This window comes from Thioclava sp. SK-1, assembly GCF_001705665.1.
Lineage (GTDB): Bacteria > Pseudomonadota > Alphaproteobacteria > Rhodobacterales > Rhodobacteraceae > Thioclava.
The window spans coordinates 171,765-227,410 of sequence record NZ_MDHA01000025.1 but is presented as its reverse complement, the minus strand read 5'-3'; the positions used below and the strand labels follow the sequence as shown (position 1 = coordinate 227,410).

The window sequence follows — 55,646 nt, the reverse complement described above, 5'->3', positions numbered from 1 at the left end:
CTTGAATGCGGATGCGCAGATCATGTCCCATATCCGGGCTGCTTTGGGGTAAAAACAGGGATTGCCCCCCAAGATGCAGCCGCGTTAGCCCGTCATCATCCACCCCGCCATGTGTCACGCGCAACACAGCGCCGGCTTGGGCACCGCCCAGACGCTGCGCCAATGTGGGATCGGACAGGATGTGGTGCGCGGGGCCTGCGGCCACCAGTTTCCCGGTGTCTATCAGCGCGATTGTATCGGCCAGCCGCGTGACCTCTGGTAGCGCATGGCTGACATAGATGACCGGTAGGCCGGCATCGCGCAACCGCTCCAAGAACGGTAGGATTTCCGCGCGCCGTGCCGGGTCCAAGGCGGCCAATGGCTCATCCATCAGCAACAGGCGGGGTTTGGACAGCAGGGCGCGGCCGATGGACACGCGCGCCCGCTCTCCGCCCGAAAGTGCGCCTGTGGGACGCGCCAAAAGCGGCGCAATGCCCAGCATGTCGACGACATCATCAAACGCCGGGCCAGCGGCCGCCTTGTGGGCGCGTTTGGCGCCGTAATTCAGGTTGGCACGCACATTTAGATGGGGGAAAAGCCGCGGCTCTTGAAAGACATATCCGATATTGCGCCTATGTGGAGGCTGGTCCACCCCAGTGGCAGCGTCGAACAGCAGGTCGGATCCCGCGCTGATCCGCCCTGCGCGCGGACGCAAAAGCCCCGCGACGGCATTCACCAATGTAGTTTTCCCCGACCCGGATGGGCCGTAGAGCGCGGTGATCCCCGGACCGGCCTGAAGCGAGACATCCAGATCAAACCCCGACAATGGATGATGCAGGCGAATGTCGATCATAGTGCGCCACCAATCCGGCGGGCGATGCGCCGCGTCAGCCATTCTGACAAGAATACCGCGCCAATCGCCAAGGTCACAGAAATCGCGCACAGCACGACAACCTGTTGTTCGGCACCGGGGATCTGTAGCGCACTGTAAATTGCGGATGGCAGCGTTTGCGTGCGCCCCGGGATGTTGGAGACAAAGGTGATGGTGGCGCCAAACTCACCCATCGCTTTGGCAAATCCCATGATGGCACCTGCCAGAATGCCGGGCGCAATCAGCGGCAAGGTAATGGTGCAAAACACATTCACCGGGCCTGCGCCCAAGGTCGCGGCGGCCTCTTCCAATTTAGGGTCGACGGCTTCGATTGCCAATCGGATCGCGCGCACCATCAGCGGAAATCCCATAACCGCTGCCGCCAGCGCCGCGCCCGTCCATTGAAAGGCAAATGTAATCCCCAATGGCTCTAGCAACCGGCCCACCGGCCCGTTTCGCCCAAACCCCAGCAATAACAGATAGCCGGTGACTACGGGCGGTAAGATCAGGGGCAGGTGCACCAGCGCATTTAACAGCCACAGCCCTGGCCATCGGCTGCGCGACAAAATCCAAGCCGTTGCGATCGCCACGGGCAAAGAGGCAATCATCGCAACGCTTGCGACTTGGAGTGACAATGTGATGGCCGCGATGGCCAGGGGGGAAAGCTCGATCATGGATCAGGGTGTAGCGTGAAACCCTGTTGGGTGAAAATGGCTTGTGCGGGGGGTGTTTGCAGATAGGCGGCGAAATCGGCGGCGGCGCGTGGATCGTTACCTCCGTCAAGCGCGGCCATGGGATAGATGATGGGGCGGTGGCTGTCGGCAGGGAACGTGGCGATTTCATGCACCCGAGGCTCTGCTTTGGCATCTGTCGCATAGGTAATGCCCAAAGGCGCCTCATTCAGTGCGACCAATGCAAGGGCGGCACGGACATTATCGGCCTGTGCGACCTGCGACGCAACCTGATCCCACAGGCCCAGATGGGTCAGCGCTTCCTTACCGTACTGTCCGGCCGGCACGCTGTCGACCAGTGCCATTGCCAGAAAGGCCGTTCCGTCCATCACCGGCTGTAAGGACGATGCAATCGATGACGTTGCGGCGTTAGTTGAGTTTCCATTTCCTATAAGCACCAATCGGTTGCCCAGCAGGTTCACGCGACTGCCCGGCGTGACCATACCGCTTTGGTCCACCGCGTCCATCCACTGCGGCGAGGCCGAAATGAACAGGTCCGCGGGGGCGCCTGCGGTGATCTGCCGGGCCAGCTGCGACGAGCCGGCGTAGGAAATCGTTACCGGCGGATGGGTCGTCGCCCATTGCTGTGCCGCCTGATCCAGCGCGGTTTTCAGCGATGCGGCTGCAAATATCAACGGTTGGGCCTGCGCGGTGGTGACAGTGCAAATGCCGACCAGGCTGAGGGCAAGGCAGGCGAGGAAGGGCAGGCGCATGAAAGATCCTTTGGCGGTGGGGCGGTACAATCATCGTAATCTTTGCATCGCGTCAGACAAGGTCACAGAGATCACATGGTTGCGTTTGGCCAAGACAAGTGATGCGCGGCGCGCTATGTCGGGGGTATGAGCACGCAGATTGATGTTATCGCCCCGAATTTGAAACGCCGCCTGTCGGGTGTCACCGCGACGGTGGTCCGATTGCTGCCGGTGCAGGCCCATCAGATCGGGATCGTGGCGACCGGCCCGGGCCTGCCATCACATGTGCCGCATATTTCGCTGTGGCGGCTACCATTTTTACCGCGCCATACGCGGGTGTGGCATGCCCGGCGCAATGTGGAAATGCTGTTGGGTCTGGCGCTGAAATATCTGTGTCGGATGGATTTGCGGTTGCTGTTTACCTCAGCCAGCCAACGCAAACATTCGGGCTATACGAAATGGCTGATTGGTCAGATGGACCGGGTTATAGCGACGTCATCGCGGACGGCGCAGTATCTGGACCGCCCTTGCGATGTGGTGCTGCATGGGATTGATGTGGACGGGTTCGCCCCCGCACATGATCGCGCGGCGTTGCGCGCGCGGTTGGGTCTGCCCGACGCGGTGCTGATTGGCTGTTACGGACGTATCCGGGCGCAAAAAGGCACGGGCGATTTCATCGAGGCAATGGTTCAGATTTTGCCACAGCGACCGCAGGCTGTGGCTGTTGTGATGGGACGGGCAACGGAAAAACATGTCGACTATCTGAAACAGCTTAAGGCGCAGGTTGCCGCTGCGGGGCTGTCGGACCGCGTGTTGTTCCCGCCAGAGGTGCCGGTGCATGAGGTCGCGGATTGGTATCGTGCACTTGATCTTTATGTAGCGCCGCAGCGCTGGGAGGGGTTCGGGCTGACAGTGCCAGAGGCGATGGCCTGCGCGGTGCCTGTTATCGCCACCAAGGTCGGGGCATTTGAGGAAATCGTCACGTCCGAATGTGGGGCTTTGGTCGACCCGGGTGATCCGGTTGCGCTGGGCGCAGGTATTGCCGCGTTTGTTGATGACCCGGACAAGTGCCGCATGGCTGGCGATGCCGCCCGCGCCCATGTGGAGGCGCAGTTCAAAATTGAGGGCGAGGCCGCGCGTCTGGTGCAGATTTACCGCGAGATGCTGGCATGACCCGTGCGGGGTTTTACCTTGCGCGGATGTTGCGCGATGATGATGCTTTGCAACGCTTGTCAGTTGCGCAATCCGTGCTGCTTGCCCCGCTGGCAGGAAAATCGGTTGCGCTGATTGGCAATGCCCGGGCGTTGGCCCAGCAGACGCATGGCGCACAGATTGATGCACATGATGTGGTGATCCGCATCAACCGCGCCCCGATGCCGCAGCCACGCAGTCACGGAACGCGCACCGATTGGCTTGCGCTGGCCACTCGGCTCTCAGCCGAGGATCGGGCACGGATTACCCCCGGGCGCTGCCTATGGATGAGCCATAAGCGCAAGCGCCTTGATTGGACCACCGCGACAAGCGATGGCTTCTATCTGCATCCACATCCTGATTACGCACAGTTAAAGACCCGTATCGGCGCACAGCCCACAACAGGGGCGATAATGATTGACCTGCTTGCGCGCTCTGCGTTGTCGAAACTATCACTGTTTGGGTTCGATTTTTTCGCCTCGTTGTCGCTGTCGGGGCGGCGCACGGCAGACCGTGTCCCGCATGATTTCGACGCCGAAGCGGTATTTGTCACCGGTCTGATCGGCGCGGATCCCCGTATTTGCAGGGTCTGACGGCCCGAAAACCCTTTTACTTTGGCCCCATTTGCATTAAGTGCCGACATGTTCTTTTGAGCAAGGAGGTCCTTATGGGCTATAAGATCGTCGTTGCCGGTGCCACAGGGAATGTGGGCCGCGAAATGCTGAATATTCTGGACGAGCGCCAGTTTCCTGCGGATGAGGTTGTTGCTCTGGCGTCACGCCGGAGCCTTGGCACAGAAGTCAGCTACGGCGATAAGACGCTCACTTGCAAGGACATCGAGGGTTTCGATTTTTCGGGCTATGATATTGCGCTTTTTGCAATCGGCTCTGACGCGACCAAGCAATATGCACCGATTGCGGCCAAACAAGGCTGTGTGGTCATCGATAACTCGTCATTGTACCGCTATGACCCGGAAATCCCACTGGTCGTGCCAGAGGTGAACCCGGAAGCGGTTGATAATTATACCAATAAAAACATCATCGCGAACCCGAACTGTTCAACCGCGCAGATGGTTGTGGCGTTGAAGCCACTGCATGACCGCGCCAAGATCAAACGCGTTGTCGTGTCGACTTATCAGTCGGTGTCAGGCTCGGGTAAAGACGCGATTGATGAGCTGTGGAACCAGACCAAGGGCGTTTATGTCCCCGGTCAGGAAGTCGAGCCCAAAGTCTATCCCAAGCAGATTGCGTTCAACGTGATCCCCCATATCGACGTGTTCCTGGACAGCGGTGACACGAAAGAAGAATGGAAGATGGTCACCGAGACCAAGAAGATCATCGACACTTCGATCAAAGTGACCGCGACCTGTGTGCGCGTGCCGGTTTTCGTCGGCCACGCAGAATCGCTCAATGTCGAGTTCGAGGATTTCTTGGACGAAGACGAGGCCCGCGATATCTTGCGCGAAGCGCCCGGTATCATGGTCGTCGATAAGCGTGAAGATGGCGGTTACACGACCCCGGTTGAATGTGTTGGCGATTTCGCAACATTCGTTTCGCGGATCCGTCAGGACGTAACCATTGAAAACGGTTTGAACCTGTGGTGTGTGTCCGACAATCTGCGTAAAGGCGCTGCGTTGAATGCGGTTCAAATTGCGGAAACATTGGGTAAGCGCTGCTTGAAAAAAGGCTGATTGCGCCCCTTTTAGACGATGTAAACCCCCGGTGTGCGCTTGCGTGCCGGGGGTTTTTCTATGCGCTGAATGCTGACCAGAACGTGAGCAGAGTTTTCTGGACATGCCCTGCCCGACCTATCAGGCTGCATGATGATCTGAGGGAGGTTTTCGATGATCCATATTCGCATGGTTGCGGCGCTTGTATTAACAGTATCCCCGGCCGCTCTTTGGGCGCAGGACGTGACCGCCAACGCCAAAATTCAGTCGGTTACGTTGTTCCCATGGGGCGCACAGGTGGTGCGCCAGGTCAATGTATCGGCAGAGAAGCCCCAGCAGATTATCGTACCCGGTTTACCCGAAGACACGCGGATTGATACGCTGCGCGTGGCGGGGGAGGGGCTGCAGATCGGCGCGTTGTCTTTAATCGATGACCGCCGCCCGCCCAGCGATGGTGCCGAAGATCCGGCGGTTGTTTCAGCCAAGGCCGAGGTGGACCGTCTGGAAGATGTTTTGGCGGATAAATTAGAGGATGTGGCGCAGATCCGTTTGCAGGCTCTTGCGGCGCAAGATCGCGTTCAGTTTCTATCGGGCTTGTCCACACAAGGGATGGATGCCGCTCAGGCACTAAGCCTTGCACAGCAGGTGGCCGAAGAGTCCCTGGCGGCACGCACCACAGCGCTGAAGGCTGAAGCCGCCGCGCGCCGTGCGGATGACGCACTGGCCCCGGATCGCAAGGCGTTGGAAAGCGCCCGCCAGACCTTGGCAGCAGTGCAAAACCCCAGCGATGACGGCGATGTTTTGCGCGCGACAGTGCAGGGGACGGGGGTGATGACGATCACCACCTATGTTGATAATGCGGGTTGGAGCCCATCCTATGATATGCATCTGGACCGCGCTTCGGGTCAGGTGACGTTGGACCGATATGTCTCGGTGCATCAAGCCAGTGGCGAGGATTGGCAGGGTGTCGATGTGACCTTGTCCACAGCGCGCCCGTCCGAGCGGGCGGACCCGACCTACCTGCCGCCTTTGCTGCGCCGTTCCGGCCCGCCGGTGGAGCTGATGGCGGCGCCCAAAGCGCTCGCGCGGTCAGCGGATATGGCAATGATGGAGGCCCCCGTAGCCGAGGGAATGGGCGCCCAGATGCAAGGAATGGTCCTGACGTATCACTATGCGCAACCCGTTGATATCCGCGACGGGGTGGAGGCGCTGCGGCTAAGCCTGGATCAGATGACATTGCCTGCCGATATCCGTGCGCAGGCTGTGCCTGTGTTCGATGATCGTGCCTATCTTATGGCTGAAATCAAGAATGGCACCGAGATTTTGCTGCCCGGGCCTGTGACACGTTATGTCGATGGTGCAATGGTTGGTGGTGGTCAATTGGATTTGGTCGCGGCGGGCGATACCTTTGATCTGGGCTTTGGCGCGATTGATGGCCTGACCCTAAGCCATGTGGTCGAAGACCGGATACAAGGGCAGGCCGGCTTGATTTCAAAATCCTCACAGCAATCCGAGACTACGCGGATTGAGGTGAAAAACCTGACCAATGAGACATGGCCGATGCGTGTCTTGGACCGCGTGCCTTATTCTGAGCAAGACAGTCTGAAGATCACCTATTCTGCAGATCCCGCCCCGACCACAGAACATCCAGACGATCGTCGCGGCGTTCTTGTGTGGGACTTCGACTTGCCGCCACAGGACAGTCAGTTGATCCGCGTGCAAACGGATTTGAACTGGCCCGATGATGAAGTTCTTCGGTGATGTCCTAGATTGAAAATTATGCCTGCGGCCCAAATTTCTGGGCCGCAGGCAAACGCATTTCGCAGCCCCCGCGACGAAACGCGCTGTCCGACTGAATGACGCCGGACACGGAAATCAGGTTAAAATTTGGCGCGCTTAAGCAGCCGATGACATGCCGGACGTGCGTTTAGAACGGAAAACGGGCATATGCGCGGCTTCAGGCTGCAGGCCGGGGAAGGGGGCGCGATACCGTGTCGTCAGCTCGGTCTGGCTTTGACCAATTTCTTCCAACTTACACAGGTGTTGATTGGACGGCCATTCGTTCAGGCTCAGCTTACCATCAGGATCGTGGCGCAGCACGAAACCCAGGGCGCGAAGCTGCGTTTGTAGGTCCAGCCAGCCATCCGCCAGATCGAAAGCGCGCGTAATGGCGACCCGCTGCGTAAGCCGGGTCGGGATGGAGGCGGCGCCCTTCATCAGGGCGTCCGTCAGGGCGGTGCGGATGATTTCCGCGGGTGCCATATCCTGAGCGCGGGCCGAGTTCTCGATCTGAGAGATCAGGTCTTTCGGCAGGCGCATCGTAACGAGTCGGTGCGATGAATGTGTCATGCAGCCAGATTCGCCAAACATCCTTAACGCCGGGTTTATTTTCCCGCTTTGGTCCCGCCTGAGCGAAAATATTCATTCAAGCGGTGTTTGCGAACCTTAGAGGTTTTCAAATATTTCGGACTGCGGATCATATTGTTTCAGCCCGCCGCCGCCGATGTCATGCCACAACCCGTGTAAAGACATCTGACCGCTTTGAACGGCATCTACGACAAAGGGGAATGTCATCAGGTTTTCCAAACTGACCACGACGGCCTCTTTTTCCAACGCAGTGATGCGCTCGTCATCTGGCAGATCTTTCACGCGTTCATAGCCCGGGCGCAGCGTGGCAAGCCATGTGCCAACGAATGAGGTTTTTTCCTCCAACTCCGGCGCGTGCCCGGTGCACATCGCGTCACAGCCTGCAACGCCGCCGCAATTGGAATGGCCCAGCACGATCATATGCGAGACCTTCAACGCCTTTACTGCATATTCCACCGCCGCCGATGTGCCGTGATGTTCACCATCAGGTTGATGCGGTGGGACCAAGTTGGCGATATTACGGTGAATAAAGAACTCTCCGCTGTCGGCACCGAAGATCGAGGTGACGTGGACGCGCGAATCGCAGCACGAAATTACCATTGCACGCGGGCGCTGACCCTCTGAGGCCAGTCGTTTATACCATGCTTGATTTTCGGAATAGGTCGTGGCTTTCCAACCGAGGAATCGCTGGACCAAATAGGCGGGCAGCGGCTTCACATGTTCTTTCATGCCGTTCTCCATGGTGATTTTGGCAAATCTAATCAAGCCGCGCCCTAAGTTCGAGAGGTTTCTTTTGGGTCATAACCATTTCTTGATATCTGGGGGGCATATTGATGTTGATTGATAGGATCACACCGAAGCGGGCGAAGCCTGCATCATAGGACCAGAACGGTTGCGCTGCGCCAGAACCGCGACATCGCACAATCTGTTTTATATGAATGTAGGAGGGCAGTTGGGTGGCTGATGTCATACGACTGCGCTGCGAAGAAACCGTTCGGATTGATTCCGACCGTATCGTGGCGCTTTATTCTCAAATGGGACAACACGCGGCAGAGCGGTTGATGTCCAAGGCGATTGAAGATCTTGCCGTGCAGATGGTCGCGGTTGACGTTGCGATCCGCGAAGGACGCCAGGAGGCGTTTGGCCGGGCGATTGATACGTTGATCCCGCTGGCGACGCAGGTGGGGATGTCCAAGCTGGTGCGCATTGCACAAGACCTGCGTGCGGCTGTGGCTGCACAAGATGCGGTTGCGCGTGATGCCTTGCTGGCGCGTTTGGTCAGGATCGGTGATCGCTCCCTCAGCGAGGTTTGGGGAATTCAGGATATGAGCCTGTAAATCAGGCACTTGTCGGTTTTTTCTGGGTGCGTTTGGAAAACAGATGACGGCAGCGTGAATGGGGAGCGACAGCGCTTGCAGCCCTTGATAAGGGCGTTATTTTGATCTGGTGTCGATTGCGCAGGAATACATCATGACCGCCCCATCTCCATCCCCTTCGGTATCTTTGCTCTCGGCCCGTCCAGCCATGACATTCGCGGGGGGCGATGCTCCCGGCCTGCCGCTATATCTGTGCGAGGATGGTTTCCCTGAAGGCATATCTGCCGCGCAGCAGGCCTTTACCAAGGCGCAGGGGTTCACCGGGGCGCTGGGTCAAATCTGTGTGCTGCCGGGTGACGGTGGCGAGATTGCGGGTGCCCTTTTTGGCTTGGGAAGCGATAGAGCGCGGCAGCGTGGCCGGTTTCACTTTGCCTTGGCCGCTGCCGGATTGCCGGCTGGTGATTGGCATCTTGTCGGGTTCCTTTCGGCACAAGAACAACACGAGGCGGCGCTGGGCTGGTTATTGGCGGGATATCGTTTTAACCGATATGCGTCGGCCCCCCCCCCAGTGGCCCGGTTGATTTGTCCAGAGGGCTGCGATGCGCAGCAATTGGAAATCATCGTGGCAGGCGAGGCGCTGACCCGCGATCTGATCAATACACCAGCCAATGACATGGGGCCGGCAGAGTTGGAGGCAGAGGCCTGCAGCCTTGCCGATATGCATGGTGCGAAAATTGAGGTCATCACCGGTGAGGATCTGTTGCAAAAAGGCTTTCCACTGATCCACACGGTCGGGCAGGCCAGCCCGCGCGCACCGCGCTTGATCGATATGCGTTGGGGTGGTGCGGGGCCAGAGCTGACATTGGTCGGCAAAGGCGTATGTTTTGACACCGGCGGGCTGAACCTAAAGCCCGGTGCCTCAATGGGGTTGATGAAAAAAGATATGGGCGGCGCAGCAACGGTGCTGGGTCTGGCGCATATGATCATGGCCTTAGATCTGCCGGTGCAATTGCGTGTCTTGATCCCGGCGGTGGAAAATGCGGTGGGCGGCGCGGCGTTCCGTCCACAAGATATTTATACATCGCGCAAGGGCTTAACGGTTGAAATCAATAATACCGATGCGGAGGGCCGGCTTGTTCTGGCCGATGCTCTGGCCTATGCGGATGAAGAAAATCCCGACCTTATTATCTGTATGGCGACTTTGACAGGTGCTGCGCGGGCAGCCTTGGGCGGGGATTTGCCGCCGTTTTACACCGATGATGACGATCTGGCCGAGGCCTTGTTTTCGGCCGGGCGCGAGGCCGCCGACCCGCTTTGGCGCATGCCATTCTGGACCCCTTACGAGTCGATGATCGAACCGGGCATCGCTGATTTGGACAATGCGCCGGCAGGGGGTATGGCGGGATCAATCACTGCCGCACTCTTTCTGCGCCGCTTCGTTACGCAGACAGAAAACTTCGCACATTTTGATATTTACGGCTGGCAGCGTAGCGCTGCACCCGCGCGGCCTAAAGGCGGTGTCGGGCAGGGTGCGCGGGCCATTTTGGCCGCCTTGCCAAAGGTGCTGTCACTATGATCATGGATGGATGTGATCCGCGCGCCGGGTTTGATCGACGCTTGACGCCGTTTTCGGGTCGGATCGCGCTACGCGATTGGCAAGACCGGGTAGAGGCCATGTCCTATACCGACGGTCAGCAGGCGCGGGTCGCGGTCCCTGTTCTGGATCTGATGTCGGCCCCCAACGGCACGCGCGATCGGCAGGTGCTGTTTGGTCAGCGCCTGACTGTGATCGAAACACGCGGCCCGTCATGCTTTGTTCAGACCCGTGTGGATGGTTATTGCGGTTGGGTGGACAGCGGTGCGATTGATGCGCCCAGGGCCCCGACGCATCGGGTGACGGCGCCTGCAACCCATGTCTATCGCGAAGGATCAATCAAGCGCGGGACATTGATGCGGCTGTCTATTGGGGCAGTTGTAACGGTTCTGCGTGAAGAGGCGGAATTTTACGTTACACCGGACGGTTTTATTCCAAAACAACATCTTAATCGGCTTGATGCGGTTGAGGCAGACCCGGTCACAGTGGCCGCGCGGCTTCTTGGCACACCCTATCTGTGGGGTGGAAATTCGCGCGATGGCATCGATTGTTCGGGTTTGGTGCAGCTGTCACTGCGGGTCAGCGGAATACCGTGCCCCGGCGATAGCGATCTGCAATGGAACAGTTTGGGCCAAAAGTTACCCGATGATGCAACGCCCCAACGTGGCGACTTCCTGTTTTGGAAAGGTCACGTGGCGATCGCATGCGATAGTAGCACATTGATTCATGCAAATGCGGGCGCTATGGCGGTGTCCTATGAAGATATCGCGGCAACATTGGCGCGGATAGACGCCGCACAAGAGGGGCCATTTCTGGGTATACGCAGGCTGTAATCCCCTAATCAACGGGTCGGATCAGCTTCCGTTCCAGGACATAGAGCACCTGCCGCAGATCTGATCCGCGTTTTAATACCCGGCCATCCATCGCGATCACCGCATACAGGCCTTGTTTGTTGCGCAGGGCAGGCCGCTTCTCAATCCGATACAGCGGCGTCTCGGTTGCCCGGCGAAACACCGAGAATACCGCGACATTGCGCAGGAAGCTCATGGCATAGTCACGCCATTCACCAGCTGCGACCATTCGCCCATATACGGATAGGATAACGGATAACTCCGTCCGGTCAAACGCCACCTGTGGTGGGCTTGGGCGGGGATGAAGGGGCGTTGGCTCTTGCACAGTCATTTATTAATGCTGCCATCGTGCGCGGGACCTGGCAAGCCCTTCATGATCGCGCGTCGATCAAATCCGCTTGTATTTTCGCCTAGAAACAGTTATCTAAATTTTCGTGGTTAAACAGATATTCACGCCGTTAGGCATGCCTTTTTTCTGCCGCAAATATTCCGCAAAAACGCCTGGTTTCGATCAATTTTTCGCCATATTCGTCCGTGATAGTCGACGTAGCGGAAATCGCTATAGTCCCGATGGCGCGGATAACAGCCCCCACCCAGTACGCGCCGTCGGGACGCAAATTTTCCAAATTTACAATCTAAACCAACGGCTCTGCGGCATATGTTTCGTGCATAATCCGCTGCAGTTCCTGACATTTCAGTGATCAAGGACGTGTTTGGGGTGTATTTATGGTGTCTTCAGCTAGGCTTCAGCTGTAACGCAACAGTGTATTTTCAAGATGCGACTGATCACAGACTAGGAGCCAGGTTATGACTCAAACTCTTTCACGCAATACGTTTCTTTTGGGACTCGGTTTGGCCGTGCTGTCCAGCGCCGCGATTGCACATGCCGCAGTAACGGACCCGACCGTCAAGGCTCGTATGCAAGGGATGAAAGACATCCGCACCCATTACGCCATCATGGGTGATATGGTCAAAGGAAAGACCGAATTCGACGCGGCAGCTGCTCAGGCCGCGATGGCTGAATTGGCGATTGAGGCCGAAAATATTCCGGCCTTGTTTGCAGATCCTGCCGCTGACCCGGAATCTGAGGCCAAACCCGCGATCTGGGACAATATGGATGATTTCGCGCAAAAGGCCGATGCGCTTTATGCAGCGGCAATGGCCGCGGATACCTCCAGCCTGGACGGTGCACGCGCCAGCATGAAGCAGATCGGCATGACGTGCAAAGCCTGCCACGACGATTATAAAGACTGATTACGCCGCAAGGTTGCGCAAATCAGATGTAAAACGGGGGTGCCATTGGCGCCCCCGTTTTTATCGGCTTAGCCGCAGTCAATATTGTAGATGTTGCCGTATTGATCCAACCGGAACACGACGCGGTGCGGGGTATAGATCTGGTCCTCTACGCCGCGCCATTCAACAACACGGTAGGGGCGATCACCCAGCCCCAGAGAAGGGATCACCGTTTCAGGTTGGCCCAGTGCCGTGACATATTCCTTTGCGTGGCACAGATCGGGTTCGCGCTCGACAAGACCACTATCGGTCGTCGATGTCTCCGGCGTCATATACGGTGTCGGAAGATTGGGGGTCGGCGCCAGCTCGGGCTCTGGTGGCGCGCAGCCAACCAAAAGCACACTCGCGGCAATGACGGAAACTCTGGTCAACATGTCGCACCCTTGCTTGTGTTTAATCGCCCAATAGAGCAGGCTCTGCCCCGATATATACATGGAGCACTTTCAGATGAGAACCCGTGCCGCAGTTGCTTTGGAAGCAGGTAAGCCACTTGAAATTATGGAGGTCGAGCTGGACGGCCCGAAAAAAGGGGAGGTCTTGGTCGAAATCAAGGCGACAGGGCTGTGCCACACGGATGAGTTCACCCGGTCTGGCGCGGATCCTGAGGGAATTTTCCCAGTGATTCTGGGCCATGAAGGCGCAGGGATCGTGCTTGAGGTTGGCGAGGGTGTCACAACGTTGAAGCCCGGTGATCATGTAATCCCGCTATATACGCCCGAATGCCGGGAATGCGCGTCGTGCCTGTCGGGAAAAACCAATCTGTGCACGGCCATTCGCAATACGCAAGGGCAGGGGCTGATGCCAGATGGCACCACGCGGTTCAAGATGCTCGATGGGACGCCGATCCATCACTATATGGGGTGTTCAACCTTTGCGAACCACACAGTGATGCCAGAGATTGCATTGGCCAAAGTGCGTGACGACGCGCCTTTCGACAAGATTTGTTATATCGGATGCGGTGTGACCACCGGCATCGGTGCGGTCATCAACACCGCAGGGGTAGAGATCGGCGCAACAGCGGCGGTATTCGGCCTTGGGGGGATCGGTCTGAATGTCATCCAAGGCCTGCGGATGGCGGGCGCGGATGTGATCATCGGCGTGGACCTGAACGATGATAAGGCGGAAATGGCGAAGAAATTCGGCATGACGCATTTCGTGAACCCGTCGAAAATTAAGGGCAGCGTTGTCGAGGAAATTGTCAACCTGACCAAGAAGGGCGCTGATCAGATCGGTGGCGTGGATTATTCATTTGACGCCACGGGCAATGTGAAAGTCATGCGCGATGCGTTGGAATGTTCACATCGGGGCTGGGGCGTTTCAGTCATTATTGGCGTGGCGCCGGCTGGTGCCGAAATCTCGACCCGGCCATTCCAATTGGTCACAGGGCGGGTTTGGAAAGGCACGGCATTCGGCGGCGCAAAGGGGCGCACAGATGTGCCAAAATTCGTCGATTGGTATATGGATGGGAAAATTGAGATCGACTCGATGATCACCCATACCCTGACCCTAGATGAGATCAATCACGGCTTTGATCTGATGCATGAAGGCAAATCCATCCGTGCCGTCGTGCAATATTAAAACGATGCAGACATACTGCGGGTGATACAATGGATAACAGGCGGCGCATCATGCACCGCCTGTTATCGTCTTTTAAGGCCCCTTGATCAAAGAGCAGGCGCATCCGCAGGCGTCACCATCGCCCCAAGGATAGAAGCGATATCGATCACCCCAGCTGGCGTGCCATTGCGGTCCAAAATCGTTGCCTGGGTCGCGTTGGCCTTGGTCATTTCGCGTGCGACCAGTTCCAGCACCAATCGGCCCGGGAGTTGCAGTTCTGGAAGCGGTGCGCCCGGTGGCAGGGGCTGTGCCAAACGATCCGCATGGATCACCCGGCCGCGGTTCACTTCACGCACGAACTCCGCGATATAATCATTTGCTGGGCGCAGCACGATATCTTGCCCGGTTCCCACTTGCTCTAATGCGCCATCGCGCAAAATGGCAATGGAATCGCCAAGGCGCAGGGCCTCGTCCAAATCATGCGTGATGAAGACAATCGTCTTTTTCAGCTCATCTTGCAGATCCAGCAGCACTTTTTGCATGTCCATCCGGATCAGCGGATCCAGTGCCGAAAAGGCTTCGTCCATCAGCAAAATATCCGCATCATTGGCCAACGCTCTGGCCAGGCCGACACGTTGCTGCATGCCGCCAGACAGCTGATTTGGGAAGTTATCTTCAAAACCCGACAAACCAACCCGATCAATCCAGCGGCGCGCTATCGGTTCGGATTTCGACCGTGGCAGCCCCTGAATATCCAAGCCATAGCAGGTGTTGTCCAACACGGTGCGATGCGGCAACAGGCCGAATTTCTGAAACACCATCGCGGTTTTCAGGCGCCGAAAATGCCGCAGCTCTGTTGGGTTCATTGAGACGACGTCTTGTCCCTCATACAGGATCTCACCAGCGGTGGGCATGATCAGCCCGTTAATATGCCGGATAAGGGTAGATTTTCCTGACCCTGACAGCCCCATGATGACCGAGATCTCCCCCGGTGCCAGATCCAAGTTGATATTTTGCAACCCCAAGACATGGTTGTATTTGTCGTTCAGCTCTTCCTTCGTCATCCCGGCTTTGACGCGGTCGACATATTTCGCGGGGTTTTGGCCGAAAATCTTATAAAGGTTACGGATTTCAATGCCAGAGCGTGTGTCAGTCATGGCCGGTCTCCGTATGTTTTTGCAACCGCTTCCCGAAGGCTTGCGATGTGCGGTCAAAGATAATCGCGATTGCGACAAGCGCAAAACCATTCAAAAACCCGATGGTGAAGAACTGATTGTTGATGGCTTGCAGCACGTTTTTGCCAAGCCCGCCAACCCCTACCATGGAGGCCACAACGACCATCGCAAGCGCCATCATGATGGTTTGGTTGACCCCGGTCATAATCGTCGGCAAGGCCAGTGGCAGCTGAACGCCCCACAGTTTTTGCCGGCTATCAGAGCCAAAGGCGTCGGCGGCCTCAATCACTTCTTGGTCGACCAGACGGATGCCCAGATTGGTCAGGCGGATCATCGGTGGGACGGCATAGATTACGACGGCAATCACACCGGGCACTTTGCCGATGCCGAAAATCACCACGACCGGGATAAGATAGACAAAAGACGGCATGGTTTGCATCACGTCCAACACCGGGGAGAGGACTGATTTGAACCGATCTGACCGCGCCATCATGATGCCCAGGGGCAGGCCCAGAATAATCGCGATTAATGTGGCAACAGTGACCATCGCCAAGGTGGTCATTGTGTCTTCCCACAGGTCAAAAATACCAATGAACATCAGCCCGGCGAACGCGCCAAGCACGGTCTTCCAGCTGCGCGATGCAGCATAGACAATGCCCAGCATTACAGCCATGACGATGAACCACGGGGTTTGGGTGAAAATATCTTCCAGCGTGTTCAAAAACACCTGAAGCGGCCAGGTGGCCTGATCGATAACATCCGACCAGCTTCGGACAAGGTCGCGAAACCCGCCGTCGATGGTGGTGCGCATTGTGCGCAATGATTTATTGCTGAGCGATGGAAATTCGCACAGTAGTTCGGGCAGTCCCCAGCATGATGCCATGTGTCAGGTCTCCTGTCTGGCATTCTTTATGATCGGCGTCTGTTGATGGGAAATGGGCGCGGAAATTTCCCGCGCCCAAAATCCGTCATCACAGTTCGTCTGCGATCTTTTCAGCGGTCTCTTCCGCAACCCAGCTTTTCCAGATGTCATAGTTTTCAAGGAAATAGTAAGCTGTGTCTTCATTCGTTGCCTGGTTGTCATCTTTCCAGGCAAGGATCCCATTCACCGTGTCATTGTCCCATTGACGCGTGCTGAAATATTCAACCGTCATCGGATTGTTGTCCGCGAATTCCTTTGTCACGACGGTATTCACATCGGCAACCGGATAGGCATTTGGCTGTGGGTCCGCGCAATCTGCAATCGCGGTACAATTGTCGAAGGCCTCGCGGTCCAGCGGAACGCCCGCATCCAAGAGCACCATGTCATATTTGCCCAAGATCGCGGTCGGAGCCCAGTAATAGCCCATCCAACCTTCCTCGCGCTCATAGGCATTCGCAAGCGACCCGTCCAAGCCAGCCGCCGACCCGGTATCTACCAGATCAAAGCCTTTGTCCTCTGCGCCATAGGCCTCAAATAGGTTGGCTGTTGAAATCTGGCAGTTCCAACCCGCCGGGCAGTTATACACCCCACCGCGTGAGGGGTCTTCAGGCGCCGGGAACAGTTCTGGATGTTCAAGGGCATCTGCAACTGTTTTGATGTCGGGATGGGCGTCTTGAATGTATTTCGGGATCCACCAGCCCTGCACACCGCCATCTTTCAGCAGCGGAACGGTTTCGACTAGGCGGCCTTCGGCCTTTGCTGCATCCAGCGCGACCTTGACCGCGTCGACCCATAGTTCAGGCGCGACATCGGGTTCGCCTTTTTCATTCATCGAAGTGAATGTCGGCATCGTGTCGCCGGTGACCAATGTCACATCGCAGCCATAGCCAGCTTCAAGCACGATCTTGTCGACCCACGCGGCGACGCCGGCAGATGCCCAGTTCATTTCCGCAATTTGCACATCGCCGCATTCGGCATCTTGGGCAAACGCCGGCGCTGCCAGTGCGCAAAATGCAGCGGAAAGCAAATATTTCGTTGGATTGGCCTTCATCGGGTTACTCCTTGGGACAGCATTATCAGTGTCCAATCATGGGGCGGCTGCCGCGTCCACAGATGGATGATTGCAATAGCAACCTAGATCTCGGTCACGAAAATGCGAGAAATTCGCATCATTCTATAGGCTGACGTTACAGGATGCGACCGAATTGGACCAAAAACGACATTATGTGTCGCAATTTTATTCCACATGCGGCGGGTGCGGCACGAACCCAGCGTGACGACGGGCGCGCGGCAAACCCATTGAATTTTCCGGCGTGCTGGAAACCAGACGATGATCCGCGCGTTGATGGGTAAGAGTTTTGAACTTTGCCCAAGGGGTTTTGCCATGACACGCGCCGATTTACAGACATCCTTTGCCGCAGGGCGGCGCGACCTGCGGGTGTCTATTATTGCAAATCCCAAAAGTGGGCAAAACAGCCGTGCGCGTGAGCCGTTAGAGACGGCCAAGGACGTATTTGGGTCCAATGCCCGGATCTATTTCTGGAAACCAGGGGCAGAGATCGCACAGACGGTGCAACAGGCGCTGGAGGATGGCGCAGAGCTGGTTGTGGCGGCGGGCGGGGATGGCACGTGCATGGCCGTGGCGCAGGCAATGTTGGGTCAGCCGGTCCCGATGGCGGTCTTGCCATTGGGCACGTTCAATTTTTACGCGCGTGGCCTTGGCTTATCAGAGGATCCAACCGAAACAGCACAACAAATTCTGGATGGCCATGCCCATGATATCTCCGTCGGGTCGGTGAATGGGCAGGTGTTCTTAAACAATGCTTCTTTAGGGATTTATCCTCAAATCCTGCGCGCACGAGAGGCGATTTACCGTCGCTGGGGGCGTCACCGCATTGTGGCCTATTGGTCCGTCATTCGAACATTCTTACGGTTTCAGCGCCCGATGTCCGCCAAAATCACCACCGAACATCACGTTGCCTATCATAAGACGCCGCTGATCTTTGTTGCCCGCTCTGCCTATCAGCTGGACCGGTTCAATCTGAACGGTGCAGAGGCGATCGAGCAGGATAAATTCGCCGTTCTCATCGCACGTTCAAAAGGCCGCATGGGGCTGTTTCGTCTGGCATGGCGCATGGTTACGCGCACGATGGCTCAAGATCGCGACTATGATCTTGTGACATGTCGTGAAATCACGATTGAAACAAAACGCAAACGCGCGTTGCTGGCCTATGACGGCGAAAAACAACGCAGCCTTAGCCCGTTTAAATTTCATATGTCAAAAAAATCGCTGAAAATCATTCTGCCGCCGCAAGACGGCGCACAGCTTCAGGAGGCCGCTGAATGACACGCATCGTGCATCTATCCGATCTGCATTTCGGCCGTTCCGACCCGGAGTTGGAGCAGCCGTTGTTACAACAGATCCACCGGCTTGCGCCTGACCTTGTGATTATCTCAGGTGATTTTACGCAACGTGCGCGGCGCAGCCAATTTGCACAGGCCAGGGAATTCATTGATCAAATCAAACTGCCTGTCCTAGCGGTTCCGGGAAATCACGACACGCCCTTGGATAATCTTTACATGCGGTTTATCGCTCCGTGGCGGCGTTATCGCAATGCGATTGATCACCAGTTGGAACCGCAATGGCGTGATGATCAGGTGCATGTGGTCGGGGTGAACACGGTCAATCGCTTTGCGTGGCAGCGCGGTAAAATATCGCAAAGGATGCTGCGCCATGTGTGCCATGCCTTTGAAAACGGCCCAGACGCGCGGCTGAACGTCGTTGTAATGCACCACCCGCTGGAACATGGCCCCGACACCGATAAGAAACTGATGGACGGGGCGCAGGCGGCGTTGAAACAGCTGTCGGATTGCGGTGCGGATCTGGTCCTGTCGGGACATCTGCACGAAGCTTCCTCCGGTCCGTTTCGTGCCGCACCGGGGTTGATGTTTGTGCAGGCGGGCACGGGCCTGTCGACACGTCTAAGGGGCGCGCCCAACACGTTTAACATGATAGAGGAGCGCGGCGGAGAACTAACGATTACCCGCTATGAAGCGCCCGCAGGCCAAGGGTTTCGGGCGGTTGTGTCCGAAACCTTTGGAAAATTCGCCCGCGAATGGCGACCGGTCCCCGTAGCTGCGGCGACGCGATCGGCGCGGTGATTTATACGCTTTGTTAACCATCCATCGGCCAGCCTGTGGATCAGGAGGGTCCGATGCGTTTGGTTTGGTGGATACTGGTATGCGCTGGCTGTTCACATTCGCCCGCGCCGCAATTTTGGGGCGCGCAGCGTTCCGAGATAGTGCTGCAGGGCATCCGCTTCGCCGTCTATGATATTGGTGGCGCGGTAGAGGTGGTGCGGCTGGGATGGCTACCGCGGGCGGCACGCGATCAGGTGCCTGAATTGATGCGCAGCGCGGCACAGCAGGCCAGCGGTTGCACCGTGGCGGGGCCAGCGGCCGGGCCGCTGAAATCCCCCTCGCTTCCCGGCGATACCGGGGAGGCGCGCTTTCGTATGCGATGTTAGGCCTTAGCCAGTGATGAATTCTTGCACTACGGCCTCAAATTCACGGGGCTTTTCGGCGTGAAGCCAATGACCCGCGCCGTCGATCTTCGAAAATTCGGCCTGTGGGAACAGCGTATCGATCTTCTTACGTCCATCATCGGTAAGGTAATCAGACGCGCCTCCATAGACGAATAGGGCAGGGCGATCAAAGACAGCATCCACCTCAGGAAAGCTGAGGATCTTGTTCATCTCGGCTTCAAGCACGTCCAGATTCAGCTTCCAGCGTGCAGGCTCTGCCTTCAGGTCAAGCGATTGCAACAAGAAAGCGCGCACCGCTTCGGTGTCAATATCCTTGGATAGGCGTTTATTGGCCTCGGACCGCAGGGTCAAATCCTGCGTGTCCAGTGCCTTCATTGCCTTCACCAAATGCATTTGGGTATGACGATAGGTCACGGGTGCAATATCGGCCACGATCAGCTTGCCAATTTTTTCAGGCTGGGTCAGGGCCAGATACATCGCCGCCTTGCCGCCCATCGAATGGCCCAGCACATCCATCTGTCCGCCATGGGCGTCGATTACCTCAGCGAGATCGCTGGCCATATCGGCATAGCTATGCGTTTCAGTCCAGCCGCTATCTCCATGATTTCGTTGATCAACGGTGATCACCTCACGGTCTGAGGACAGCCGTTTTTGGATTACACCCCAGTTGCGCGCGGACCCAAACAGCCCATGCACAATCAGTAGCGGCGGTTGCTCGGTGGCCGAGCCCTGAGAGACAGTGTTCAACATAGCGACATGGCTAGCGCGTTGCGCAAACTTGCGCCAGCCCCGTTTTTGTTGTGCATCACAATTGTGGCGGATTGCTTGCCCTTGGTGGCGTGAAATCCTAACCTGCGCCACGCAAGGAGAGGCCGATGAATCCCGCCGATTTACAAAAAAAGATCAACCATATTTCCCGCCTTCTGGCACAGCGTCTAGGGGCCAAGGGCGTGGATCTACGCACGCGGATCGACAGCCGCTCGCGGAGCTTGCCGCGCAAGGTGCGCCAGGCCGGTCTACGTCTTGCGCAGCGCGAACAGATCATGGCCGCGCCAAAACTGGTGATGCAGCTTGATGCCCGCGCGGTGGAGCGTGATTTCAAAACCTGCGCGAAATATCTTGAACCGCTTGGCGCACAGGCGCGTTTGATGCAGGGTGCGCTGCGGGCTGTGACCTCCATCGTGTTTATTGTGGCGGTGACGGGCGGCGCGATGCTGGTCTGGGCCATGGCAACGGGCCAGATTACTCTGTGACACTTTGATACGGTGTCGCATCATGTAAAAAGGGCTCCGAAAACGGAGCCCTTCTAATTTTATGATCCGTCACATCACAGGTTGGGATACAGCGGGAAACGGGCGCATAGATCTGCGACCTTCGCGCGCACTGCGGCCTCAACTTCGGCGTTGCCGTCTTCGCCATTGGCGGCCAAACCGTCCACGACCTCAACGATCAACCGGCCGATTTCGCGGAAGTCATCTTCTTTGAATCCGCGCGTGGTGCCAGCTGGCGTGCCCAAGCGAATGCCCGATGTTACGGTTGGTTTTTCAGGGTCAAACGGGATGCCGTTCTTGTTGCATGTGATATGCGCACGGCCCAGGGCCTTGTCAGTGGTGTTGCCCTTCACGCCTTTGGGGCGAAGGTCGACCAGCATGACATGGGTGTCGGTGCCGCCGGTGACGATATCAAGGCCACCTTTCATCAGCTCATCGGCCAAGGCTTGTGCGTTCTTGACGACCTGCTGTGCATAGACCTTGAATTCCGGGCGCAGGGCTTCGCCAAAGGCCACGGCCTTACCGGCGATAACATGCATCAACGGGCCACCTTGAATACCAGGGAAGATCGCAGAATTGACCTTCTTCGCGATCGCCTCGTCATTGGTCAAGATCATGCCGCCACGCGGGCCGCGCAGGGTTTTATGCGTCGTGGTTGTCGCCACATCGGCATAGGGGAACGGTGACGGATGCTGACCACCGGCGACCAGACCGGCGAAATGCGCCATGTCAACCATCAGATAGGCGCCAACCGAATCTGCAATTTCGCGCATCTTGGCAAAATCGATCTGACGTGGAATGGCCGAACCACCGGCAATGATCATCTTCGGCTTATGCTCGGTTGCCAGCTCTTGCACCTGATCGTAATCCAGACGCTGATCTTGCTGACGCACACCATATTGGATGGCGTTGAACCATTTGCCCGATTGGTTCGGCTTGGCACCGTGGGTCAGGTGGCCGCCAGCATCCAGTGACATACCAAGGATCGTGTCGCCCGGCTGCAGCAGCGCCTGAAACACACCTTGGTTCGCCTGGCTGCCCGAATTGGGCTGCACATTGGCAAATTCACAGCCGAACAGCTGTTTCGCGCGGTCGATGGCCAGGTTCTCGGCAACGTCTGCGAACTGGCATCCGCCGTAATAGCGGCGGCCCGGATAGCCTTCGGCATATTTATTGGTCAGGACAGAGCCCTGCGCTTCCATAACAGCCGCCGAAACGATGTTCTCGGACGCGATCAGTTCGATCTCGTCACGCTGGCGGCCCAGTTCGTTGCGGATCGCGCCGAACAGGTCGGGGTCACGGGTTTCAAGGCTTTCAGTGAAGAAGCCGGCATCGCGCTGATCGGTCATTCTCAAGATCTCCCAGGAAGGAATGTCGCGGGTCGTTTATCGCACAATTCGCCGGGCGAAAAGCGTCAGAGACGACAAAATCGCGACAAGCTGCGGCAGATGCCCAAAAACTTCGGGTTTTACGGCTTGTGTTTTGCCAATGGCATTGGTCTATCCTTGGGGCCGGCGATGGGCCAGACCAAGGAGGAGACGGGCTTGATCAGGCCAAGAAAGATGCATTTTGCCGCCGCGATGCAGGCAAGCGCACAAGAGGCTTTGGGGGAGCTGACCGGCTATTATGGTCAGTCCGAGCTGGAAGAATCTGACGTGGTAATCGCCTTGGGTGGCGATGGGTTCATGCTGCAATGTCTGCATCAAAACACGGGCTTACCTGTATATGGTATGAATCGGGGCACCATTGGTTTCTTGATGAACAATTATGCGCCCGATGATCTGCCAGACCGTCTTGAACTGGCTGAAGAGGCCGAGATTAAGCCGCTGTCGATGCGTGCATTGACAACCGATGGGGAGCTGCATACCGCGCAGGCCTTTAATGAGGTTTCATTGCTGCGTGCTGGACCGCAGGCTGCCAAGCTCAGAATTTCCGTGAATGGCAAAGTGCGCATGGAAGAGCTGATCTGTGATGGCGCGATTTTATCAACGCCTGCCGGGTCGACCGCCTATAACTATTCGGCGCATGGCCCGATTCTGCCGATTGGGGCGGATGTTCTGGCGCTGACCGGGATCGCCTGTTTCCGCCCACGCCGCTGGCGCGGCGCGATCTTGCCCGACACGGCCTCGGTTCGTTTCGACGTGCTGGAACCCGAAAAGCGCCCGGTGATGTCTGACGCGGATTCGCGCTCGGTGAAATCGGTGTTATGGGTGGAAATCAAAGCCGAGCCTGTGATCAAACACCGCCTGCTTTTCGACCCGGGTCATGGGCTGGAAGAGCGTCTGATGAGCGAACAATTCGCCTGACCCCTCCTAGGGGACGTCGGTTTTTTTCCAATGATCGATTTTTCGATAGAGGGTTGATGGTGCGAGGTCCAGCTCACGCGCGGTTTGGGATACGGAGCCGTCGTGGCGGTGCAGGGCGTCTTCGATCACGGCACGTTCTATTTGCGCAAGGGTTTGTCCGGCAAAGCTGGGATTGCCCGTGGGGGCTGATTGTGGGCCGCGGCCGGGGCTGGCCAACACGCTTAGGTCGCTGGGCAGCATAGCTGATACCAGCTCAGGCGCATCATGCAGCACGGTGATTGACCGTAGCACATTGGTCAATTGTCGGATATTGCCGGGCCAATCCTGGGCTTGCAAAATTGCATGGGCCTGCGGGCTGATGCGGGTGAAGGCCCGGTTTTCAATCGCGGCGAATTTGCGCAGCAAGGTTTCAGCGATTGGGCCGATATCCTCGGGACGCTCGCGCAGCGGTGGCATCTGAATTGGCACGACGCAAAGCCGGTAAAACAAATCATTTCGCAAATGCCCGCCTTCGATCGCGGCATGGGCGGGGCGCGTGGTGGATGTGATCAGCCGAATATCTGCTTTGCGCGGTTCGGTTGCGCCCAGTGGGCGAAAGCTTGTGCTGTGTAAAAACCGCAGCAGCTTTGCTTGCAGCCCCAGATCCAGTTCATCTATCTTATCCAGAAACAAGGTGCCGCCATCGGCACGTTGCAGCGCGCCGGGCATATCCGCAGTGGCCCCGGATACAGCGCCCCGCAAATGGCCAAATACCTCGGAATCGAAACGGTCCGTGCTAAGCGATGACCCGTCGAGCACCACGAATTTCTCTGCCGCGCGTGGGGAAAGCGCGTGGATCGCTTCGGCGCATAGCTCTTTGCCGGTGCCGGATTCGCCCGTGATGAAAACCGGGGCCATTGACCGCGCGGTAGAGCGGATCATGTCATAAACCCGCGTCATTTTGGCAGAAGTGCCGATGAACCCCGCCAAGGCCCCGGCCTGCGGACCGTGGTGGTCGGGTTGGGCCATGGCCACGGCCCTGCGGGCGTTTTGCACAACCGAGGCCAACCGGGTTTCGGCCACCGGTTTTACCAAGAAATCCTGTGCGCCAGATCGCATCGCGGTGACTGCCCGATCCACCGAACGATCCGCCGTCACGACGATAATCGCAGCACCGGGGCGCATCCGCAGCATATCGCGCAACATTTCGAGCCCGTCGCGATCGGGCAGAAGCAGATCCAGAATCACCACCGGGGGGGCATATTCCGCGAAAATTTGCATCCCTGCAGCGGCCGTCTCGGCGGTTGCGACCGTCAGCCCCATCGACGCCAAATATTGTTCATATATCAACCGCAGCGTCGGGGTGTCTTCGATCACCAGAATATCGGGTTCAAAGCCAGCGTTGCGGCGGGTGCTGGGCAGTGTGGCCTCAGCGGGGTTTGGGGCCTGTGTCATGTTGGCTGACCCTTTCGCTGCGTTTTGAAGGTGCCAACGTAATGGATCATCTTATCCAATTCTGCCATCAGGCTTTGTGCGGTATCGGAATGCAGTGCGGGTGTTGCGTCGCTTATGTTGTCTTGCATGGCGTGGGACAATGCCAGCAGGCGGTTTGCCCCAACGGCCCCCGACACCGCAACCAATACATGCAGCTGTTCGCGCACACGCTTGGCGTCGCGGTCGGCCAGGGCGGCAATCAGCCCGCGCTCTACCCGTTGCAGATCATATGACAGGCGGTCCAAAAGCTCTGATCGGCCATCAACGCCCGCGATTTCCAGCAGATGCTCCAACTGTGAATGATCCATCGCAGGCTCTGGCCAGCATTGTGCCGTGCTGCGTAGATGCGGCATGGTTTGGCGCAGCGCATCGGCCAATGCATCGACCCGTGTCAGTGGCTTGGCCACAATCGCATCTGCGCCTTTTGTCATAATGGCTTCGCGGTTGGCGCGCAGCACATATGCAGTGCAGGCAATCACCGGAAGATGCGCCCGTCGCGCATAGGATTTTATCCCCGCGATCAGGTCCAGACCCGACAATCCGGGCAATTCAATATCTACGATAGCCGCATCGAAATGTTCCGATCTCAGCCGGGTTTGTGCGCTTAGACCGTTGTCGCACAGTTCCACCTGTGCCCCCATCATCACCAGCATTTGGTTTAAAACCGCCTGATTGATCTGACTGTCTTCGACGACCAAGATGCGCTTGCCATGCAGATTGGGCAGGGGGGAATGGCTGGGCGATGTGGACGCGGCCGGCGACTGAATGGGAATGGTCAGCGCCACCCGCGCGCCACGATCGGCGCGATTGCTTAGACGCAACTCCCCGTCCAGACGTTGGGCCATTTCATGCGCGATATATAAGCCCAAGCCTTGTCCTTGCCGCATCCGATCCGTGTGATGCAGGGCCTGATCGGGGGGAAGATGCAGCAGCCGGTCTTCGAATCCGGGGCCGTCATCATCTACGGTCAGCAGCAGATGCGCCGGGTCTTGCGGTGTGACGGTCAGACGCACCCCGCCCTGATCGGTGAATTTGATTGCGTTTGAAATAAGGTTCGATACGCAACGCTCAAAGGCCGTGCGGTCCACGATGACCACGTCCGGCAAATCAGGGGATAGGGCGATATCCAGCCGCAACTGTTTTTCCTGCGCCCGGCCCAACCACCGCATTTCCAGATCGTGCAGCAACTGCCCCATATCCGAAGGCACGGAGTCAGCCACACCAATATCTTCGGCCACCAGATCCAGACCTTGTTCCAGAAGGCGGGCCATTGTTTCACTGGCAGCGCGGACGCGTGCAAATTGCATCTGCATCTGTGGTGGCAAACCATCGCGTTCGATCAAACGCAGCCCACCGATGATGTCAGAGGCAGCGGCGCGCAGATCATGGCCCATCAATGCCGCACGTTCGCGCCGTGTCGTGACCTCGGCACTATTGGGCGGCGCGGTGTCGCTGGGCGATAGGGAAGGGGGCAAGGGCATAATCTTCAACATACGGGCTTAATCGCTTTGCCGTATACGGCAAAACGTCTTCGTAACATGTAAGATAATCGGAATGTGTTTCAAAAAAATATATCACGCCGGGTGATGCTGCCCAAATGCCACGCTTGAATGGCCTGGGCGTTCATGGCGTTTGCTGGCTTTGGCACCGAATGCAGGACGCCAAAGCCTGAGGTATCACGCAGCATGGCCTTTGAAATTGGGATAGCCGAGGGCGCGCAGCGCCATCGAAACCTCATCCAAAATTGCCGGATCATCAATCGTCGCAGGCATTCGGAAGGGCTCTCCATCCGCGATCTTGGCCATTGTAGCGCGCAAAATCTTGCCAGAGCGCGTCTTGGGCAGGCGATCCACCACGCAGCCGAGCTTGAACGCCGCAACCGGACCGATTTGGTCGCGCATCATCTGCACGCAATCTTGAATGATCTGTTGATGCGGTTTGGTTGTGCCTGTGTTCAGGCAGACAAAGCCGATTGGAACCTGCCCTTTCAGCGGGTCCGCCGCACCGATAACAGCGCATTCTGCGACATCGGGATGGGCGGCCAGAACCTCTTCCATTGCGCCGGTCGACAGACGATGCCCGGCGACATTGATCACATCATCCGTGCGCGCCATGATGTAAAGATACCCATCGTCATCCATATATCCTGCGTCGCCGGTCTCATAATATCCGGGGAATTGCTGCAAATAGCTTGTGCGGAAGCGATCTTGAGCATTCCACAATGTTGGCAATGTTCCCGGTGGCAAAGGCAGTTTGATCGCGATGGCGCCCAATGTGCCGGATTTGACCACATGGCCGCCTTCATCGAGCACGCGCACATCATAGCCCGGCATCGCAACGGAAGGAGAGCCGATCTTTACCGGCAGTCGCTCAATTCCAAGCGGGTTGGCGGCAATCGCCCAGCCGGTTTCGGTTTGCCACCAATGGTCGATGACAGGCACGTTCAAATGTTCTTGCGCCCATTTTATCGTGTCAGGATCGGCCCGTTCCCCGGCCAGAAACAAGGCCTGAAGGTCATGCAACTTATACCGCTTGATCCATTCGCCTTTGGGATCTTCGCGCCGGATTGCGCGCAGGGCTGTTGGCGCGGTGAAAAAGCTTTTGATGCGCATGTTCTGGATAGTGCGCCAAAAGGCGCCCGGATGTGGGGTGCCCACTGGTTTGCCCTCAAATACCACGGTCGTCGCACCGGCGATCAGCGGCCCATAACAGATATAGCTGTGGCCAACGACCCACCCAACATCAGAAGCCGCCCAGAACCTGTCGCCAGCTTCAATATTGTAGATATTCTTCATCGACCATTGTAGCGCGACCAGATGGCCCGCCGTATGGCGCACCACACCTTTGGGCTGTCCGGTGGTTCCGGATGTATATAGGATATAGGCCGGATGATTGCCCTCGACAGGAATGCAATCGGCGGCTTTGACGCCATATTGGAACCCATGCCAGCTAAAATCGCGGCCGGGGGTCAGCTTCGCGACCTCTTGCTCGCGTTGGAATATCACACAAAATTCCGGCTTGTGCTGTGCTTGGTCAATCGCCGCATCGACCAGGGGTTTGTAATGCACCACGCGGCCCGGTTCCAATCCGCAAGAGGCCGCGATAATGGCCTTGGGCGTGCAATCGTCAATGCGCACCGCCAATTCCGCCGCTGCGAATCCGCCAAAGACCACGCAGTGAATCGCGCCAATCCGTGCGCAGGCCAGCATGGCAATCAAGGCTTCGGGGATCATCGGCATATAGATGATGACACGGTCGCCTTTTTCAATCCCGCGCATTTTCAGCGCCCCGGCCAAGGTCGCAACGCGGTCGCGCAGCTCTGTATAGGTCACACCTTTGGTCGCATGGGTGATCGGGCTTTCATGTTGTATTGCGATTTGATCACCGCGGCCTGCTTCGACATGGCGGTCCACCGCATTCCAGCAGGTGTTGACCATCCCATCGGAGAACCATTCGTAATTCGGGTGGTCTGCATCAAACAGCGCTTTAGAGGGGGGGCGATCCCATGAAATTTCATCGGCAGCCTGCATCCAGAATGCTTCTGGATCCGCCTTCCACGCGTCACGAACGTCTTTATAGCGCATCTTGCCCTCCTCCTAAGTGCGATCTTTTGTAATGCAATGGTTCATATGCGGGCAACATTATTGCAAAGTAAATTCACCCTATGGATGAAATCCTTGCGTAGATCTCGCGAAATATTTGCAAAAGTATCGAGTTGCATACTTGGGGTAAGGTTTTGCAAGGGATTTGCAAAGCCGGGCGTGGCGATCGCGCTACGCGTCTGAAACCCATAAAGCCCAAGACGAAAAACGCCTGCCAAGAGATCTTGGCAGGCGGGACGCGCATTATGTCGGGTTACCGGCTTTGCGGGCGGCGCTTAGCCATATTGCGTAACGGGCGTGCCTGCGATGGCGGCCATATTTAGCAAGCCACGGGTAGAAATCGACGGCGTGACGATATGCGCCTGGTTGCCCATCCCCATCAAAATCGGTCCGACTTCCAAGCCGTTCGCCTTGGTCTTCAAGATGTTGCGCACAGCAGATGCGGTGTCGGTAGAGGCAAAGACAAGCACATTCGCGGCACCTTCAAACCGGCCTTCAGGCAGCAGACGTTCGCGCAAGGGCTGTTTTAATGCCGCATCCACATGCATCTCACCTTCAAAGGCGAAATCGACTTCGCGCGCCTCCAGCAGGTTCATTGCGGCCCGCATCCGGTGGCCAGTATCAATGTCAAGATTGCCGAATTGGCTGTGCGAACATAGCGCGACTTTCGGCGTCAGGCCAAAGCGGCGGACATGGCGGGCAGCACCAATACATGTCTCCATGATCTGTTCCGGCGTCGGTGTGTGATGCACATGGGTGTCCGCGATGAACAGCGGGCCGTCTTCCATGATCAACAGCGACAGCGCGCCTTGTGGATGGCGGCCTTTGCGGGCCAGGATCTGACGAATGTAATTCAGGTGCCAGCCAAACTGGCCAAATGTGCCGCAGATCAGGGAATCTGCTTCTTCACGATGCACCATGACCCCGGCAATGGCGGTGGTATTGGTGCGCATAATGGCGCGGGCCAGATCCGGCGTGACACCCTGACGCGACATCAACTCATGATAGGTGTTCCAGTAATCCCGATACCGTGGATCATTCTCCGGGTTCACAATCTGTGTCTCATTCAGATCTAACGTCAGACCCGCGCGTTCGCAGCGCATGGCAATGACATCGGGACGGCCAATCAGGATCGGCGTCTCGGTGGTTTCTTCCAACATGGCCTGTGCGGCACGCAGCACGCGCTCATCCTCGCCTTCGGAGAAGACGATTTTGCGGTTGGTATGGGCTGCGGCCTCAAACACCGGACGCATCAGCAGGGCAGATTTGAACACCGTGCCTTCCAGCTTGCGCTTATAGGTTTTCAGGCAGTCCAGCGGGCGCTGGGCGACGCCGGTATCCATCGCGGCCTTGGCAACCGCGGTGGCGACAATGCCGATCAAACGCGGGTCAAAGGGTTTGGGGATCAGATAATCGGCCCCAAATGTCAGTTTCTCCCCTTGATACGCGGCGGCCGCCTCGGCAGAGGTGGTGATCCGCGCCAGCTCTGCGATGCCCTCGACACAGGCGATCTGCATTTCGTCATTGATCTCGGTCGCGCCCACATCCAGTGCGCCACGGAAGATGAATGGGAAACACAAGACATTATTGACCTGATTAGGGAAATCCGAACGCCCGGTGGCGATGATCGCATCTGGGGCAATCTCTCGGGCCAGGTCGGGCATGATTTCAGGATTGGGGTTGGCCAGGGCGAAAATGATCGGCCGTGAGGCCATTTTCTTGACCATCTCAGGCTTAAGCACATTGGGGCCCGACAGGCCAAGGAACAGATCCGCCCCGTCGATCACATCTGCCAGATCGCGTTTGTCTGACACCTGGGCAAAGGCAGATTTATGTGGGTTCATGTCAATTTCACGGCCTTCATAGACCAGTCCGTGAATGTCGCACAGCCAGATGTTTTCACGCTTTACGCCCAGCTTGATCAGCATATTCAGACAGGCAATGCCCGCAGCGCCGCCGCCGGTCGACACGATCTTGATGTCTTCCATCTTTTTGCCCGCGATATGCAGCGCATTGGTCGCTGCCGCGCCGACAACGATGGCCGTGCCATGCTGATCATCGTGGAATACCGGGATGTTCATCCGCTCACGGCAGATTTTTTCGACGATAAAGCAGTCGGGGGCTTTGATGTCTTCAAGGTTGATCGCGCCGAAGGTAGGCTCCATCGCGCAGACGATTTCGGCCAGTTTCTCAGGGTCTGATTGGTCCAGCTCGATGTCAAAGCAGTCGATATGGGCGAATTTCTTAAACAGAACCGCCTTGCCTTCCATCACAGGTTTCGACGCCAGCGCCCCGATGTTGCCCAGACCCAGCACCGCCGAGCCATTGCTGACAACCCCAACCAGATTGCCCCGCGCAGTGTAGCGCGATGCATCCGCAGGCGTGTCCTTGATCTCAAGGCAGGCTTCGGCCACGCCCGGGCTATAGGCCAGGGCCAGATCGCGGCCATTGGCCATCGGTTTGGTCGCGCGGATCTCTAGCTTACCGGGCTTGGGGTATTCGTGATAATCCAAAGCCGGATGGCGTGGGGTGTCGCTGCGTTCTTCAACCATGAGCGGGGCCTCCTCATCAGTTGGTTTAATGTTAAACCAGTTTTGCATTCGCAATGACCCAAGCGCCGCTTTTATGCAAGGGTTCTCGCAGTGGGCGAAAGGAAACAGCGTCAACACCGCGTGAATTGGTTGCTTATTCTAACCAGTTTTGCACCGTCTTTCGGGCGTGACAGCTTTCGTCGCAGATTCGCATGGGCGCGGATGGATGCTTGCATCGGCTTGCGGTGCGTTGCAGTTTCACCGAAAGTGAACCGCGTCACTAAATCTGCCCCACCAAGCCAAGGATGTATTGATGTCGCTACTGGATGATGCTCGCGCGGTGCGCCCCAATGCCTATGCGCCCTATTCAAAATTTTCTGTTGGCGCGGCGATCCGCAGTGCGTCGGGGCATATCTATCGCGGCGTCAATGTCGAAAACGTCGCCTATCCAGAGGGCACCTGCGCCGAAGCCGGCGCAATTGCTGCGATGATTGCCGCCGGTGAAACGCAGCTGGTCGAGGTTGCGGTGATCGCTGATAGCCCCAGCCCTGTGCCACCCTGCGGCGGGTGCCGGCAAAAGCTGGCGGAATTTGGCGCAGGCGATGTTGTTGTGACATTGGGCACCACGGCAGGTGCCACATTGCAAACCACAATCAGTGATCTGTTGCCCGGCCGGTTCGATGCTTCGCATATGGATCACAGCTGATGGATGCGCGCCGGATCATTCAAACAGTGCGGGACGGTGGCGGTCTGTCGGCCGAGGACGCACGGTGGTTTGCCCATGGTCTGGCAAATGATCAGGTCGGCGATGCGCAGGCGGGGGCCTTTGCGATGGCCGTGCTGCTGCGCGGGATCGGGGTCAGCGGGCGTGTTGCCCTGACCGAAGGGATGCGCGACAGCGGTCAGGTGCTGAACTGGGATTTGCCCGGCCCAGTAATCGACAAACATTCCACGGGCGGAGTGGGCGATTGTGTCTCATTGTTGCTGGCGCCGGCACTGGCGGCATGTGGCTGTTATGTTCCGATGATCTCTGGCCGGGGTCTGGGCCATACCGGCGGCACATTGGATAAAATGGAGGCAATTCCGGGCTATCGTGTTGATCACGGTGTAGAGGGGTTGCAAAAGATCGTAGGTCAAGTGGGGTGTGCGATTGCAGGTGCCAGTGACGCGATTGCGCCTGCCGATCGCCGATTATACGCGGTGCGCGATATTTGCGGCGCGGTGGAAAGCATTGACTTGATCACCCCGTCGATTTTGTCGAAAAAGCTGGCTGCCGGGCTTCAGGGATTGGTTCTGGATGTCAAAGTGGGCTCTGGCGCGTTCATGACGGATATGGATGATGCGCGCGCCTTGGCACGGGCCTTGGTGGAAACGGCGAATGGGGCAGGCTGCAAGACCTCTGCGCTGATCACCGACATGAACCAGAGCCTTTCGCGCACGGCGGGCAACGCGCTAGAGGTGATCGAGGTCCTGGAGACCCTGACCGGACAGGATGTCAATGATGCGCTATGGGATGTGACCTCGGCGTTGGGTGGTGAAGCGCTTTTGTTGGCCGGGATCGTCAAGACGCGCGAAGACGGGTTTGCGCGGATTGATCAGGCCATCGAAAGTGGCCAGGCGGCAGAATATTTCGGCAAGATGGTCGCGGCCATGGGTGGCCCAGCGGATTTTGTAGAGCGGTTCTTGGATCGCCTGCCCTCTGCGCCGGTGCTGCGCCCTGTGCCCGCAGCGCGTGACGGTGTTGTGTCGCGGATTGATGCGCGGATTCTGGGGGAGGCTGTGGTGGATCTTGGCGGCGGGCGTCTGCGTGCTGGCGACAAGGTCAATCCCAGCGTCGGCCTGTCGGGATTGGCGCGAATTGGTCAGCAGGTCGAGGTGGGCGAACCGATTGCACTTATCCACGCCGCTACGGAAGAGGCCGCACAGGCCTGCGCCCGTGTGGTGCAGCGCGCCTATCATGTCGGGGCGGCCCCGGTGCCGGAGCCAAATTTGATCCATGAAAGGATCACCCAGTGACCCGGGCGTTCCTGATCGTGATGGATTCGGTGGGTATTGGGGGCGCGCCCGATGCCGGGTCGTTTTTCAATGGAACCACGCCCGACACCGGGGCGAATACGCTGGGCCATATCGCACAGGCATGTGCGCAAGGCGCAGCGCAGGGCGGGCGGCGTGGCCCGTTGCGTATGCCGGTTTTGGATCAGCTGGGCCTTGGGGCGGCTTTGGCTTTGGCAAGCGGTCCGTCTGAAACAGAGGCGACGGATGCAGATCCGGCAGGGATGGGTTTGGGCGCAGTGCCGCAGGGGCTGTGGGGCGTCGGAAATGAGCACTCCAACGGCAAAGACACCCCCTCTGGTCATTGGGAACTGGCCGGTGTGCCTGTTCCGTGGGATTGGGGTTATTTCCGCGATAAAACCAACAGCTTTCCTGCCGATGTGGTCGATGCGGTGATGCAGATCGCCGGCACCCAAGGGATTTTGGGCAATTGCCATGCTTCTGGCACAGATATTCTGCGCGCCCTTGGGGCGCAGCATCTGCAGACGGGGTGGCCGATCTGCTATACCTCTGCCGATAGTGTGTTTCAGATTGCTGCGCATGAAGTGGCCTTCGGGCTGGACCGCCTGCTGTCGCTATGTGAACAGCTGGCTCCGATCTTGCATCAACGTAAAATCGGCCGGGTGATCGCACGCCCCTTCCTGGGCACTCCGGGAGCGTTTGAGCGCACGCCTAACAGGCGCGATTACGCGATCGCCCCACCGCAGCCCACGCTGCTGGATTGGGCCACGCAGGCCGGGCGCGTCACCCACGCGGTTGGCAAAATCGGCGATATTTTCAGCCATCGCGGCATCGCGCATCTGCATAAAGGGGCCGGGGATGCCGCCTTGATGACGCATCTGCAGCGCCTTGCGCTTGAGGCGGAGCCGGGCAGCCTGACATTTGCGAATTTCGTCGAATTTGACAGTCTTTGGGGCCATAGGCGCGATGTGTCAGGCTATGCCCGCGCATTGGAATGGTTTGATACACAGGTTGGGATCTTTCTGGCCCGTTTGCGCCCCGGCGATCTGGCAATTTTTACCGCCGATCATGGCAATGATCCTAGTTGGTGCGGCACAGACCATACGCGCGAACGCGTGCCGATCCTTGGCTGGGGGCGTGGCGCACGCGCCATCGGTCAGCGCGATTTCACCGATATTGCGGCCTCTGTGGCCGATCATCTGCAAATCCCGGCGGCAGGGCCGGGCCGAAGCTTCCTGTGAAGGAGAAGACCTTGAGCACTCATCTGACCGTCGTCACGCATCCATTGGTCCAGCACAAACTGACGTTGATGCGGAAAACCGAAACCTCGACTGCATCCTTTCGTCAATTGCTGCGCGAAATCAGCTTGCTATTGGCCTATGAGGTAACGCGAGAGCTGGATCTGACGCAGACCACCATCACCACACCTATGTGCGAGATGCAGGCCCCGATTTTAGAGGGCAAGAAGCTTGCGCTAATCTCTATCTTGCGGGCCGGGAATGGGCTGATGGACGGTATTCTGGAACTGATCCCGGCGGCACGGGTGGGGTTTGTCGGGTTGTATCGTGACCCACAGACGCTGCAACCGGTGGAATATTACTGCAAGCTGCCCGCAAGTTTGGAAGAGCGGATGACGATTGTGGTTGACCCGATGCTGGCAACGGGGAATTCCTCGGTCGCGGCGCTGGATCTGGTAAAGGCAAAAGGCGCAAAAAACATCAGGTTCCTGTGTCTTTTGGCCTCCCCTGAAGGCGTGGAGCGCATGCGTCAAGCCCATCCCGATGTTCCGGTGATCACTGCCGCGCTGGATGAGGGGCTAAATGATCACGGTTATATCATTCCGGGTCTAGGGGATGCGGGTGACCGTATGTTTGGCACAAAATAGGGCGTAGTCCCTTTACTTGCGCGGTGTCATCCGGCATCTTCGCTGAAAGGTATTTGCGGGGGCAAAAATGCATTTCGGTTTGGGAATTACGGCGGCTGTTATAGCGGCGATCATCGGTATCACACCCGAGCGTGGCCTCGCGCAGGGCTCTGCCCCGATGGAGCTGCCGCCGGCATCCTATTCCGGGCGGCAATATGTCGATAGCGCGGGCTGCGTCTTCGTACGTGCAGGCTACGGGGAGAACGTGCGTTGGGTGCCACGTGTGAACCGTGACCGCACGCCCCTGTGCAATTATAAGCCAACATTCGCAGGCGAGGCCCGCCCCGTTTTAGACATTGCTCGTACCGCGCCAGCACCGCAGGCCGACACAGCCGAGGTTGCCTCTGCACGGCCCACCACAGCGCCAGTGACGAAACCGGCGCGTCCAGCGGCCTCTGCCACAAGCTTTGGCACGGCAACCGGTGCCCCGATGGAGACGATCGCTTCTGCTATGGTGCCAAAGCCTGCCCCGCGCCCAACAGCCGTTCGCAAGGTCACCGCGCCAGCCCCCGCCGCGCCGCCTGTCGATCGCGTGATCACATCGCTGAATATGCCCCATTCCCCTGCGGTGCCAGCTTCGGCGGGGCAGTATGTCTCGCCATATGCGTTTACAGGCGGTACGGATGTGGCGGAAATTGCATCAGTGCGCACTGTGACAACGACGGCCTGCCCCAATGGTGTGACTTCGGCTCAGCGGTATAGCCTGTCCAACGGGCGCACTGTTCTGCGGTGTGGCGCACCGGTGGAAAACCCGGCGGCGTTTATCAATGCCGCTGCCGTTCCGGGGCTCAATGTGGCCCCGGCATCGGGATATGTCTCTCCCTATATGGCGGGCGGCACGGCGCAGGCGACCATGCCGACCCGTTCCACGGCAATGTATCGCAATACCACCGCCTTACCGACAACCGGTGTCACTTCGGTTTCCCCACAGATGCCGGTGGCTGCGGCGCAAAACCCGCAGCAGGCCTATGCGCGGACCAGCCCCTATGCCGCCGAGCTGATCCCGAATGAAGTCTATGTGAAACTGCCGTCCGGGCCTGCAACCTTAGCGCCGGTGACGGTGGCAACCAAATCGCATGGCGGCACAGGCTATCGTCCGGCGTTTTCCGATGGGCGTTTGAACCCTTATCGCGGCCCACGCGCAGATGCGGGCGATGCGCAGATGGCGCAGATCTGGACCAATGAGGTGCCTGCGCGTTTGGTCACGCGTAACACGCCAGTGCGCCGGAAAATTGCAGTTCAGGTGCAAACAAGCGCGGCCCAGACTGATTACAATGTGGTGCAATACTCGTCCAAAAGCAGCCCGGCGCGGCCAGCAGCTGCGGCCAAGGGGCGTTATGTACAGGTTGGCAGCTTTGGTCAGGCGGCGAATGCGGCCGGAGCAAAAGCGCGTCTGTCTGGAATGGGTTTGCCCGTGACCAGCGCGCGCAGCGGTGGGTTGCAGGTTGTTCTGGCCGGGCCGTTCTCTTCTACGTCGCAGCTGCAATCGGCATTGCGTGCGGCGCGGGCGTCGGGTTTCGGGGATGCGTTTATCCGTTAAACCCGATGTGCGAGTATGTTGAAGCAAATCTAAAGGGCGGCTGTTGGTGCCGCCTTTTGTATGTCAACTTTCGCAAATGTCTTGCAAAGCGACCCATTGCGCATCGCGCAGCACGGGGGTGGGGGCTGGCGCGCCTTTGAACGGGTCGGCCTCTATCAGGCCCAGGACCGTTTCGCCGCTGGGATCCAGGGAATACGCATAGGGGGTGGATGACACACCCGCCTGTGCGAAGGCCTGCAACAACATAGTATCACTGGAACGAAGGGGCGAGGTTTGCAAAAGTTCTGCGCCATAGCCGCGGATCTGCTCTTGTGGCAGTGCACCTGTGGTTAGCAATGTAAAGGCTGCACGCAGTCCAGCCCATTGCAGGAATTTTTCCAGCGGATCTTGTTGTGCAACAGTCAGCTCTGCCGCAATAACCTGCCCTGCGGCGACTTCGGGCGTGTCCACTGTATCAATCGCGCCGCGCCCCAGAACGGTGATTTTGCCAGGCAATCGCCGTGCGCTGTTGATCCCGCCGGGCAGCACAATGATTGTTTCTGGCCCCTGAAGCCGCGTTGCCAAAGCATGCAGCGCAGCCATGCCTGCCGGGGCACGGCAGGGCGTTCCTGTCAAACTGCTCATGTCGGCTAGGATCTGTCGTCCGATCTCTGCCCGGATCGGCATGGGTGCGACGCGGGCCGCATGTTCCACCAGCGCATTGGGCAGCCATAATACACCCAATGCCACGATCGACACACCGGCCAGACCGAAAAGAACACCGCGCAAGCGCCCCGGATGCGGGCGTTTGGCGGCGATAACAGCATGGACCTTTTCGATCGCTTCGATCATCACATCATCGGTCAGCTCCAGCTCTTCGCTGGGGTCTTCGCTGGGGGCGTAAATGGCTGGCTGCTTGCCCGGATTGCGCCGGATCATTGCAGGCAGTGACCAATGGGTGATCGCCTGTCCGGATTTTTCATCTGCGATCACTAGGGTCGCATCGCCAAAGGATACGATAACGTCCCGGCGCTGAGCGTCGGGCGTCTCGCGCCATAACCCAATCGATTCCAGACGGTCATACTGCGGAAGGGCGATCATGCTGGCTCGATCTTTCCAAATAAACTGCTTTTTATCGTTACTATAGATTGTAGCGCATCGCAGCGGAGCGTCAATTGATGGTGACATGACTTCGGGCCGTTCTACTGCGCATTTGCGCCATTGTGGGGCTTTTCCAGGGCAGCGTTTTCGGGCATCATTTATGGTATGATCGTCTCCCATGGCCGCAAGTTCATTTTTGTGCATATCCCGAAAACTGGCGGCACGGCTTTGGCTCTGGCGTTAGAGTCACGGGCGATGGCCGATGACCTTATGGTAGGGGACACGCCCAAAGCACAGCGACGTAAGCGCAGGCTTTCAGATGTCACGACACAGGGGCGGCTGTGGAAACATTCCACCCTTGCCGATGGGATCGGGCTATACAGCTTGGATCAAGCACAGCGCTATTTCACCTTTACACTGGTGCGCAACCCGTGGGACCGGATTGTCAGTTATTACCATTGGTTGCGGCACCAACGGTTTGCCCATCCCGCGGTGGCCTTGGCGCAAAAGGTCGATTTTACTGCATTTCTTGCTGATCCGAAGATACAGCACAGCCTTCGCGCCGCCCCCTATAGCACCTATATGACCCTACCCAATGGGGCAGAGCACTGTAATGCCTATCTGCGATTGGAACATTTGGACGAAGATGCCGCCCCGCTGGAGGCCCATCTGGGGTTCAATATCACACCGCTTGCCCGGGCCAATACCTCGGATAGGGGGCGCGATTGGCGCGCATATTACGACCCGCGCCAGCGTGATCTGGTGGCCGATCTGTGCCGTGCTGATATCACGCGCTTTCACTATAGCTATTAACCGTGATTGGGCGTCCAGCCTGTCCTTGCGCCCAGACTGAACCAGTTGACCCAAGGTCGACGGGAACAATTTCCCCCTTGGCCGATGTTTGTTGCCAAGCTTTGCTGTATTGCCCTTTTTTGGCCTAATTATGGCCCACGAATCATCCCGAGCCGTTGGTGATATTAACCACAACGGGAACGCCCTGATTCAGTTGGGCATGCATGGGACGCACGCGATGTTTGGATTGACGACCAAAAGCCGCACCACATGGGGTCATGAGGCGCTGTATGAGGCTTCGGACTATGTTGACGGTTTTACGCAGGCCGAAACGGTTCAGGCCGAGGGTATCGTAAGCGGCACGAAAATTCACAGCGAACACGGCTGGCGCCCGATTGAGGCAATTCAGCCGGGCGATAAAATCACCACTTTTGACAATGGGCCACGTGCTGTTGCGCAGGTGAAACGTGCACAGCTTTGGACCGGGCAGGGCAATTGCCCGCGCCACGCTTTGCCATTGGCGGTTCCCGCCGGTGCCTTGGGCAATGCAACGCCGTTGCTGCTTCTGCCTGAGCAAAACGTGATGATCGAAAGTGACCTAGCCGAAAGCGTCTTTGGCGACCCCTTTGCCATGATCCCCTCTGCCGCGTTGGAAGGTTATAACGGCATCACACGGATTGAACCAATGGGCACCACCGAAGTCTTTGTTCTGGAGTTTGAAGAAGAACAGGTCATCTATGCCAATGGTGCCGGAATGATCCATTGTCAGGCCGCCGCCCATGATCGCCGTGGGATTGAGGTGTTCTTGGAAGACAACACACAGGGTTATGCGTCCTTGCCGATTGAAACGGCGCGGGCCTTGGTCGCGGCATTGGACAGCTGCGAAGGCTGATCCTTTGCGAAACAGATATGTCAAAGCCGGGCCTCGTCAGCCCGGCTTTGGTCATTTTACGCGCCTGTGATCACGCGGCCTGCTGGCCGCTGCCGTAACGATCATAGAATTTTTCGCCTTTGGCGGCCATTTCGCGCAGAAGGGCCGGGGCAGCAAAGCGCGGACCATGTGCTGCCTCTAATGCGGTGCAGATATCAACGGCCCGGGCCGCGCCAATGATATCCAGCCATGCAAACGGGCCGCCCGACCATGGGGCAAACCCCCAGCCTAGGATCGCGCCGACATCGCCTTCGCGGATATCGGTCAAAACGCCAGCCTCAAAGGCGCGAACCGCCTCTAGCACCTGCGCCATCAGCAGGCGATGTTGTACTGTCTCGACGCTGGGCTGTGCGCCAGGCGTGTAGTGCTGTGTCAGCCCATCCCACAGCAATGTGCGTTTGCCCGCATCATCATAGCTGTAGAAGCCTGCCTTTGCTTTGCGGCCCAAACGCCCCTGATCGGCCATCCAGAACAGGACCTCATCGACGGCACTGTCGGGATAGGCATCGCCCATCGCCGCTTTTGTCGCCTTGGCAATTTTTACGCCCAGCTCGATCGAGGTCTCATCTACCAGTTGCAAGGGGCCCAACGGCATGCCAACCATTTTCGCCGCGTTTTCAACCAATGCCGGGGCAACCCCTTCGGACACCATCCGCATCCCCTCATTCAGATAGGGAATGATGCAGCGATTGGCATAGAAGAAGCGTGCATCATTGACGACAATCGGTGTTTTGCGGATCTGGCGCACGAAATCCAACGCTTTGGCCACCGCGACCTCACCGGTTTCGGCACCTTTGATGATCTCGACCAGGTTCATTTTCTCCACCGGAGAGAAGAAATGGATCCCGATGAACCGCGTGGGGCTGGTCGCGGCTTTGGCCAACATTGTGATCGGCAAAGTGGATGTATTGGTTGCGAAAATCGCATCTTTGGGCATCGCCGCTTCGGCGCGGGCGGTGACCTCTGCCTTTACCTTGGGATCTTCAAACACCGCTTCGATCACCAGATCGCAATCGTGCAGCGCGGCATAGTCTGTGGTCGCGGTGATCAGATCCAGAACGGCGGCCTTCTTTTCGGGTGTTGTCTTGCGCCGCTTGATCCCCTTATCCAGATAGGCCGCACTATAGGATTTTCCGCGCTCTGCTGCCGTTTGATCGGCATCAATCAATATCACCTCAATGCCAGCCATGGCTGATGACAGCGCAATTCCTGCGCCCATCATCCCCGCGCCCAAAACCCCAAGCTTGCGTACGGTTTGGCTTGGCACATCGGGGCGGTTGGCACCTTTTTCCAATGCGGTTTTGTTCAAGAATAACGACCGGATCATCGCCGAGGAAGACGGGTTCATCAAAACCGAGGTAAACCAGCGCGCTTCAATTTTTAGGGCTTGGTCAAAGGGCACCAGCGCCCCTTCATAGACCGAGGATAACAGCGCCTTCGCGGCCGGATACACGCCTTGTGTTTTGCCGTTGATCATCGCGCTGGCGCCGACAAAGGTCATGAACCCCGCAGGATGATAAGGCGCGCCGCCAGGCATTTTATAACCCTTGGCATCCCAGGGTTTTACCAGATCGCTATCTTTGGCTTGCAAGACCCAGTCACGTGCGGCTTGCATTGGATCGGCGCTGACCTCATCAATTAAACCGCCTGTTTTTGCGGCCTTTGGGTTGGACAGTTTGCCTTCCAGCAAATATGGCGCAGCAGCCATCGCGCCCAGTTTGCGCGACATCCGTGTGGTGCCACCTGCGCCGGGGAAGATGCCAATCATGATTTCAGGCAGGCCGATCTTGGCCTTAGGGTTATCGGCGCTGAAAATCCGGTGACATGACAGCGGAATTTCCAGCCCGATGCCCAAGGCCGTGCCCGGCAGAACCGCCACAATCGGCTTCCCACCTTTCAGGGTTTTAGGATCCATTCCGGCGCGTTCAATTTTGCGCATCAGATGATGCATTGCCATGATACCGTCAAAGACACCTTGCGCGCCCTGGGCTTGCATCCCGGCCAAAACATTCAAATCCATCCCGGCCGCAAAATCCTCTTTGCCAGAGGTCAAGATGACGCCTTTGCATGCCGCGTCCGCAAGCGCCTGATCGATCAACCCATCAAGCACCGAAAGCCCTTCTAAGCTTAGCACATTCATGGATTTATCCGGGACATCCCAGGTAATCACACCCACGCCATCGGCACCGAGTTCATAGGTAAAATCAGCCATTTTTTCCTCCCTCGGGCAGATCTGCTTGCCCGTCCATATGCGTGGAACGGCTGTAGCCGTTCACAAAATGCACGTTCTGATTGCGTTTTGAAGCGGTGCAGCGGTTCGGTATTGCGTTGATCAGATCCATGCCCGGCCTCACACGCGTTCGATGATTGTGGCGGCACCCATGCCCGAGGCGATGCATAGCGTCGCAAGGCCCGTGGTCAGGTCGCGCCGTTCCAGTTCATCAAGCAATGTGCCGATGATTATCGCTCCCGTGGCACCCAAAGGGTGGCCCATCGCGATAGAGCCGCCATTCACATTTACACGGCTTTCGTCGACATCAAACGCCTGCATGAATCGCAACACCACGGCCGCGAAGGCTTCGTTAACCTCAAACAGGTCGATGTCTGAAATCGACATGCCACTGTCGCGTAGGATCTTTTGCGTGGCCGGGACAGGGCCTGTCAGCATTATGGTGGGGTCCGTGCCGATTTTACATGTGGCGCGAATTCGCGCGCGCGGTTTCAGCCCATGTGCCTCGCCAAATTCCTTGTTTCCAATCAACACTGCCGCTGCGCCATCCACAATCCCAGAGGAGTTCCCGGCATGGTGGACATGGTTCACCACCTCTAGATGCGGGTATTTCAGCTTTGCCACAGCATCAAAGCCGGGCATCGTTTCCCCCATATCCTTGAAGCTGGCTTTCAGCGCCGACAGCGCCTGCGCTGTTGTGTCCGGGCGCATATATTCATCACGGTCCAAAATCGTCAGCCCGTTTTGATCGGTCACCGGGACGATGGATTTCGCAAAGCGATTGTCCGCCCAAGCCTGCGCCGCGCGTTGTTGTGAAAGTGCTGCCAACGCGTCGCAATCCTCGCGGCTAAAGCCGTATTCGGTTGCAATAATGTCAGCAGAGATGCCCTGTGGCACGAAATAGCTGTTCATCGCAAGGCTGGGATCTACCGCAATTGCCGCCCCGTCGGATCCCATTGCAACCCGGCCCATCATTTCGACCCCGCCAGCGATATAGGCCTGACCTGCACCACCACGCACCTGATTGGCCGCCAAATTCACCGCCTCCATACCGGAGGCGCAAAAGCGGTTGATAGACAGGCCCGGAATGGATTCGTCCAGATCAGATGCCAGCACGGCAGAGCGGGCCAGGCATCCACCCTGTTCCCCAACCTGCGTGACATTGCCCCAGATTACGTCCTCTACCGCGTGGCCCGTCAGGCCATTGCGCGCTGCAACCGCGTTCAATATCCGCGCCGATAGCGCCAGCGATGTTACCTCATGCAGCGCGCCGTTTTTGCGGCCTTTGCCGCGCGGGGTGCGGCAAGCATCATAGATATAGGCTTCGGTCATCTTCGGTCCTCCTCCAACCGGAATGCATGGGCGCGGTTCAGGCGCGGTCTGCAGGGCTTCCGGGCATCATGTCATAGGGGTGTTTCCAACCTGGTATGGCGCTAATCTGGTCCAACCACGCGGCGATATTCGGAAATGTTGTGGCGCTATAGCCAAATGGTTCAGGGTAATAGAGATAGGCGCAGCAGGCAAAATCGGCCAAGCTGGGGCCATCACCCGCAATCCAGTCACGCCCCGCCAAATGATCATTCAATGTGGTCAGTGCGGCCTGAACCCGGCCCGATAGCCATCCAATCGCCTCTTGCGGGCGTTTGTCTTCGGGCAAGAAATTCATCATGAAGCGTAGGGCCCCAAATTGCGAGCTGCCCTTATGGTTGTCCCAAAACAGCCAGCGCATGACCTCGGGCGTGGGGGTGAATTTTCCCGTGGCCTCGGCCACATGCAGTTGGATCATGCCTGATTGGGTCAATGTCTGGCCCTGATCAACCAACACGGGGCATTCGCCCATCGGATTGATGGCGCGAAATTCCGGTGTTCGGGTTTCGCCATTGAAGAAATCGACATAGACGGGGCTCCATTCAAACCCGGCCAATGTCATTGTCAGCGCTGCCTTATAGGCATTACCGCTTTCCCCAAAACAATAGAGTTGTGCAACCATCTGGCTCTCTCCCCCTGTCCGTCCCGATTGCGGGCGGCGTGTGACTATATTTGCGGATGATTGACCCGCAGGTAAGGGGAGGCAAGCCTATTCGCCGCAACGTCACATGGGCGTGACGTGGCGGCGCGACTAAGCGGTCAACGTTTGCGGTCGGCAAGCTCTGCTTTGAACAAGCGCAAACGGTGGCTAAGATTGTCTGACTTTGTCACGGAGCCAAAGTTTTCAAATAAAAATGTCAGCGCCTCATCCGGCGTGATCTCGGCTTCAGCTGCGAATTGACCCAGTCGACGATAGGCTTTGTTGGTCATCGCGGCGGGGAATTTTCGGGTCAATTTAAGGCGTTCAGGCATCTGCTCACTTTCGGCTTTGGGCATCAATATCCAGCTATTGTGGCAAGAATTTGAACCGGGCATGGGCGGCGCGGCGCATGTGCGCACAATTGTGTGATGGAACCAAGCACCTGATCAGGCGTCTAACCTTTAAATTGAACGTGGAAGGTTTGAGGAATGAAAATCATGAGCTTAGCAATGATTGCAGCGAGCGTTCTTACACTGTCCGCCTGTGGCCACAATGCGACGGAACGGGCAGCGACAGGCGGTCTGGGCGGTGCGCTTGTGGCAGGCCCGGTCGGCGCGGTTGTGGGCGGCACAGTGGGTGCGGCCTCTGCCAAATAAAATGGTTTAGGGGCGCGGTGATGGATCTGCCTGTGCGGGTCCCGCCATCCATGCTGCGCTATGTGGTGACACCACAAGCCGTCGTAATGCGGCTTGTGGCAATCGCATGTGGCCCGTAGGGGCCGGTATTAAAATTGATCTGCGGGCAGATCCATAACTGGCTCTGCGCCACTTTCAATCCGGGCTAAATGCATGGCGCAAGCAGGCATCTGCCGCGCCATATAATAGCGGCCAGTAGCCAACTTGGCGTCCAGATATTGCGCGTCACCTTCGCCCGCATCCAAGGCCGAAATCGCTGACGCTGCCATTCTGGTCCACATCAAGCCCAGACACACATGTCCCATCATATGCATGAAGTCATAGCTGCCAGACAGTGCGGCATTGGGTGTTTTCATGCCGTTTTCCATGAAAAACATCGCAGCGGATTGCAGCTGTTTGGAGGCCGCCTTTAGCGCATCGGTGAACGGTGCCATACGCGCATCGTCATGCAACTTGCACTCTGTTTTGATCAGGTCAAAGAAGGCCATGATCGGTTTGCCACCATCAGCGGCCAGCTTGCGCCCAACCAGATCCAGGGCCTGAACCCCATTCGCCCCTTCGTAGATCATGGCGATCCGCGCATCGCGCACGAATTGTGACATGCCCCATTCTTCGATATAGCCGTGTCCGCCAAAGACCTGCTGTGCCTGCACCGCGCTTTGGAAACCCTGATCGGTCAGGAAGCCTTTGATCACCGGGGTCAAAAGCGACACGAGCGCATGCGCCTGCTTGTCGCCCGCATGGCCCAGATCTATCAGATGCGCGCCCCAGATGGTGAAGGCTCGCGCGGCTTCGACAAAGCTTTTCTGATCCATAAGGTTGCGACGAATGTCGGGATGCACGATCAACGGATCGGCGGGTTCGGATGGTTCTGCGGCGCCAGTGACCGCACGCCCCTGACGGCGATCCTTGGCATAGGCCAAGGCATTTTGATATGCGGCCTCGGCCACGGCATAGCCCTGCAACCCGACGCCCAATCGCGCTTCGTTCATCATCGTGAACATCGCACGCATGCCTTTATGCAGATCCCCCAGCAGCCAGCCAGTCGCCCCATCGTAATTCATCACGCAGGTGGAATTGCCGTGGATCCCCATCTTTTCTTCGATATTTCCAACACTGACAGCATTGCGTGCGCCCAGGCTGCCATCGTCATTGACCATGACCTTTGGCACGATAAACAGGGAAATCCCTTTGGTGCCTTCGCCACCGCCCGGTGCCTTGGCCAGCACCAGATGGACGATATTTTCAGCCAGATCGTGATCACCGGCGGAAATAAAGATCTTTTGCCCGGTGATCTTATAGCTACCATCCGCTTGCGGCTCTGCTTTGGTGCGCAACAGACCCAGATCTGTGCCGCAATGCGGCTCGGTCAGGTTCATGGTGCCGGTCCAATCACAGGACGCCAGCTTGGGCAGCCATTTGGACTTTTGATCCTCATTGCCGTGGGCATTGATGGCGGAATAGGCACCATGGGTTAGCCCCTGATACATATTAAACGCCATATTGGCCGATACGAAAATCTCATTCACCGCAGAATACAGCGCAAAGGGCATGCCCTGTCCGCCGTGTTCAACATCACAGTCCAGCGCAGTCCAACCGCCGTCTTTCATCGCTGCAAAAGCCGCATCGAACCCTTTGGGCGTGCGCACGACGCCATTGTCCAGCACGCAGCCCTCTTGATCCCCAACCACATTCAGCGGCGCCAGCACATCCTCCGCGACTCTCGCAGCAGCCTCCAGAACGGCCCCGGTGAAGTCACGTTCCATCTCGTCATGTCCGGGCAGGCCCGAAGCCGATATGTTCAACATATCATGCAAGATGAATTGCATGTCTTTGGTATTGGCTTTGAAAGTCGGCATGTCTCACTCCCTTAGTTAGGCAGCAGACACCTCGCGCGACTTCTTTGCGAGCGCCTGCTCTCCCATGTCAATCTGCTCTCGCAGCTCGGCAATTGCCGCCCCCAATTCATCGCGTTGCGCTTCCATCTCGGCCTGGCGTTCACGGGCCAGTTTGAGGGTCTCACGCAATTGAGTCACCTGCTGGTCCCCGATCGAATACAGATCAAGAAGTTGGCGGATGTCTTCCAAGCTAAAGCCAAAACGCTTACCGCGTAGAATAAGCTTTAACCGGGCACGGTCACGACGGGTGAACAGGCGTTTCTGTCCTTCCCGGATCGGAAACAGCAGCTCCTTGCTTTCATAGAACCGCAGGGTGCGCGGCGTTACGGCAAACGCATCGCACATTTCGCGGATCGTCATTACTTCATTTTCCATTCGCGGCCTCTCGCATTTTTCCTTTTTGAGCGTGAAGCGCGACAGATTCGATTTCCGTCTTCACACTACAATGGTGGTTGACGTGAACGTCAGCGAAACGTGACGTCACAAAAAGGACTGACGTGATGTCAGGGCTGAAAGAACGTCTGGAAAAAAATTCTTTTGCTGCGCCGGGAGGATGAACGCAACAATCAGGCCAATAAAACGGCCTTACTCGTTATAAATTGATGCCGACTGGGCGGTGTCTGTTCCTTTGGCGGCGACCTCATCGCGCAGGTTCTTCAGATCTTCGATGGCCTGATCCAGCTCATTGCGTTGTTCTTGCAAAACGCTGATTTGGCGGTCGGACATCTTGACCAAGGTACGCATCTGTTCGTCCGTTCCTTGGCGATCATACATCAGCAGCCATTGCCGGATTTCTTCCAGGCTGAAGCCAAACCGCTTACCCCGTAAAATCAGGGTCAGGCGGGCAACTTCCCGAGGGCCGTAAAAACGGCTGCGGCCCTCCTTTTGGGGCGACAGAAGTTCGATATATTCATAATAGCGCAGGGTGCGCGGGGTCACGTCGAAACGTGCGCACATTTCCTTGAAACTCAGCGTATCTGTCATATCGTTTTCCATTGCCCGGTGAAACTAACGCGCAAAGCGGCCTGTCGCAACCTGACTCTTCAGTCAAGTTTGGGATGATTGGCAGTCTTGCGCCGACATCTTCGCACATAGATAGTCGCGCTGAACAGGAAATGGAGAGCGCGATGGCAGATCAACCTAAACGTGATGAAGAGCTGCGCTTACGCGTCGCGCGCGACTTCATCGATGCGCTGCCCCATGCGCGGACCCTGGGAATGCAAGTCGCGCATCTGGGCGAAGGGGAGGCTCGGATCGTCATGCCCTGGAATGAGAAGCTGATCGGGGATCCGCAAACGCGGGTGATCCATGGAGGAGCCGTGTCGGCCCTGATGGACACATGTTCTGGCGCGGCGGTGATGGCCCATCCAGAGGCACCGGTTTCAACCGCCACGATCGACCTGCGCATTGATTACATGCGTGCGGCCGTGCCAGGCCAGGTGATTACCGCGCGCGCCACCGTGTTTCACATGACCCGGACTGTCGCTTTCATCCGGGCGACAGCCCATGACGAAGAAGGGCTGGATTTGCCCGTGGCCACTGCCACCGGTGCCTTTACCGTGGAGCGCGCATCATGAGAGCCCCCGTCGAACCCGTTCAAGTGGTGAAACAACGCCGCGACGCTGCCTTGCAACGCCTGGTCAGTGCCGTGCCCTATATCGGATTTCTGGGCGTGCATTTCGATCGCCGCGGCGATGAGCTGACAGGGATCTTACCCTTTGATGAAAGCCTGATCGGCAATCATGCCCTGCGCGCCTTGCATGGGGGTGCCACTGCCGCCTTTTTGGAGGTGACTGCGATTATCGAACTGTCTTTTTCTACCTATTGGGGCCAGATCGAGGCTGGCGGTTTGATTGATCATGCCGATGCACCCTTGCCTCTGATGCCCAAGACAATTGACTTTACGGTCGATTATCTGCGGGGCGGATTGCCGCGCGATGCCTATGCGCGGGCACGGGTCAACCGGTCTGGCCGGCGCTATGCGTCGGTCCATGTGGAGGCATGGCAGGACAATCGCACGCGTCTTTTCGCGCAGGCCACGGGGCATTTCCTAATGCCTGAAAGCGCGGTAGATACGCTCTGATGGCGGCAATGGTTCAGGGGGCGGGGACGGCGATCACCCATCGTCGGGTTTTAGGCATCGCATTACCCATCGTGCTGTCCAATGCCACGGTGCCGATCCTTGGCGCGGTGGACACAGGCGTCGTGGGCCAGCTGGGCGCGGCGGCCCCGATTGGGGCTGTGGGCATTGCGACGGTAATATTATCCTCGGTCTATTGGATTTTTGGATTTTTGCGGATGGGCACATCCGGGCTTGTGGCACAGGCACATGGGGCGGGCGATCACACCGAGGTCAGTGTGACCTTGATGCGTGCCTTGCTGATTGCAGGTGCAGCCGGGTTGGCATTGATCTTGTTGCAGATGCCACTGTTTGCCGCAGCCTTTCATATCGCCCCCGCCAGCGCAGAGGTCGAAGGCCTGGCGCGCAGCTATCTGGCGATCCGCATCTGGGGCGCGCCGTTGACGATCGCGCTTTATGCGCTGACAGGGTGGCTGATCGCGCTGGAGCGGACGCAGGCAGTTTTGGTGCTGCAATTGACGATGAATGCGGTCAATGTCGCGCTTGATCTTGTCTTCGTACTGCAGTTGGGCTGGGGTGTGGAAGGTGTGGCCAGCGCGACATTGATCGCCGAGATCATCGGCGCAGCCATTGGGTTTTGGTGCGTACGCGATGCTTTTGGCCCGATGCGGGCCTTGGGCGCAGCTGTGGTGGCACGCATCTTTGACCGGGCAAAGCTGATACGGATGGCGCAGATCAATGGCGACATCATGATCCGCTCTGTTCTGTTGCAGCTAAGCTTCACCAGCTTCATGTTCCTGGCCGCGCGGCAGGGCGATGTGCAATTGGCGGCCAATCAGGTCTTGCTGCAATTCCTGATGATCACATCCTTTGCGCTTGATGGGTTTGCCTTTGCGACAGAATCCCTTGTGGGGCAGGCATTTGGCGCAAAATCCATTGTGCAGTTGCGCCGGGCGGCATGGGTGCCCGCACAATGGGGGATCGGGGCTGCCCTTATCCTGGGCGTGGTATTTGCCCTTGCCGGACCGCAGACCATCGCACTGATGGCCAGTGACCCGCAGGTGCAAGACAGCGCGCGCCGCTACTTACCGTGGCTGGTCGCCGCGCCTTTGCTCAGCGTGGCAAGCTATATGCTGGATGGGGTGTTCATCGGCGCGACCCTGACCCGAGAGATGCGCAATGCCATGCTTGTCTGCGTGGGGATTTATGGCGTTGCGGTCTATGTCTTGCCAATGTTCTGGGGCAACCACGGGCTTTGGGCGGCGCTGATGGTGTTGAATGCGGTGCGCGGGCTGGCGATGGGGTGGCTGTATCCCCGGGTCGAAGCCGCCGCCCGCGCGGCCGGTCAATAGCCGCGGCTGCGGTCAACGCGGTGAATGAAGGGCTGTCCGGTTTCACCGCGATGGATGTTTTCCGCAATCACCCGTGCTGCGGTCAGCGGCCGGGTTTCTGCAGCGATATGGGGCGTGACCGTGATGTTGGGATGTGACCAGAACGGATGATCGGCGGGCACGGGTTCGGTGCGGAATACATCCAATGTGGCATGGCCGACCTGGCCCGTGTCCAGCGCGGCGATCAGATCCTGTTCCACCAACACAGTGCCCCGCCCAGGGTTCAAGATCACCGCACCTTTGGGCATCAATGCCAAGGTCTGCGCGTTCAAAAGATCAGTTGTTGCCGGAGTGTCTGGCAAGATCGTCGCTAAGATCTCGGCCTGTGCCAGAACATCACGCAGCCCTTCGTTGCCAAAGTGACATTCGACACCTTCAATGGATTTTTGGGACCGGCTCCAGCCCAGAACACGAAAGCCCAAACCTGCCAGCTGGCGGGCACAAGCTGCCCCCAATGCACCAAGGCCCAAAACCGCAACCGTGCGATCTTGTGGCAGTGGAGGCTGAATTTGGCCTTGCCGCCAAACGCCGTCTTGATGCGACAGGTAGAAATCAATGTCCAAATGGTGGCGCAGCGTATGACCGGCCACCCATTGCACCATTCCCAGCTCTAGCCCGTCATCGACCATTCGACACAGCGGCTGCGTCAGGCTGTTGTTACCAACGATTTTTTCAACCCCCGCCCAAAGCGACAACACCGCCTTGGCCGAAGTGAATGCCGCAAAATCCTGTACCGGGCCGCGTGGATTGTAAATCACATAATCAATCGCCGCGAAATCGGGCGCGGGCTGATCCCACGGACGGTGGATTGTTGCCGTGATCCCCTTTTCGTGCAGCGCCTTGGACAGGGGTGCTGCGTAATCGTCCCAATCGGCGGTGGGGGCGTTGAACAGGATCTGGATCATGGGAACTCCTAACAGGGACTGTGCCCGGCGAAGCCTAGCGCGGGCGATGGATATGGGCCGATTGCACCAGCCCGAATGCAGCCAGTAAAATCATCATAGCCGTACCCCCGTATGACACGAGCGGCAAGGGCACCCCCACGACAGGCATCAACCCCATGACCATCGCCATGTTAATTCCAAAGAACAAAAAGAACGTGCCCGCGATCCCAAGCGTTAACAGCGATGAAAACCTGTCTTTATTCGTGACGGCCGCATGAATGCAAAAGGCCAAAATCCCAGCATACAGCAGCAGCAACGATGACGCGCCGATAAAGCCAAACTCCTCGGCCAGGGTGGTAAAGATAAAGTCGGTGTGTTTCTCAGGCAAGAAGTTCAACCGTGATTGCGTGCCTTGCATAAAGCCGCGGCCGTTCCACCCGCCTGACCCCAGCGCGATCTGAGCCTGCGTGATGTTATATCCCGCACCCAACGGATCGGCGGCAGGGTCAACGAACGTATCAATCCGGCGATATTGGTAATCATGCAGCAATTGCCAATCTGTGCCACGGCTTTCCAGAACGGCAAAGACCAGCGCGACGACAATCGCGATGACCGTCCCGAAATACCACAGGCTGACCCCGGCGGCGAACATCACCAGCCCGCCGCCCAGAACCAATAACACCGCCGTGCCCAGATCGGGCTGCATCAGCACCAAAAATGTTGGCACCAGGATCAGCACCACCGGCAATAATACCCAAATCGGGCGCGAGACCTTATCGACATCCAACCAGTCGTAATAGGCCGCCAACAGCATAACGATGGCGATCTTCATCAATTCGGAAGGCTGCACGCGGATCGGTCCCAGCTCTAGCCAGCGTTGCGCCCCCATCCCGATGGCGCCGAAAAATTCCACTGCCAATAGCAGGACAAGCGCCACTAGATAGACCAAGGCCGAGATATTGCGCCAGAACCAGATTGGTGTGAAAGCCACAGCGAACATCGCGGCCATCCCCACGCCAAAGCGTTTCATCTGCGGCTCGGACCAGGTTTCCAATGTGCCGCCTGCGACGGAATACAACATCAGAAAACCGACCGAAGCGACAGCCGACAATAAAATCACCAACGGCCAGTTGATGAACAAAATTTTGCGCATCCCGGTCGGGACTTGTTTCAGATTGGATTCAAGATAGCTCATGCGCGGCTGGTCCCGGCGTTTTGGACCGTGGCGGGATCCACCAAATCCAATTCTTCATACATGGTTTGGATACGCCCGCGCTGGCTGGACGGATAAGCATCCATCGGAGGTTTGCCGCCCGCCAGAGCAAAGAGCATTACATCGCGGCCAATCGGCGCGGCAGCGGTTGATCCGCCTGAGCCATGCTCCACCACCACGGAAACGGCATATTTCGGGTTATCAACGGGGGCATAGCAGACAAATAACGCGTGATCGCGCCGGTTCCAGGGCAGTTGGCTGTTGGAAATCACGCCGCGTGCACGTTCGGCGGCGGTAATGTTGCGGACCTGACTGGTGCCGGTTTTGCCCGCCATTTTCCACTCTGCCTTCGCGATTTTGGAACGTCCTGCGGTCGCATGGCGCCCATTGACGACCGCATTCATCCCACGCCGGACATAGGTCAGATTTTCAGGACGCACGCCCAAGGGGGCAGCTTCAGGGCGCGGTGTCTCCACGCCGTTTTCGCTGCGTATCAGATTGGGCTGCAAGGCTTTGCCCGAAGCCAGACGCGCCGTCATAATCGCAAGATGCATCGGTGAAGCCAGCACATATCCCTGACCGATCGAGGCGTTGATCGTATCCCCGATCAGCCATTCCTGACCGTATCGGCTGCGCTTCCAGTCCTTCGTCGGTGCCAACCCCTCTTGCACCGCCGACATCGGCAAGTCAGGGCGAATACCAAGGCCCAGGCGCTGCGCCATCGCACTGGTTTTATCAATCCCAACCCGTTGAGACAGCTCGTAATAATAACAGTCGCAAGATTGTTCTAGGCTTTGCGACAGGTTCAAATATCCGTGGCCCGCGCGCTTCCAGCAATGGAACCGACGCCCGGCGATCTCGCTAAAACCACGGCAATATATGGTTTCTTCGGGCGTCACCAACCCTTCTTCCAGCGCGGCAAGCGCGGTGACCATTTTATAGGTCGAGCCGGGCGGATACAGGCCTTGCACCGATTTATCGGCCAATGGGCGGTGATCGTCTTGCGTCAATTCGCGGTAATCTTTTACTGAAATTCCGCGCACAAACAGATTGGCATCAAAGCTGGGCGCCGAAGAACAGGCCAGCACATCGCCATTAGTGACATCCATCACGACCACCGCGGCAGATTCATCGCCCAGCCGTTTAAGGCAGAAGTTTTGCAGCTGATAATCAATCGTCAGCTGGACATTTTCTCCCGGTGTGCCCTCGCGGCGGCCCAGCTCACGCATCTCGCGCCCGGCGGAGTTGACCTCGACGCGACGCTGCCCGGCTTTGCCGCGCAGATCATCTTCCAGCTTTGCCTCAACGCCCAATTTGCCAAGCTGAAATTTCGGGATCATCAACAGTGGATCCGGGTTTTCGATCTTTGACAGGTCGTAATCCGAGACCGGCCCGACATAGCCCAGAATATGCGCGCAATCATCGCCGCGCGGATAAATCCGTGACAATCCTACCTCTGGCGTAACGCCGGGCAGGGCAGGGGCGTTTACCGCCACGCGGGAGAATTCTTCCCATGTTACACGGTCTGCGACGGTCACCGGCACGGTGGGCGGGCGTTTGCGCAGTTCTTCCAGCATCTCTTCGGCCTGTGCCGGGGTCATCGGGATCAAACGGCGCAGATCGGAAATGACCTTTTCCAGATCTTCGGTGTCCTCGCGCGTGATGGTAATACGGTAATTCTGTTCATTTCCTGCCAATAGCACGCCATTGCGATCATAGATCAGGCCACGCGCAGGCGGGATCAAACGAATTTTGACCGAATTGCCTTCGGCCAGCATCCGGTAATTATCCGCCTCTTCCAGCTGCATCTTGCGCATGCGCATCGCCAAGGTGCCGATCACCGCCGCCTGAATGCCGCCCAACATAAGGCCGCGCCGCGTGATGCGGATCTGGCTTTCGCGAACGGTGCGCTCTGTCTGTTTCATGGCATCCTCCTTGGCAATCGCCGGTCAGATATGGCTTAGATCCGGTGGCCAAGGTCATCGACCTCGCCCGGCACGGCACGGCGCAAACCAAAGCCCAGATGGGACAGCGCCAAAACAAAAGGGTATGCGGCCAAGGTGGTCAGGGCCTGTAACAATTCGCGCCCCAGCTGAGGCTGTTCGACCATCATCACCCCCAGCGCAAGCCTGTTCAACATCACCATCGCAACCAATATCATGCCAACCATCGCCAGCTCTGTCAGCAGTGACATTTCGCGCAGGCTGTGTTCGCGGGCCCGCAGCCATTCGGTGGCGCCCAGAACGATCAAAGTCCACAACCCAGGCGTGCGCCAAAACGTCAGATCGTCCAGAAAAAACATGGTGACAATCAAAAACGCGGGCACATAATCGGGACGGCGCTGCACCCATGCCAGGGTCAAGGCAAGTGTCAGATCCGGCCCGGGAATGCCATGATAGGTTGGTGAGATCGGCAACAGGCGCAAAAAGATGATGATCAGCGCGATGCCGATGAACAGGCTACGATAGCCCCATATGCGACGGGTCAGTGGATCAACCATCGGGTTTTTCCGCTGTTGCAACTGTGTCGGCGGTATCGGGCGGCGGTATCAGCGGACCGACATCCAGCAGCAGCTCATGCGGGTGCGACCGCAATACGCGCAGAAAATCCAGCCGTTCATAATCCGCAGACAGGCGCACACGCAGCCGGCCATTGGATTCCATCACCTGCCCGACCAGCAATCCCGATGGGAACACCCCGCCATCACCCGAGCTGACAACGCGGTCACCGGGGCGCACCTGTTCGGGATGTTCGACGAAATCAATCGGCGGAAAGGCCGAATTATCGCCAGACAGGATCGCTTTTTGCCCAGAAGGCTGCAAGGTCACCGGGATACGGCTGGACGAATCGGTCAGCAGCACCACGCGGGACGTGGTCTTCCCCACGCCAGAGATGCGCCCAACCAGGCCCAGCCCGTCCATCGTGGCCCAGCCATCCACGATCCCATCGCGAGACCCCACATTCAGCAGCACTGATTGGCGGAACGGTGAGCCGCTGTCAGCAAGCACTACGCCCGAGACGGTTGTCAATTTCGGATCCAGTCGCACCTGATTTTGTGCCAGAAGCTTGGCGTTCTCTTGCTCCAGCTGCACCGCGGCCTCTTTCCAGGCCTTCATCTGTTGCAATTCGCGCCGAAGGTCTTGGTTTTGTTCGTAAATCCTGGCGTAGGATTGAAATCCTTCGACCATGTTCAACGTTTTGGTCACCGGCACCATTGCCCAATCAAAACTGGGAACAAACCGGTCGATGAAAGCGATGCGCAAACGTTCAACCCGGGGGCTGTCAATCCGCCAGACAATGACGGTTACGGCCAGAACCATCGCGATGATCGCGATGAAAATGCGGCGCAGGGGGCCGAAATAGTCCTCGTCATCGCGGTCGCGCGCCACTTACGCCTCCGTCAGGAATTGGGTTTCTTATTTGGGGTTAGACGCCCCTATACACTGAAACGGGCGTCCCGCTCAACGCGTCTGACGCCCGTTTGTCTTCACGAAATGTAAGGTTACGCGCTTAGCTGTCGTAATCTATCACATGACGCAGTTGTTTTTCATATTCCAGCGCCTTGCCGGTGCCCAAGGCAACGCAATTGAGCGATTGATCCGCAATCGAGATAGACAGGCCGGTTTGTTCACGCAGCGCCAGGTCCAATTCCCCCAGCAACGCGCCGCCACCGGTCAACATAACGCCCCGGTCCACGATATCGGCGGCCAGATCGGGCGGTGTGGTTTCCAATGCCTGCATCACGGCATCGCAAATCTGCTGCACCGGTTCCGCCAAGGCCTCGGCGACCTGGGCCTGAGTTACCTCAACCTCTTTGGGAACACCGTTCAAGATATCGCGCCCGCGCACCGAAAGCGATGTGCCGCGCCCATCATCGGGCATCCGGGCGGAACCGATCGTGGTCTTGATCCGCTCTGCCGTGGCTTCCCCGATCAACAGGTTCATATTGCGCCGCAGATATGAGATCACCGCCTCATCCATGCGGTCGCCGCCCACACGAACCGAACGCGCATACACAATATCGCCCAGTG

Annotated in this window: 56 protein-coding genes (2 of these 56 cut by a window edge); 25 read left to right on the top strand and 31 right to left on the bottom strand. The window is 57.7% G+C overall.

Going from position 1 to position 55,646, the window contains the following annotated elements; all coding sequences use genetic code 11:
* The 3 genes in view from modC to modA are tightly spaced (each overlapping or abutting the next) and all read right to left on the bottom strand, a layout consistent with a single transcriptional unit that may run on beyond the window.
* Positions 1-832: the 5' portion of a molybdenum ABC transporter ATP-binding protein gene (gene modC / locus BFP70_RS03955; RefSeq protein WP_066010056.1), read on the bottom strand. The gene continues 254 nt to the left of window position 1, outside the view; only the first 832 of its 1,086 coding nucleotides appear in the window; its start codon is at positions 830-832; its stop codon lies beyond the left edge, outside the window.
* Entirely contained in the window at positions 829-1,524 is a 696-nt protein-coding gene (gene modB, locus BFP70_RS03950) for a molybdate ABC transporter permease subunit (protein WP_066010055.1), read from the bottom strand. The genes modC and modB overlap by 4 nt, the downstream gene beginning before the upstream one ends.
* The gene (modA, locus tag BFP70_RS03945) at positions 1,521-2,294 is read right to left on the bottom strand and encodes a molybdate ABC transporter substrate-binding protein (RefSeq protein WP_066010054.1); all 774 of its coding nucleotides are present in this window, start codon (positions 2,292-2,294) and stop codon (positions 1,521-1,523) included. Before modA ends, modB begins: the two co-directional genes overlap by 4 nt.
* A 126-nt stretch (positions 2,295-2,420) precedes the next feature.
* Between modA and BFP70_RS03940 the strand changes: the two genes are divergently transcribed.
* From BFP70_RS03940 to BFP70_RS03925, 4 genes are all read left to right on the top strand, one after another.
* Positions 2,421-3,446: a glycosyltransferase family 4 protein gene (locus BFP70_RS03940; RefSeq protein ID WP_066010053.1), complete on the top strand. Its 1,026-nt coding sequence runs from the start codon at positions 2,421-2,423 to the stop codon at positions 3,444-3,446.
* Complete coding sequence (locus tag BFP70_RS03935; RefSeq protein ID WP_066010052.1) at positions 3,443-4,057, top strand: glycosyltransferase family 29 protein; 615 nt, start codon at positions 3,443-3,445, stop codon at positions 4,055-4,057. Before BFP70_RS03940 ends, BFP70_RS03935 begins: the two co-directional genes overlap by 4 nt.
* A gap of 74 nt (positions 4,058-4,131) precedes the next feature.
* Positions 4,132-5,154, top strand: coding sequence for an aspartate-semialdehyde dehydrogenase (locus BFP70_RS03930; RefSeq protein ID WP_066010051.1), 1,023 nt, complete (start codon positions 4,132-4,134; stop codon positions 5,152-5,154).
* Positions 5,155-5,307: 153 nt separating this feature from the next.
* Positions 5,308-6,894: a DUF4139 domain-containing protein gene (locus tag BFP70_RS03925; RefSeq protein ID WP_066010050.1), complete on the top strand. Its 1,587-nt coding sequence runs from the start codon at positions 5,308-5,310 to the stop codon at positions 6,892-6,894.
* Positions 6,895-7,029: 135 nt separating this feature from the next.
* Here BFP70_RS03925 and BFP70_RS03920 read toward each other — a convergent pair whose 3' ends face one another.
* Complete coding sequence (locus BFP70_RS03920) at positions 7,030-7,482, bottom strand: CopG family transcriptional regulator (protein WP_141693084.1); 453 nt, start codon at positions 7,480-7,482, stop codon at positions 7,030-7,032.
* A 96-nt stretch (positions 7,483-7,578) separates the two neighbouring features.
* On the bottom strand, positions 7,579-8,229 hold the full coding sequence (locus BFP70_RS03915) for a carbonic anhydrase (RefSeq protein ID WP_066010048.1): 651 nt from the start codon (positions 8,227-8,229) through the stop codon (positions 7,579-7,581).
* Positions 8,230-8,456: 227 nt separating this feature from the next.
* Here BFP70_RS03915 and BFP70_RS03910 point away from each other — a divergent pair, with 227 nt between their 5' ends.
* The 3 genes from BFP70_RS03910 to BFP70_RS03900 all read left to right on the top strand — a co-directional run bounded on the left by BFP70_RS03910 (position 8,457) and on the right by BFP70_RS03900 (position 11,243).
* Positions 8,457-8,837 (top strand): hypothetical protein, encoded by a 381-nt coding sequence (locus tag BFP70_RS03910; protein ID WP_083217341.1) that lies wholly within the window; start codon positions 8,457-8,459, stop codon positions 8,835-8,837.
* 133 nt (positions 8,838-8,970) lie between these two features.
* Positions 8,971-10,392 (top strand): M17 family metallopeptidase, encoded by a 1,422-nt coding sequence (locus BFP70_RS03905; RefSeq protein WP_083217340.1) that lies wholly within the window; start codon positions 8,971-8,973, stop codon positions 10,390-10,392.
* On the top strand, positions 10,389-11,243 hold the full coding sequence (locus tag BFP70_RS03900; protein ID WP_255356583.1) for an NlpC/P60 family protein: 855 nt from the start codon (positions 10,389-10,391) through the stop codon (positions 11,241-11,243). Before BFP70_RS03905 ends, BFP70_RS03900 begins: the two co-directional genes overlap by 4 nt.
* Before the next feature lie 4 nt (positions 11,244-11,247).
* On the opposite strand, the gene BFP70_RS03895 is transcribed toward BFP70_RS03900, so the two are convergent.
* Positions 11,248-11,592: a DUF2794 domain-containing protein gene (locus BFP70_RS03895; protein WP_066010047.1), complete on the bottom strand. Its 345-nt coding sequence runs from the start codon at positions 11,590-11,592 to the stop codon at positions 11,248-11,250.
* Between the two features lie 476 nt (positions 11,593-12,068).
* Between BFP70_RS03895 and BFP70_RS03890 the strand changes: the two genes are divergently transcribed.
* The gene (locus BFP70_RS03890) at positions 12,069-12,515 is read left to right on the top strand and encodes a cytochrome c (RefSeq protein WP_066010046.1); all 447 of its coding nucleotides are present in this window, start codon (positions 12,069-12,071) and stop codon (positions 12,513-12,515) included.
* 68 nt (positions 12,516-12,583) lie between these two features.
* Here the strand turns inward: BFP70_RS03890 and BFP70_RS03885 are convergent, their stop codons facing one another.
* Positions 12,584-12,928 carry a hypothetical protein gene (locus BFP70_RS03885; protein WP_066010045.1) on the bottom strand — a complete coding sequence of 115 codons (345 nt, stop codon included), beginning with the start codon at positions 12,926-12,928 and terminating at the stop codon, positions 12,584-12,586.
* 73 nt (positions 12,929-13,001) lie between these two features.
* Here BFP70_RS03885 and BFP70_RS03880 point away from each other — a divergent pair, with 73 nt between their 5' ends.
* Positions 13,002-14,132: an S-(hydroxymethyl)glutathione dehydrogenase/class III alcohol dehydrogenase gene (locus BFP70_RS03880; protein WP_066010044.1), complete on the top strand. Its 1,131-nt coding sequence runs from the start codon at positions 13,002-13,004 to the stop codon at positions 14,130-14,132.
* Between the two features lie 86 nt (positions 14,133-14,218).
* Here the strand turns inward: BFP70_RS03880 and BFP70_RS03875 are convergent, their stop codons facing one another.
* From BFP70_RS03875 to BFP70_RS03865, 3 genes are all read right to left on the bottom strand, one after another.
* Complete coding sequence (locus BFP70_RS03875) at positions 14,219-15,268, bottom strand: glycine betaine/L-proline ABC transporter ATP-binding protein (RefSeq protein ID WP_066010043.1); 1,050 nt, start codon at positions 15,266-15,268, stop codon at positions 14,219-14,221.
* Positions 15,261-16,169: a proline/glycine betaine ABC transporter permease gene (locus BFP70_RS03870; protein ID WP_066010042.1), complete on the bottom strand. Its 909-nt coding sequence runs from the start codon at positions 16,167-16,169 to the stop codon at positions 15,261-15,263. The genes BFP70_RS03875 and BFP70_RS03870 overlap by 8 nt, the downstream gene beginning before the upstream one ends.
* A gap of 88 nt (positions 16,170-16,257) precedes the next feature.
* Positions 16,258-17,259 (bottom strand): ABC transporter substrate-binding protein, encoded by a 1,002-nt coding sequence (locus BFP70_RS03865; protein WP_066010041.1) that lies wholly within the window; start codon positions 17,257-17,259, stop codon positions 16,258-16,260.
* 333 nt (positions 17,260-17,592) lie between these two features.
* Here BFP70_RS03865 and BFP70_RS03860 point away from each other — a divergent pair, with 333 nt between their 5' ends.
* Genes BFP70_RS03860 through BFP70_RS03850 form a run of 3 tightly spaced genes read left to right on the top strand, consistent with a single transcriptional unit; the run spans position 17,593 to position 19,735 of the window.
* Complete coding sequence (locus tag BFP70_RS03860) at positions 17,593-18,555, top strand: diacylglycerol kinase family protein (RefSeq protein WP_066010040.1); 963 nt, start codon at positions 17,593-17,595, stop codon at positions 18,553-18,555.
* Positions 18,552-19,370: a metallophosphoesterase gene (locus tag BFP70_RS03855; RefSeq protein WP_066010039.1), complete on the top strand. Its 819-nt coding sequence runs from the start codon at positions 18,552-18,554 to the stop codon at positions 19,368-19,370. Before BFP70_RS03860 ends, BFP70_RS03855 begins: the two co-directional genes overlap by 4 nt.
* A 53-nt stretch (positions 19,371-19,423) precedes the next feature.
* Positions 19,424-19,735, top strand: a complete 312-nt coding sequence (locus BFP70_RS03850) for a hypothetical protein (protein ID WP_066010038.1) — start codon at positions 19,424-19,426, stop codon at positions 19,733-19,735.
* Positions 19,736-19,738: 3 nt separating this feature from the next.
* Here the strand turns inward: BFP70_RS03850 and BFP70_RS03845 are convergent, their stop codons facing one another.
* On the bottom strand, positions 19,739-20,503 hold the full coding sequence (locus BFP70_RS03845) for an alpha/beta fold hydrolase (RefSeq protein ID WP_066010037.1): 765 nt from the start codon (positions 20,501-20,503) through the stop codon (positions 19,739-19,741).
* A gap of 125 nt (positions 20,504-20,628) precedes the next feature.
* On the opposite strand from BFP70_RS03845, the gene BFP70_RS03840 reads away from it, so the two are divergent.
* Positions 20,629-21,006 carry a hypothetical protein gene (locus tag BFP70_RS03840; protein WP_066010036.1) on the top strand — a complete coding sequence of 126 codons (378 nt, stop codon included), beginning with the start codon at positions 20,629-20,631 and terminating at the stop codon, positions 21,004-21,006.
* Positions 21,007-21,080: 74 nt separating this feature from the next.
* Here the strand turns inward: BFP70_RS03840 and glyA are convergent, their stop codons facing one another.
* A complete protein-coding gene (gene glyA / locus BFP70_RS03835) occupies positions 21,081-22,373 on the bottom strand; it encodes a serine hydroxymethyltransferase (protein ID WP_066010035.1) in 1,293 nt (430 codons plus the stop codon).
* A gap of 168 nt (positions 22,374-22,541) precedes the next feature.
* Here glyA and BFP70_RS03830 point away from each other — a divergent pair, with 168 nt between their 5' ends.
* Positions 22,542-23,330 (top strand): NAD kinase, encoded by a 789-nt coding sequence (locus BFP70_RS03830; RefSeq protein WP_066010114.1) that lies wholly within the window; start codon positions 22,542-22,544, stop codon positions 23,328-23,330.
* Positions 23,331-23,336: 6 nt separating this feature from the next.
* On the opposite strand, the gene BFP70_RS03825 is transcribed toward BFP70_RS03830, so the two are convergent.
* The 4 genes from BFP70_RS03825 to BFP70_RS03810 all read right to left on the bottom strand — a co-directional run bounded on the left by BFP70_RS03825 (position 23,337) and on the right by BFP70_RS03810 (position 30,957).
* The gene (locus BFP70_RS03825) at positions 23,337-24,764 is read right to left on the bottom strand and encodes a sigma-54 dependent transcriptional regulator (RefSeq protein ID WP_083217339.1); all 1,428 of its coding nucleotides are present in this window, start codon (positions 24,762-24,764) and stop codon (positions 23,337-23,339) included.
* Positions 24,761-26,284 carry a response regulator gene (locus BFP70_RS03820; protein ID WP_176715487.1) on the bottom strand — a complete coding sequence of 508 codons (1,524 nt, stop codon included), beginning with the start codon at positions 26,282-26,284 and terminating at the stop codon, positions 24,761-24,763. The genes BFP70_RS03825 and BFP70_RS03820 overlap by 4 nt, the downstream gene beginning before the upstream one ends.
* Positions 26,285-26,479: 195 nt before the next feature.
* Positions 26,480-28,387 (bottom strand): AMP-binding protein, encoded by a 1,908-nt coding sequence (locus tag BFP70_RS03815; RefSeq protein ID WP_066010033.1) that lies wholly within the window; start codon positions 28,385-28,387, stop codon positions 26,480-26,482.
* A gap of 293 nt (positions 28,388-28,680) precedes the next feature.
* The gene (locus BFP70_RS03810) at positions 28,681-30,957 is read right to left on the bottom strand and encodes an NADP-dependent malic enzyme (RefSeq protein ID WP_066010032.1); all 2,277 of its coding nucleotides are present in this window, start codon (positions 30,955-30,957) and stop codon (positions 28,681-28,683) included.
* 292 nt (positions 30,958-31,249) lie between these two features.
* Here BFP70_RS03810 and BFP70_RS03805 point away from each other — a divergent pair, with 292 nt between their 5' ends.
* The 5 genes from BFP70_RS03805 (at position 31,250) to BFP70_RS03785 (ending at position 36,413) form a co-directional block, all read left to right on the top strand.
* Positions 31,250-31,642 carry a cytidine deaminase gene (locus BFP70_RS03805; RefSeq protein ID WP_066010031.1) on the top strand — a complete coding sequence of 131 codons (393 nt, stop codon included), beginning with the start codon at positions 31,250-31,252 and terminating at the stop codon, positions 31,640-31,642.
* Positions 31,642-32,952, top strand: a complete 1,311-nt coding sequence (locus tag BFP70_RS03800) for a thymidine phosphorylase (protein WP_066010030.1) — start codon at positions 31,642-31,644, stop codon at positions 32,950-32,952. The genes BFP70_RS03805 and BFP70_RS03800 overlap by 1 nt, the downstream gene beginning before the upstream one ends.
* Positions 32,949-34,190 (top strand): phosphopentomutase, encoded by a 1,242-nt coding sequence (locus BFP70_RS03795; RefSeq protein WP_066010029.1) that lies wholly within the window; start codon positions 32,949-32,951, stop codon positions 34,188-34,190. The genes BFP70_RS03800 and BFP70_RS03795 overlap by 4 nt, the downstream gene beginning before the upstream one ends.
* 11 nt (positions 34,191-34,201) lie before the next feature.
* Positions 34,202-34,834 (top strand): uracil phosphoribosyltransferase, encoded by a 633-nt coding sequence (upp, locus tag BFP70_RS03790; RefSeq protein ID WP_083217338.1) that lies wholly within the window; start codon positions 34,202-34,204, stop codon positions 34,832-34,834.
* 67 nt (positions 34,835-34,901) lie between these two features.
* Positions 34,902-36,413: an SPOR domain-containing protein gene (locus tag BFP70_RS03785; protein ID WP_066010028.1), complete on the top strand. Its 1,512-nt coding sequence runs from the start codon at positions 34,902-34,904 to the stop codon at positions 36,411-36,413.
* 63 nt (positions 36,414-36,476) lie between these two features.
* Here BFP70_RS03785 and BFP70_RS03780 read toward each other — a convergent pair whose 3' ends face one another.
* Entirely contained in the window at positions 36,477-37,493 is a 1,017-nt protein-coding gene (locus tag BFP70_RS03780; RefSeq protein WP_066010027.1) for a hypothetical protein, read from the bottom strand.
* Positions 37,494-37,658: 165 nt separating this feature from the next.
* On the opposite strand from BFP70_RS03780, the gene BFP70_RS03775 reads away from it, so the two are divergent.
* On the top strand, positions 37,659-38,306 hold the full coding sequence (locus BFP70_RS03775; protein WP_066010026.1) for a sulfotransferase family 2 domain-containing protein: 648 nt from the start codon (positions 37,659-37,661) through the stop codon (positions 38,304-38,306).
* Positions 38,307-38,505: 199 nt separating this feature from the next.
* Positions 38,506-39,177, top strand: a complete 672-nt coding sequence (locus BFP70_RS03770) for a Hint domain-containing protein (RefSeq protein ID WP_176715486.1) — start codon at positions 38,506-38,508, stop codon at positions 39,175-39,177.
* Between the two features lie 70 nt (positions 39,178-39,247).
* Here BFP70_RS03770 and BFP70_RS03765 read toward each other — a convergent pair whose 3' ends face one another.
* The 5 genes from BFP70_RS03765 to BFP70_RS03750 form a co-directional block, all read right to left on the bottom strand.
* Positions 39,248-41,428 (bottom strand): 3-hydroxyacyl-CoA dehydrogenase NAD-binding domain-containing protein, encoded by a 2,181-nt coding sequence (locus BFP70_RS03765; RefSeq protein WP_066010024.1) that lies wholly within the window; start codon positions 41,426-41,428, stop codon positions 39,248-39,250.
* Positions 41,421-41,558, bottom strand: a complete 138-nt coding sequence (locus BFP70_RS20950; RefSeq protein ID WP_176715485.1) for a hypothetical protein — start codon at positions 41,556-41,558, stop codon at positions 41,421-41,423. The genes BFP70_RS03765 and BFP70_RS20950 overlap by 8 nt, the downstream gene beginning before the upstream one ends.
* An 8-nt stretch (positions 41,559-41,566) precedes the next feature.
* A complete protein-coding gene (locus BFP70_RS03760) occupies positions 41,567-42,778 on the bottom strand; it encodes an acetyl-CoA C-acetyltransferase (RefSeq protein ID WP_066010023.1) in 1,212 nt (403 codons plus the stop codon).
* Between the two features lie 37 nt (positions 42,779-42,815).
* Entirely contained in the window at positions 42,816-43,436 is a 621-nt protein-coding gene (locus BFP70_RS03755; protein WP_066010022.1) for a glutathione S-transferase family protein, read from the bottom strand.
* A 137-nt stretch (positions 43,437-43,573) separates the two neighbouring features.
* Positions 43,574-43,786, bottom strand: a complete 213-nt coding sequence (locus tag BFP70_RS03750; protein ID WP_066010111.1) for a hypothetical protein — start codon at positions 43,784-43,786, stop codon at positions 43,574-43,576.
* Between the two features lie 165 nt (positions 43,787-43,951).
* On the opposite strand from BFP70_RS03750, the gene BFP70_RS20945 reads away from it, so the two are divergent.
* Complete coding sequence (locus tag BFP70_RS20945; protein WP_176715479.1) at positions 43,952-44,110, top strand: hypothetical protein; 159 nt, start codon at positions 43,952-43,954, stop codon at positions 44,108-44,110.
* Positions 44,111-44,238: 128 nt separating this feature from the next.
* Here BFP70_RS20945 and BFP70_RS03745 read toward each other — a convergent pair whose 3' ends face one another.
* From BFP70_RS03745 to BFP70_RS03735, 3 genes are all read right to left on the bottom strand, one after another.
* A complete protein-coding gene (locus BFP70_RS03745; RefSeq protein ID WP_066010021.1) occupies positions 44,239-46,008 on the bottom strand; it encodes an acyl-CoA dehydrogenase C-terminal domain-containing protein in 1,770 nt (589 codons plus the stop codon).
* A 15-nt stretch (positions 46,009-46,023) separates the two neighbouring features.
* Complete coding sequence (locus BFP70_RS03740) at positions 46,024-46,422, bottom strand: MerR family DNA-binding transcriptional regulator (protein ID WP_066010020.1); 399 nt, start codon at positions 46,420-46,422, stop codon at positions 46,024-46,026.
* Between the two features lie 210 nt (positions 46,423-46,632).
* Complete coding sequence (locus BFP70_RS03735) at positions 46,633-47,031, bottom strand: MerR family DNA-binding transcriptional regulator (RefSeq protein WP_066010019.1); 399 nt, start codon at positions 47,029-47,031, stop codon at positions 46,633-46,635.
* A 143-nt stretch (positions 47,032-47,174) separates the two neighbouring features.
* Here BFP70_RS03735 and BFP70_RS03730 point away from each other — a divergent pair, with 143 nt between their 5' ends.
* Genes BFP70_RS03730 through BFP70_RS03720 form a run of 3 tightly spaced genes read left to right on the top strand, consistent with a single transcriptional unit; the run spans position 47,175 to position 49,479 of the window.
* Positions 47,175-47,624 carry a PaaI family thioesterase gene (locus BFP70_RS03730; RefSeq protein ID WP_066010018.1) on the top strand — a complete coding sequence of 150 codons (450 nt, stop codon included), beginning with the start codon at positions 47,175-47,177 and terminating at the stop codon, positions 47,622-47,624.
* Positions 47,621-48,130, top strand: a complete 510-nt coding sequence (locus tag BFP70_RS03725) for a PaaI family thioesterase (protein WP_066010017.1) — start codon at positions 47,621-47,623, stop codon at positions 48,128-48,130. Before BFP70_RS03730 ends, BFP70_RS03725 begins: the two co-directional genes overlap by 4 nt.
* The gene (locus BFP70_RS03720; RefSeq protein ID WP_066010016.1) at positions 48,130-49,479 is read left to right on the top strand and encodes an MATE family efflux transporter; all 1,350 of its coding nucleotides are present in this window, start codon (positions 48,130-48,132) and stop codon (positions 49,477-49,479) included. The genes BFP70_RS03725 and BFP70_RS03720 overlap by 1 nt, the downstream gene beginning before the upstream one ends.
* On the opposite strand, the gene BFP70_RS03715 is transcribed toward BFP70_RS03720, so the two are convergent.
* The 6 genes from BFP70_RS03715 to BFP70_RS03690 form a co-directional block, all read right to left on the bottom strand.
* Positions 49,473-50,423 carry a glyoxylate/hydroxypyruvate reductase A gene (locus BFP70_RS03715; protein WP_066010015.1) on the bottom strand — a complete coding sequence of 317 codons (951 nt, stop codon included), beginning with the start codon at positions 50,421-50,423 and terminating at the stop codon, positions 49,473-49,475. The genes BFP70_RS03720 and BFP70_RS03715 overlap by 7 nt on opposite strands.
* A 34-nt stretch (positions 50,424-50,457) precedes the next feature.
* Complete coding sequence (rodA, locus tag BFP70_RS03710) at positions 50,458-51,597, bottom strand: rod shape-determining protein RodA (RefSeq protein ID WP_066010014.1); 1,140 nt, start codon at positions 51,595-51,597, stop codon at positions 50,458-50,460.
* Positions 51,594-53,540, bottom strand: coding sequence for a penicillin-binding protein 2 (gene mrdA / locus BFP70_RS03705; RefSeq protein ID WP_066010013.1), 1,947 nt, complete (start codon positions 53,538-53,540; stop codon positions 51,594-51,596). Before mrdA ends, rodA begins: the two co-directional genes overlap by 4 nt.
* A gap of 35 nt (positions 53,541-53,575) precedes the next feature.
* A complete protein-coding gene (locus BFP70_RS03700) occupies positions 53,576-54,115 on the bottom strand; it encodes a hypothetical protein (RefSeq protein WP_066010012.1) in 540 nt (179 codons plus the stop codon).
* The gene (gene mreC / locus BFP70_RS03695) at positions 54,108-55,004 is read right to left on the bottom strand and encodes a rod shape-determining protein MreC (RefSeq protein ID WP_066010011.1); all 897 of its coding nucleotides are present in this window, start codon (positions 55,002-55,004) and stop codon (positions 54,108-54,110) included. The genes BFP70_RS03700 and mreC overlap by 8 nt, the downstream gene beginning before the upstream one ends.
* A gap of 121 nt (positions 55,005-55,125) precedes the next feature.
* A protein-coding gene (locus tag BFP70_RS03690; RefSeq protein WP_066010010.1) for a rod shape-determining protein crosses the window boundary here: on the bottom strand, positions 55,126-55,646 show its 3' portion. The gene runs 517 nt beyond the window's last position; only the last 521 of its 1,038 coding nucleotides appear in the window; its start codon lies beyond the right edge, outside the window; it ends in the stop codon at positions 55,126-55,128.

Excerpts from the sequence above, each read along its gene's own strand:
- BFP70_RS03875 (WP_066010043.1), bottom strand. The coding sequence starts at position 15,268 with ATGACTGACACACGCTCTGGCATTGAAATCCGTAACCTTTATAAGATT.
- BFP70_RS20945 (WP_176715479.1), top strand. The coding sequence starts at position 43,952 with ATGAGCTTAGCAATGATTGCAGCGAGCGTTCTTACACTGTCCGCCTGT.
- BFP70_RS03700 (WP_066010012.1), bottom strand. The coding sequence starts at position 54,115 with ATGGTTGATCCACTGACCCGTCGCATATGGGGCTATCGTAGCCTGTTC.
- BFP70_RS03770 (WP_176715486.1), top strand. The coding sequence starts at position 38,506 with ATGCATGGGACGCACGCGATGTTTGGATTGACGACCAAAAGCCGCACC.
- BFP70_RS03905 (WP_083217340.1), top strand. The coding sequence starts at position 8,971 with ATGACCGCCCCATCTCCATCCCCTTCGGTATCTTTGCTCTCGGCCCGT.
- BFP70_RS03940 (WP_066010053.1), top strand. The coding sequence starts at position 2,421 with ATGAGCACGCAGATTGATGTTATCGCCCCGAATTTGAAACGCCGCCTG.
- BFP70_RS03840 (WP_066010036.1), top strand. The coding sequence starts at position 20,629 with ATGAATCCCGCCGATTTACAAAAAAAGATCAACCATATTTCCCGCCTT.
- BFP70_RS03895 (WP_066010047.1), bottom strand. The coding sequence starts at position 11,592 with ATGACTGTGCAAGAGCCAACGCCCCTTCATCCCCGCCCAAGCCCACCA.
- glyA (WP_066010035.1), bottom strand. The coding sequence starts at position 22,373 with ATGACCGATCAGCGCGATGCCGGCTTCTTCACTGAAAGCCTTGAAACC.
- BFP70_RS03920 (WP_141693084.1), bottom strand. The coding sequence starts at position 7,482 with ATGACACATTCATCGCACCGACTCGTTACGATGCGCCTGCCGAAAGAC.
- BFP70_RS03885 (WP_066010045.1), bottom strand. The coding sequence starts at position 12,928 with ATGTTGACCAGAGTTTCCGTCATTGCCGCGAGTGTGCTTTTGGTTGGC.
- BFP70_RS03720 (WP_066010016.1), top strand. The coding sequence starts at position 48,130 with ATGGCGGCAATGGTTCAGGGGGCGGGGACGGCGATCACCCATCGTCGG.
- BFP70_RS03865 (WP_066010041.1), bottom strand. The coding sequence starts at position 17,259 with ATGAAGGCCAATCCAACGAAATATTTGCTTTCCGCTGCATTTTGCGCA.
- BFP70_RS03800 (WP_066010030.1), top strand. The coding sequence starts at position 31,642 with ATGGATGCGCGCCGGATCATTCAAACAGTGCGGGACGGTGGCGGTCTG.
- BFP70_RS03780 (WP_066010027.1), bottom strand. The coding sequence starts at position 37,493 with ATGATCGCCCTTCCGCAGTATGACCGTCTGGAATCGATTGGGTTATGG.
- BFP70_RS03765 (WP_066010024.1), bottom strand. The coding sequence starts at position 41,428 with ATGGCTGATTTTACCTATGAACTCGGTGCCGATGGCGTGGGTGTGATT.
- BFP70_RS03740 (WP_066010020.1), bottom strand. The coding sequence starts at position 46,422 with ATGGAAAATGAAGTAATGACGATCCGCGAAATGTGCGATGCGTTTGCC.
- BFP70_RS03900 (WP_255356583.1), top strand. The coding sequence starts at position 10,389 with ATGATCATGGATGGATGTGATCCGCGCGCCGGGTTTGATCGACGCTTG.
- BFP70_RS03925 (WP_066010050.1), top strand. The coding sequence starts at position 5,308 with ATGATCCATATTCGCATGGTTGCGGCGCTTGTATTAACAGTATCCCCG.
- BFP70_RS03880 (WP_066010044.1), top strand. The coding sequence starts at position 13,002 with ATGAGAACCCGTGCCGCAGTTGCTTTGGAAGCAGGTAAGCCACTTGAA.
- BFP70_RS03935 (WP_066010052.1), top strand. The coding sequence starts at position 3,443 with ATGACCCGTGCGGGGTTTTACCTTGCGCGGATGTTGCGCGATGATGAT.
- BFP70_RS03725 (WP_066010017.1), top strand. The coding sequence starts at position 47,621 with ATGAGAGCCCCCGTCGAACCCGTTCAAGTGGTGAAACAACGCCGCGAC.
- BFP70_RS03730 (WP_066010018.1), top strand. The coding sequence starts at position 47,175 with ATGGCAGATCAACCTAAACGTGATGAAGAGCTGCGCTTACGCGTCGCG.
- BFP70_RS03860 (WP_066010040.1), top strand. The coding sequence starts at position 17,593 with ATGACACGCGCCGATTTACAGACATCCTTTGCCGCAGGGCGGCGCGAC.
- BFP70_RS03820 (WP_176715487.1), bottom strand. The coding sequence starts at position 26,284 with ATGCCCTTGCCCCCTTCCCTATCGCCCAGCGACACCGCGCCGCCCAAT.
- BFP70_RS03715 (WP_066010015.1), bottom strand. The coding sequence starts at position 50,423 with ATGATCCAGATCCTGTTCAACGCCCCCACCGCCGATTGGGACGATTAC.
- BFP70_RS03755 (WP_066010022.1), bottom strand. The coding sequence starts at position 43,436 with ATGGTTGCACAACTCTATTGTTTTGGGGAAAGCGGTAATGCCTATAAG.
- BFP70_RS03830 (WP_066010114.1), top strand. The coding sequence starts at position 22,542 with ATGGGCCAGACCAAGGAGGAGACGGGCTTGATCAGGCCAAGAAAGATG.
- BFP70_RS03815 (WP_066010033.1), bottom strand. The coding sequence starts at position 28,387 with ATGCGCTATAAAGACGTTCGTGACGCGTGGAAGGCGGATCCAGAAGCA.
- modA (WP_066010054.1), bottom strand. The coding sequence starts at position 2,294 with ATGCGCCTGCCCTTCCTCGCCTGCCTTGCCCTCAGCCTGGTCGGCATT.
- modB (WP_066010055.1), bottom strand. The coding sequence starts at position 1,524 with ATGATCGAGCTTTCCCCCCTGGCCATCGCGGCCATCACATTGTCACTC.
- BFP70_RS03855 (WP_066010039.1), top strand. The coding sequence starts at position 18,552 with ATGACACGCATCGTGCATCTATCCGATCTGCATTTCGGCCGTTCCGAC.
- BFP70_RS03930 (WP_066010051.1), top strand. The coding sequence starts at position 4,132 with ATGGGCTATAAGATCGTCGTTGCCGGTGCCACAGGGAATGTGGGCCGC.
- BFP70_RS03775 (WP_066010026.1), top strand. The coding sequence starts at position 37,659 with ATGATCGTCTCCCATGGCCGCAAGTTCATTTTTGTGCATATCCCGAAA.
- mrdA (WP_066010013.1), bottom strand. The coding sequence starts at position 53,540 with ATGAAACAGACAGAGCGCACCGTTCGCGAAAGCCAGATCCGCATCACG.
- BFP70_RS03870 (WP_066010042.1), bottom strand. The coding sequence starts at position 16,169 with ATGGCATCATGCTGGGGACTGCCCGAACTACTGTGCGAATTTCCATCG.
- BFP70_RS03825 (WP_083217339.1), bottom strand. The coding sequence starts at position 24,764 with ATGACACAGGCCCCAAACCCCGCTGAGGCCACACTGCCCAGCACCCGC.
- BFP70_RS03850 (WP_066010038.1), top strand. The coding sequence starts at position 19,424 with ATGCGTTTGGTTTGGTGGATACTGGTATGCGCTGGCTGTTCACATTCG.
- rodA (WP_066010014.1), bottom strand. The coding sequence starts at position 51,597 with ATGAGCTATCTTGAATCCAATCTGAAACAAGTCCCGACCGGGATGCGC.
- BFP70_RS03735 (WP_066010019.1), bottom strand. The coding sequence starts at position 47,031 with ATGACAGATACGCTGAGTTTCAAGGAAATGTGCGCACGTTTCGACGTG.
- BFP70_RS03915 (WP_066010048.1), bottom strand. The coding sequence starts at position 8,229 with ATGAAAGAACATGTGAAGCCGCTGCCCGCCTATTTGGTCCAGCGATTC.
- BFP70_RS03750 (WP_066010111.1), bottom strand. The coding sequence starts at position 43,786 with ATGCCTGAACGCCTTAAATTGACCCGAAAATTCCCCGCCGCGATGACC.
- BFP70_RS03745 (WP_066010021.1), bottom strand. The coding sequence starts at position 46,008 with ATGCCGACTTTCAAAGCCAATACCAAAGACATGCAATTCATCTTGCAT.
- BFP70_RS03805 (WP_066010031.1), top strand. The coding sequence starts at position 31,250 with ATGTCGCTACTGGATGATGCTCGCGCGGTGCGCCCCAATGCCTATGCG.
- BFP70_RS03890 (WP_066010046.1), top strand. The coding sequence starts at position 12,069 with ATGACTCAAACTCTTTCACGCAATACGTTTCTTTTGGGACTCGGTTTG.
- BFP70_RS20950 (WP_176715485.1), bottom strand. The coding sequence starts at position 41,558 with ATGGATCTGATCAACGCAATACCGAACCGCTGCACCGCTTCAAAACGC.
- BFP70_RS03785 (WP_066010028.1), top strand. The coding sequence starts at position 34,902 with ATGCATTTCGGTTTGGGAATTACGGCGGCTGTTATAGCGGCGATCATC.
- BFP70_RS03845 (WP_066010037.1), bottom strand. The coding sequence starts at position 20,503 with ATGTTGAACACTGTCTCTCAGGGCTCGGCCACCGAGCAACCGCCGCTA.
- BFP70_RS03760 (WP_066010023.1), bottom strand. The coding sequence starts at position 42,778 with ATGACCGAAGCCTATATCTATGATGCTTGCCGCACCCCGCGCGGCAAA.
- BFP70_RS03810 (WP_066010032.1), bottom strand. The coding sequence starts at position 30,957 with ATGGTTGAAGAACGCAGCGACACCCCACGCCATCCGGCTTTGGATTAT.